Annotated in this window: 40 protein-coding genes, 1 tRNA gene and 2 pseudogenes (2 of these 43 only partly in view); 29 read left to right on the plus strand and 14 right to left on the minus strand. The window is 34.6% G+C overall.

Annotated features, from left to right (window positions below; all coding sequences use genetic code 11):
• Together EKL99_RS01215 and EKL99_RS01220 are read right to left on the minus strand one after the other, a co-directional pair.
• Window positions 1–6255: the 5' portion of an FISUMP domain-containing protein gene (locus tag EKL99_RS01215; RefSeq protein WP_126576244.1), read on the minus strand. 315 nt of this gene lie to the left of the window's left edge; 6255 of the gene's 6570 nt are visible here — the first part of the coding sequence; the start codon lies at window positions 6253–6255; its stop codon lies beyond the left edge, outside the window.
• A gap of 105 nt (window positions 6256–6360) precedes the next feature.
• Complete coding sequence (locus tag EKL99_RS01220; protein WP_126556351.1) at window positions 6361–6960, minus strand: hypothetical protein; 600 nt, start codon at window positions 6958–6960, stop codon at window positions 6361–6363.
• A 622-nt stretch (window positions 6961–7582) separates the two neighbouring features.
• On the opposite strand from EKL99_RS01220, the gene EKL99_RS01225 reads away from it, so the two are divergent.
• Window positions 7583–8173 carry a hypothetical protein gene (locus EKL99_RS01225; protein WP_126556348.1) on the plus strand — a complete coding sequence of 197 codons (591 nt, stop codon included), beginning with the start codon at window positions 7583–7585 and terminating at the stop codon, window positions 8171–8173.
• A gap of 103 nt (window positions 8174–8276) precedes the next feature.
• Here EKL99_RS01225 and EKL99_RS01230 read toward each other — a convergent pair whose 3' ends face one another.
• From EKL99_RS01230 to EKL99_RS01245, 4 genes are all read right to left on the minus strand, one after another.
• Entirely contained in the window at window positions 8277–10676 is a 2400-nt protein-coding gene (locus tag EKL99_RS01230; protein WP_126459774.1) for a glycoside hydrolase family 31 protein, read from the minus strand.
• A gap of 309 nt (window positions 10677–10985) precedes the next feature.
• Complete coding sequence (gene glgB / locus EKL99_RS01235) at window positions 10986–12893, minus strand: 1,4-alpha-glucan branching protein GlgB (protein WP_126459777.1); 1908 nt, start codon at window positions 12891–12893, stop codon at window positions 10986–10988.
• Between the two features lie 68 nt (window positions 12894–12961).
• Complete coding sequence (locus EKL99_RS01240; RefSeq protein WP_126451441.1) at window positions 12962–14242, minus strand: glucose-1-phosphate adenylyltransferase; 1281 nt, start codon at window positions 14240–14242, stop codon at window positions 12962–12964.
• Entirely contained in the window at window positions 14239–15660 is a 1422-nt protein-coding gene (locus EKL99_RS01245) for a glycogen synthase (RefSeq protein ID WP_126556340.1), read from the minus strand. The genes EKL99_RS01240 and EKL99_RS01245 overlap by 4 nt, the downstream gene beginning before the upstream one ends.
• Window positions 15661–15813: 153 nt before the next feature.
• Here EKL99_RS01245 and EKL99_RS01250 point away from each other — a divergent pair, with 153 nt between their 5' ends.
• Complete coding sequence (locus EKL99_RS01250; RefSeq protein ID WP_126555815.1) at window positions 15814–16680, plus strand: alpha/beta fold hydrolase; 867 nt, start codon at window positions 15814–15816, stop codon at window positions 16678–16680.
• Window positions 16681–16719: 39 nt separating this feature from the next.
• Window positions 16720–17109: a peptide-methionine (R)-S-oxide reductase MsrB gene (gene msrB / locus EKL99_RS01255; RefSeq protein ID WP_126514806.1), complete on the plus strand. Its 390-nt coding sequence runs from the start codon at window positions 16720–16722 to the stop codon at window positions 17107–17109.
• 469 nt (window positions 17110–17578) lie between these two features.
• Here msrB and EKL99_RS01265 read toward each other — a convergent pair whose 3' ends face one another.
• The gene (locus tag EKL99_RS01265; RefSeq protein ID WP_126576245.1) at window positions 17579–19201 is read right to left on the minus strand and encodes an amidase; all 1623 of its coding nucleotides are present in this window, start codon (window positions 19199–19201) and stop codon (window positions 17579–17581) included.
• Between the two features lie 267 nt (window positions 19202–19468).
• Between EKL99_RS01265 and EKL99_RS01270 the strand changes: the two genes are divergently transcribed.
• From EKL99_RS01270 to EKL99_RS01290, 5 genes and pseudogenes are all read left to right on the plus strand, one after another.
• Complete coding sequence (locus EKL99_RS01270) at window positions 19469–19714, plus strand: hypothetical protein (RefSeq protein WP_126561604.1); 246 nt, start codon at window positions 19469–19471, stop codon at window positions 19712–19714.
• A 173-nt stretch (window positions 19715–19887) separates the two neighbouring features.
• A complete protein-coding gene (locus tag EKL99_RS01275) occupies window positions 19888–20328 on the plus strand; it encodes a KTSC domain-containing protein (protein WP_126561605.1) in 441 nt (146 codons plus the stop codon).
• A gap of 371 nt (window positions 20329–20699) precedes the next feature.
• Window positions 20700–21473, plus strand: a complete 774-nt coding sequence (locus EKL99_RS01280; RefSeq protein ID WP_126576246.1) for a DUF4369 domain-containing protein — start codon at window positions 20700–20702, stop codon at window positions 21471–21473.
• 18 nt (window positions 21474–21491) lie between these two features.
• Window positions 21492–21878: pseudogene (locus EKL99_RS01285) on the plus strand (TlpA family protein disulfide reductase); the annotation flags it as partial.
• A 175-nt stretch (window positions 21879–22053) separates the two neighbouring features.
• Window positions 22054–22134, plus strand: a tRNA-Tyr gene (locus tag EKL99_RS01290).
• Between the two features lie 118 nt (window positions 22135–22252).
• Here the strand turns inward: EKL99_RS01290 and EKL99_RS01295 are convergent.
• Window positions 22253–22939: an SIMPL domain-containing protein gene (locus EKL99_RS01295; protein ID WP_126459784.1), complete on the minus strand. Its 687-nt coding sequence runs from the start codon at window positions 22937–22939 to the stop codon at window positions 22253–22255.
• Window positions 22940–22989: 50 nt separating this feature from the next.
• Window positions 22990–23628, minus strand: a complete 639-nt coding sequence (locus tag EKL99_RS01300; protein ID WP_126459787.1) for a rhomboid family intramembrane serine protease — start codon at window positions 23626–23628, stop codon at window positions 22990–22992.
• 114 nt (window positions 23629–23742) lie between these two features.
• Between EKL99_RS01300 and EKL99_RS01305 the strand changes: the two genes are divergently transcribed.
• A complete protein-coding gene (locus EKL99_RS01305; protein ID WP_126576247.1) occupies window positions 23743–24612 on the plus strand; it encodes a lysophospholipid acyltransferase family protein in 870 nt (289 codons plus the stop codon).
• Between the two features lie 85 nt (window positions 24613–24697).
• Here EKL99_RS01305 and EKL99_RS01310 read toward each other — a convergent pair whose 3' ends face one another.
• On the minus strand, window positions 24698–26185 hold the full coding sequence (locus EKL99_RS01310; RefSeq protein WP_126576248.1) for an aminotransferase class V-fold PLP-dependent enzyme: 1488 nt from the start codon (window positions 26183–26185) through the stop codon (window positions 24698–24700).
• A gap of 167 nt (window positions 26186–26352) precedes the next feature.
• Between EKL99_RS01310 and EKL99_RS01315 the strand changes: the two genes are divergently transcribed.
• Together EKL99_RS01315 and EKL99_RS01320 are read left to right on the plus strand one after the other, a co-directional pair.
• Window positions 26353–26769 carry a DM13 domain-containing protein gene (locus EKL99_RS01315; RefSeq protein ID WP_126555800.1) on the plus strand — a complete coding sequence of 139 codons (417 nt, stop codon included), beginning with the start codon at window positions 26353–26355 and terminating at the stop codon, window positions 26767–26769.
• A 10-nt stretch (window positions 26770–26779) separates the two neighbouring features.
• A complete protein-coding gene (locus tag EKL99_RS01320) occupies window positions 26780–27685 on the plus strand; it encodes a hypothetical protein (protein ID WP_126576249.1) in 906 nt (301 codons plus the stop codon).
• A 98-nt stretch (window positions 27686–27783) separates the two neighbouring features.
• Here the strand turns inward: EKL99_RS01320 and EKL99_RS01325 are convergent, their stop codons facing one another.
• The 3 genes from EKL99_RS01325 to EKL99_RS01335 all read right to left on the minus strand — a co-directional run bounded on the left by EKL99_RS01325 (window position 27784) and on the right by EKL99_RS01335 (window position 30322).
• Window positions 27784–28374, minus strand: a complete 591-nt coding sequence (locus EKL99_RS01325; RefSeq protein ID WP_126576250.1) for a porin family protein — start codon at window positions 28372–28374, stop codon at window positions 27784–27786.
• A gap of 26 nt (window positions 28375–28400) precedes the next feature.
• The gene (locus EKL99_RS01330) at window positions 28401–29174 is read right to left on the minus strand and encodes a membrane metalloprotease (RefSeq protein WP_126576251.1); all 774 of its coding nucleotides are present in this window, start codon (window positions 29172–29174) and stop codon (window positions 28401–28403) included.
• Between the two features lie 104 nt (window positions 29175–29278).
• A complete protein-coding gene (locus EKL99_RS01335) occupies window positions 29279–30322 on the minus strand; it encodes a hypothetical protein (RefSeq protein ID WP_126555792.1) in 1044 nt (347 codons plus the stop codon).
• Window positions 30323–30580: 258 nt separating this feature from the next.
• On the opposite strand from EKL99_RS01335, the gene EKL99_RS01340 reads away from it, so the two are divergent.
• The 4 genes from EKL99_RS01340 (at window position 30581) to EKL99_RS01355 (ending at window position 35264) form a co-directional block, all read left to right on the plus strand.
• A complete protein-coding gene (locus EKL99_RS01340; RefSeq protein ID WP_126459810.1) occupies window positions 30581–31096 on the plus strand; it encodes an RNA polymerase sigma factor in 516 nt (171 codons plus the stop codon).
• Between the two features lie 62 nt (window positions 31097–31158).
• Window positions 31159–32073, plus strand: a complete 915-nt coding sequence (locus EKL99_RS01345) for a FecR family protein (protein ID WP_126576252.1) — start codon at window positions 31159–31161, stop codon at window positions 32071–32073.
• Window positions 32060–34594, plus strand: coding sequence for a TonB-dependent receptor (locus EKL99_RS01350; protein ID WP_126576253.1), 2535 nt, complete (start codon window positions 32060–32062; stop codon window positions 34592–34594). Before EKL99_RS01345 ends, EKL99_RS01350 begins: the two co-directional genes overlap by 14 nt.
• A 100-nt stretch (window positions 34595–34694) precedes the next feature.
• The gene (locus tag EKL99_RS01355; protein WP_126555785.1) at window positions 34695–35264 is read left to right on the plus strand and encodes a PepSY-associated TM helix domain-containing protein; all 570 of its coding nucleotides are present in this window, start codon (window positions 34695–34697) and stop codon (window positions 35262–35264) included.
• 193 nt (window positions 35265–35457) lie between these two features.
• Here the strand turns inward: EKL99_RS01355 and glmM are convergent, their stop codons facing one another.
• A complete protein-coding gene (gene glmM / locus EKL99_RS01360) occupies window positions 35458–36849 on the minus strand; it encodes a phosphoglucosamine mutase (protein WP_126562173.1) in 1392 nt (463 codons plus the stop codon).
• Between the two features lie 120 nt (window positions 36850–36969).
• Here glmM and EKL99_RS01365 point away from each other — a divergent pair, with 120 nt between their 5' ends.
• From EKL99_RS01365 to EKL99_RS01430, 14 genes and pseudogenes are all read left to right on the plus strand, one after another.
• The gene (locus EKL99_RS01365; protein WP_126459824.1) at window positions 36970–37551 is read left to right on the plus strand and encodes an ACP phosphodiesterase; all 582 of its coding nucleotides are present in this window, start codon (window positions 36970–36972) and stop codon (window positions 37549–37551) included.
• A 348-nt stretch (window positions 37552–37899) separates the two neighbouring features.
• A pseudogene (locus EKL99_RS01370) lies at window positions 37900–38240 on the plus strand (GxxExxY protein).
• A 145-nt stretch (window positions 38241–38385) separates the two neighbouring features.
• Complete coding sequence (ggt, locus tag EKL99_RS01375; protein ID WP_126555779.1) at window positions 38386–40071, plus strand: gamma-glutamyltransferase; 1686 nt, start codon at window positions 38386–38388, stop codon at window positions 40069–40071.
• A 14-nt stretch (window positions 40072–40085) separates the two neighbouring features.
• Window positions 40086–41771 (plus strand): gamma-glutamyltransferase, encoded by a 1686-nt coding sequence (gene ggt, locus EKL99_RS01380; protein ID WP_126576254.1) that lies wholly within the window; start codon window positions 40086–40088, stop codon window positions 41769–41771.
• 212 nt (window positions 41772–41983) lie between these two features.
• Window positions 41984–43768, plus strand: coding sequence for a chloride channel protein (locus EKL99_RS01385; RefSeq protein WP_126568549.1), 1785 nt, complete (start codon window positions 41984–41986; stop codon window positions 43766–43768).
• Window positions 43769–43869: 101 nt separating this feature from the next.
• Window positions 43870–46701: an excinuclease ABC subunit UvrA gene (gene uvrA / locus EKL99_RS01390; protein ID WP_126555773.1), complete on the plus strand. Its 2832-nt coding sequence runs from the start codon at window positions 43870–43872 to the stop codon at window positions 46699–46701.
• Window positions 46702–46737: 36 nt separating this feature from the next.
• A complete protein-coding gene (locus tag EKL99_RS01395) occupies window positions 46738–47097 on the plus strand; it encodes a cupin domain-containing protein (protein ID WP_126459837.1) in 360 nt (119 codons plus the stop codon).
• A 120-nt stretch (window positions 47098–47217) separates the two neighbouring features.
• A complete protein-coding gene (locus tag EKL99_RS01400) occupies window positions 47218–47946 on the plus strand; it encodes a TIGR00730 family Rossman fold protein (protein ID WP_126459840.1) in 729 nt (242 codons plus the stop codon).
• Between the two features lie 199 nt (window positions 47947–48145).
• Window positions 48146–50893 carry an aminopeptidase gene (locus tag EKL99_RS01405; protein ID WP_126576387.1) on the plus strand — a complete coding sequence of 916 codons (2748 nt, stop codon included), beginning with the start codon at window positions 48146–48148 and terminating at the stop codon, window positions 50891–50893.
• Between the two features lie 186 nt (window positions 50894–51079).
• Window positions 51080–53488, plus strand: coding sequence for a thiamine pyrophosphate-dependent enzyme (locus EKL99_RS01410; RefSeq protein WP_126459843.1), 2409 nt, complete (start codon window positions 51080–51082; stop codon window positions 53486–53488).
• Window positions 53489–53828: 340 nt separating this feature from the next.
• Window positions 53829–54506: a peptidoglycan DD-metalloendopeptidase family protein gene (locus EKL99_RS01415; RefSeq protein WP_126459846.1), complete on the plus strand. Its 678-nt coding sequence runs from the start codon at window positions 53829–53831 to the stop codon at window positions 54504–54506.
• 3 nt (window positions 54507–54509) lie between these two features.
• Entirely contained in the window at window positions 54510–54992 is a 483-nt protein-coding gene (locus tag EKL99_RS01420; RefSeq protein ID WP_126555770.1) for a hypothetical protein, read from the plus strand.
• 325 nt (window positions 54993–55317) lie between these two features.
• On the plus strand, window positions 55318–55869 hold the full coding sequence (locus EKL99_RS01425) for an AraC family transcriptional regulator (protein ID WP_126460145.1): 552 nt from the start codon (window positions 55318–55320) through the stop codon (window positions 55867–55869).
• 47 nt (window positions 55870–55916) lie between these two features.
• Window positions 55917–57671, plus strand: partial view of an ATP-binding protein gene (locus EKL99_RS01430; RefSeq protein ID WP_255416394.1) — the 5' portion only. 840 nt of this gene lie beyond the right edge of the window; only the first 1755 of its 2595 coding nucleotides appear in the window; the start codon lies at window positions 55917–55919; its stop codon lies beyond the right edge, outside the window.

Raw genomic sequence — 57671 nt, forward strand, 5'->3', positions numbered from 1 at the left:
ACCTTGCCATAATGCATCGTTTTTTACTGAACGCCAATCATAATTAGGGTTAATTATAAATAAAGCATCCCCTGGATTATTTGTGGTTGATAAACTCGATGTAGTTCCATTAACAGTTCCTTTTGTCGATTGTGTTTGCATATTATCCCAAATAACACTTGCATGACCATCATTACCTCGACCCCATTGATACAAACAACCATAAGCATCATGATCGTTATGACCAACAGCTGCACGGAAAGCACCTAAATTCCTGTCCATCCATATCTTTCCAGTACTCGAAAGAACATCTACAACCATTGTTGGAGCAGATCCATCACAGATTGATTCATATTTTCCGAAACCAATACTAATTATAGTAAATGTAGGAATCGTATTTGAAACAAAATTGTCCACCTCAATTCTTAAAGGTATACCTATAGCCTCAAGCGCAATGACATTTCCTCCTGTTACTGTAAAAGTACCAGAGCCAGTATAAGTTAAACCATTGATAGTATTAGTCGTAATATTATAACTACCAACTTTATCTACAAAAGCAATTATACTATAACGTCTTCCATAAGGCACAGTATAACCAACATAAAAACTATCTGGTGCATAAACTCTATAAGAAGAAATAACAGCAGTACCTCCTGAAGTTGCACTGATAAGATCAGCTACTACTCTAGGAAAACTAACCGATGGAGTTGTGTCTAATGTAAAATTAGAAGTTCCTGCTACTGTAGGAGTACCTGTAGCGGTAAGTACAACATCTTGTTGCCCTGTTCCTGTAAAAGTACCAGAACCGGTAAAAGTTACGCCATTAGTAATGGTGGTGATATTATACGTACCAACACTCCCTACAGTAGCCGTTATCGTTTGGGTTACCCCAGTTACAGGAGTATCAACAGTTAAAGTACCCGTTGATGCCGTAGCACCTGTGTATGCCGAAACAACAGCAGTACCACCTGAAGACCCATCTGATCCAGTAGCTAAAATTGTTCTAGGAAAACTAACCGCAGGAGTTGTGTCTGATGTAAAATTAGTAATACCCGCAACTATAGGTGTTCCTGTAGCGGTAAGCACAATATTCTGTTGCCCTGTTCCTGAAAAAGTGCCAGAACCAGTAAAAGTAACGCCATTAATAGTTTTCGTGATACTATAAGTACCTACTGTACTTACAGTTGCTGTTATCGTTTGGGTTACCCCTGTTACAGGAGTACCAGCAGTTAAAGTTCCTGTTGATGCCGTAGCACCCGTGTATGCCGAAACAACAGCGTAACCTCCCGAAGATCCATTTGATCCAGAAGCTAAAATTGTTCTAGAAAAAATAACAGTAGGAGTTGTGTCTAATGCGTAATTAGTACTACCCGACACTACGGGTGTACCTGTAGCCGTAAGTACAATATCCTGTTGCCCTGTTCCTGAAAAAGTTCCAGAACCAGTAAACATTACGCCATTAGTAATGGCCGAGATATTATAAGTACCAACATTGCCTACAGTAGCCGTTATGGTTTGGGTTACCCCAGACACTGCGGTACCCACAGTTAAAGTTCCTGAGGATGCCTTACTGATATAACTAGTCACCGCAGCAGTACCACCTGAAGACCCATCTGATCCAGTAGCTAAAATTGTTCTAGGAAAACTAACCGCAGGAGTTGTGTCAAATGTAAAATTAGTAATACCCGCTACTATAGGAGTACCTGTAGCTGTAAGTATAATATCCTGTTGCCCTGTTCCTGAAAAAGTGCCAGAACCGGTATATGTTACGCCATTAATGGTTTTTGTTATATTATAATTACCTACACTGCCTACTGTAGCCGTTATGGTTTGGGTTACCCCAGACGCAGGAGTACCAGCTGTTAATGTACCTGTTGATGCCGTAGCACCTGTGTATGCTGAAACAACAGCTGTACCTCCTGAAGACGCATTTGAACCAGCTGCTAAAATTGTTCTAGGAAAACTAACTGTAGGAGTTGTGTTTAAAGAAAAACTTGTAGTTCCTACTACTACTGGAGTACCGGTAGTAGTAAGCACAATATCCTGTGATCCTGTTCCTGCAAAAGTGCCAGACCCCGTAAAAGTTACCCCATTAGCAATAGCGGTAATAGAATAGGTACCAACACTACCTACTGTAGCCGTTATGGTTTGAGTTACCCCAGACACAGCGGTACCAGCATTTAAAGTTCCTGCTGATGATTTATTACTATAACTTGTCACAACAGCTGTACCTCCCGAAGTTACACTGACAATTACCCTAGTAAAACTAAGTGTAGGAGTCGTGTTTAAAGAGAAACTCGAAGTCTCAACTACTACAGGAGTTCCTGTAGCAATAATCACAATATCCTGTGATCCTGTTCCTGTAAAAGTGCCAGAACCCGTAAAAGTTACCCCATTAGCAATAGCGGTAATAGAATAGGTACCAACACTTCCTACTGTAGCCGTTATGGTTTGAGTTACCCCAGACACAGCGGTACCCGCATTTAAAGTTCCTGCTGATGATTTATTACTATAACTTGTCACAACAGCAGTACCACCCGAAGATAAATCAATAGAAGAGACTATTGTTCTAGGAAAACTAAGTGTAGGAGTAGTGTTTAAAACAAAATTTGAAGTCTCAACTACTACAGGAGTACCTGTAGCAATAAGCACGATATCTTGTGATCCTGTTCCTGTAAAAGTGCCAGAACCCGTAAAAGTTACCCCATTAGCAATAGCGGTAATAGAATACGTACCAACACGTCCTACAGTAGCCGTTATCGTTTGGGTTACCCCAGACACAGCAGTACCAGCATTTAAAGTTCCTGCTGATGATTTATTACTATAACTTGTCACAACAGCAGTACCACCTGAAGTTGCACTGACAATTATCCTAGGAAAACTAAGTGTAGGAGTTGTGTCTAATGTAAAATTAGTAATACCAGACGCTACAGGTGTACCTGTAGCGGTAAGCACAATATCCTGTTGCCCTGTTCCTGAAAAAGTGCCAGAACCCGTAAAAGTTACGCCATTAGTGATAGTAGTAATATTATACGTGCCTACACCTCCTACAGTTGCTGTTATGGTTTGGGTTACCCCAGACGCAGGAGTACCAGCAGTTAAAGTACCTGATGATGATTTATTAGTATAACTTGTCACAACTGCTGTACCTCCCGAAGATCCATTTGAACCAGCATCTAAAATTGTTCTAGAAAAACTAACGGATGGAGTTGTGTCTAATATAAAATTGGAAGTTCCTGCAACTACAGGTGTACCTGTAGCGGTAAGCACAATATCTTGTTGCCCTGTTCCTGAAAAAGTGCCAGAACCTGTAAAAGTTACACCATTAATGGTTTTCGTGATATTATAAGTACCTATACTGCCTACTGTAGCCGTTATGGTTTGAGTCACCCCAGATGCAGGAGTACCAGCGGTTAAAGTACCTGTTGATGCCGTAGCACCCGTGTATGCCGAAACAACAGCTGTACCTCCCGAAGATCCATTTGAACCAGCATCTAAAATTGTTCTAGAAAAACTAACGGATGGAGTTGTGTCTAATATAAAATTGGAAGTTCCTGCAACTACAGGTGTACCTGTAGAGGTAAGCACAATATCTTGTTGCCCTGTTCCTGAAAAAGTGCCAGATCCCGTAAAAGTTACGCCATTACTAATGGTAGTGATAGTATACGTACCTACACCTCCTACTGTAGCCGTTATCGTTTGGGTTACCCCAGACACAGTGGTACCCGCAGTTAAAGTTCCTGCTGATGATTTATTACTATAACTTGTCACAACAGCAGTACCACCTGAAGTTGCACTGACAATTACCCTAGAAAAACTAAGCGTAGGAGTTGTGTCTAATGTAAAATTAGTAATACCAGACGCTACAGGTGTACCTGTAGCTGTAAGCACAATATCCTGTTGCCCTGTTCCGGTAAAAGTTCCAGAACCCGTAAAAGTTACGCCATTAGTAATAGTAGTAATATTATACGTACCTACACTTCCTATAGTAGCTGTTATGGTTTGGGTTACCCCAGACGCAGGAGTACCAGCAGTTAAAGTTCCTGATGATGATTTATTAGTATAACTTGTCACAACTGCTGTACCTCCCGAAGATCCATTTGAACCAGCATCTAAAATTGTTCTAGAAAAACTAACTGCAGGAGTTGTGTCTAATGTAAAATTAGTAATACCCGCTACTACAGGTGTACCCGTAGCTGTAAGTATAATATCCTGTTGCCCTGTTCCTGAAAAAGTGCCAGATCCCGTAAAAGTTACGCCATTAATTGTTTTTGTAATACTATATGTACCTACACTGCCTACAGTAGCCGTTATGGTTTGGGTTACTCCAGATACAGCAGTACCAGCAGTTAAAGTTCCTGTAGATGCCGTAGCACCAGTATAGCCCGAAACAATACCTGTACCTCCTGAAGATCCATTTGAACCAGCTGCTAAAATTGTTCTAGAAAAACTAACGGATGGAGTTGTGTCTAATACAAAATTGGAAGTTCCTGCTACTATAGGAGTACCTGTAGCTGTAAGTACAATATCCTGTTGTCCTGTTCCTGTAAAAGTACCTGAACCGGAATACGTTATGCCATTAATGGTTTTCGTGATATTATAAGTACCTACACTGCCTACAGTAGCCGTTATGGTTTGGGTTACCCCAGACGCAGGAGTACCAGCAATTAAAGTACCTGTAGATGTCGTAGCACCCGTGTATGCCGAAACAATACCTGTACCTCCCGAAGATCCATTTGAACCAGCATCTAAAATTGTTCTAAAAAAACTAACGGATGGAGTTGTGTCTAATACAAAATTAGAAACACCTGCTACTACAGGAGTACCTGTAGCTGTAAGCACAATATCCTGTTGCCCTGTTCCTGAAAAAGTGCCAGAACCTGTAAAAGTTACACCATTAATGGTTTTCGTGATAGTATAAGTACCAACACTCCCTACTGTAGCCGTTATGGTTTGGGTTACTCCAGTTGCAGGTGTACCAGCAGTTAAAGTTCCTGTAGATGCCGTAGCACCCGCGTATGCCGAAACAATACCTGTACCTCCCGAAGATCCATTTGAACCAGCATCTAAAATTGTTCTAGAAAAACTAACTGCAGGAGCTGTGTCTAATACAAAATTAGAAACACCTGCTACTACAGGAGTACCTGTAGCTGTAAGCACAATATCCTGTTGCCCTGTTCCTGAAAAAGTGCCAGAACCTGTAAAAGTTACACCATTAATGGTTTTTGTAATACTATAAGTACCTACACTGCCTACTGTAGCCGTTATGGTTTGGGTTACTCCAGTTACAGGTGTACCAGCAGTTAAAGTTCCTGTAGATGCCGTAGCACCCGTGTATGCCGAAACAATAGCACTACCACCTGAAGATACACTAGTACCAACGATTGCCGCTACAGTTGTACGGGGGAAACTAATGCTAGGGGTTGTATTTAAAACAAAATTTGAGGTCTGTACTTTTAAAGGTATTCCTGTAGCCGTAAGTACAATATTCTGTTGTCCTGTTCCTGTAAAAGTTCCGGAACCGGTATACGTTACACCATTGGCTATAGTCAAAATATTATAAGTACCAATACTGCCTACAGTAGCCGTTATCGTTTGGGTTACCCCTGATGCAGGAGTACCAGCGGTTAAAGTACCTGTTGATGTCGTAGAAGGGCTATACCCCGAAACTACAGCAGTACCATTTGAAGACCCTTCAACACCTACTGCTACAATTGTTCTAGGAAAACTAATGCTGGGGGTAGTGTTTAAAACAAAATTTGAGGTTTCTCCTTTTAAGGGAGTACCTGAAGCGGTAAGCACAATGTTCTGGGGTCCTGTTCCGGTAAAAATACCAGAAGCTGTAAATGTTACGCCATTGACAGTTACCGAAATATCATAACTACCAACCTTACCCACTAAAGCCGTTATGGTTTGAGTAACCCCTGATGCAGAATTTCCAACAGTTAAAGTCCCTGATGATGCAGTAACACTACTATACCCCGAGATAACAGCACTTCCTCCCGAAGAGCTATCGATACCACAGCCGTTATACCAAAAAGTACCATTGTACCATTCTAAACATCTTCTACTGGTATTATAAATCATTAAACCTACCTTTGGAGATATAATCGCATCACGTTGAACGGTCGTTAAACTAGGGGGCAAAAAACCTCTAGTAGTACTTTTTAATTCCAGTACTGCTGAAGGATCAGGCATTGGTGTACCAATACCTATTTGTGCTTTTGCCATAAAACAACTCAAAAATAGCAATGCTATTAAAATATTTTTTTTCATTTTTCTGTTTTTTATTAAAAAAGGAAACTTCTTTTTTTCTAAACACTACTTTTTTTTTATGGTATTATAAGAGAGAAAGGTATCTTACAAAACGTAAAAAAAAACTTAGTTACTGCTTATAACAAACCAATTTGTACCATCCGATTGAAGTACCCAAGTTTGCAACCATAATCCTCCTGAAATGGAGGTCATCGTATCGATTGCTCCAGCAGCTGATTTTATGATCACATTATTATTAGAAGTATCAATTTTTTTAATGTTAAATTTTTTTCCTAATGACAATACCGCTGAAGGCAAGGTTACCGTCACTGCATTGGAAGTTGCATCTACTAAGATGGTCTCGTCAGTAGTTAAAGCATCGTAACTACTAGTTTTTGTCACAATTGAAGAAATTGACAATGCCTTTGTTACATCATCAGTATTCACTATTCTATTCCATTTATTATTAAGCCAATAATAATAACCAGGCTTAACATCAGCAATTAGCTGTGTATTGTAAACCAATAAACTTTCTACATTACCATTTGAAATAGTTGTACTATCATTGGTTCCCTTCAAAGGGACTCTAGAAATCATAACTCCTTTATTATTTGCAACCACATCTAGCATTGTAGATGCGTTAGGAGCAAGTGTTCCTACTCCAACCTGTGCATACGTTGCTGTTCCAAAACCAAACAACAGTACTAGTAATTTTTTTTTCATCATTTACTACGTTAAAATTTAACTCAAATTTTATATTAAAAAAAGTAAAAAACACACTACCAAGTAATAAGTGATTATTTTTGAGAAATATGTGAAATCACAATTAAATCCAGACTATCCTAGCTGTTACAATTCATATTTCGACAAAATTCATGTCCCAAAAATTTCAAAATAATTTCTTCTATTTAAAATTCGACCGAATAATTACTGGAAAAACATTTTAATTATTTCATTAATTTCACAACTATTTTGTGTTGCGGATTATTTTTTTTGGAAATATTTCTACATTTAAAATACGTAATTATTAAAATAATTCTGAAGAACAATACACTTTCATTCAACGCTCTATTCATTACAAATAATAAAACCAGTCATAATTTTTTTTCACTTACAACACAAAACAAAACACTTATTACCCAGAGTAAAAAAGAAAAAATTTAATAATTTAATTTTATAGAAATTACAATTTTTTAAGTTAAAATTTTAAGCTAAACACAACAAAAAACTGGAAAATGTACACTATTGAAGATCTAAAAAAAGTAATAATAATTACTGAAATGAGTGATGAAGAAATTAAAGAGGCATTAGATTATGTGAATAAAATGAATGAATGAAAAAAAATAAATTGAGCAAAACAGTAATAATATTAGCAGTAATACTAGCAACGTGTAATTCATATTCTCAAACCGAAAAAGATAACTATATCTCTTTTTCAGGAGGATTAGATTTAAGAAATGCAATTATTGGGAGTGATCCAACTAATGATAAATCAGCCATAAATTATAATTTACAATTTTCGATGGTTGATCGAAATGTAGAAGTATCTGTTGGTTATGAAAGTTTCAATAAAATACAATTTGATAAATATTTTATAGGCTTAGGGTACCATTTCCCATTATATTTATATGCTTTTCAAAGAAGTATCAAAACTACCTTTATTCCCAGTATAGAACCCACTCTAATAAACAGATGGGGTACATGGGGAGGAGGAATAAGTTTTAACGAACCTTCTTCTCATTTATCAATTGGTACAAATCTATCTTTTAGATGGGATGTTAATGATAAATTTGCTTTTGAGTATTCCTTAAATGCTTTACCCAGAACGGACTTAAAAGCAAAATATGGCGATTTATCAGCTAAAAACAGATTAAGTATCGATGGAGTAGGAATTATAGGTTCAAGCTTTGTAAAATTCATATGGAAACTTCCCACTTAATTGACATTATTTAAGATAGTTATAGATAACCCGTAGGTATTTCAAACATAGAAAAGTAATTAACTTAATTTATAAAATTAAATTTAAAAGTATCATTTTTTTGTTATTCTCCAATAATATACAAAGCTGTAAATCCCTTATCAACAATCAAATAGCCCTCATTATCCAAAGTAATTTTATCAAATACAACTTCAACGTTATCAATTTCTATTGTTTTGACTTTAAAAGGAAGTCCAATCAAATTTAATTTATACTTAGAATAATTAGTGTCGTATTTTCCTTCTTTATGCAACTGAATGATCAGTTCCTTCTCTTTTCCGGTTGCTTGAAAAGACAAAAAGCTATACCGTCCTTTTTTATAATCATATCCATCTTGCGCATCTTCATACACTACTGATTTTTCTTTTCCTTCGTGATAATAAATATCCAGTGTTAACTCATCAAACTCCAGTTCGCCAACATATTGTTGAACCGGATATTTAGGAATGATTGCTCCTGCTTTTACAAAAATTGGAATTTCATCAAACTTAGTACCTACCCATATTTCTTTTCCGCCATTGACTAATTCGTTAGTCCAATAATTATACCATTGTCCACGAGGAATATACATGCGCCTTCCTACTGAATTAGGTTCTAAAATAGGACAAACAAGAATTTGATTTCCAAAAACAAATTCGTCATTTCTATAATGCGTTTGAATATCTTCCTGATCATAATATACTAATGGCTTCAACATAGGAATTCCTTCCTCAATATATTGCCAAAACATGGTATATAAATAAGGTAATAATTGGTATCTTAAATTCACGAACTTTCTAGTGATATTGATCACTTCTTCATCAAAAGCCCATGGTTCCTGATCGCCGTGATCTCCTGAAGAATGAGTTCTGCAAAAAGGATGAAAAACACCCAATTGAATCCAACGGGCATACAATTCGCCTGATGGTTGTTCTGCAAATCCACCAATATCTGATCCTGTAAAACCCATACCAGATAGAGACATACGTTGCACCTGAATATTTGCAATCCATAAATGTTCCCAAGTGGCTACATTATCTCCAGTCCAAGAAGACGTGTACCGTTGTGCTCCTGCGTATGCTGATCTTGTTATTACAAAGGGTCTTTTTGGATATGCAAATCGTTTCACACCATGATAGGTTGCTCTGGCCATTTGTGTACCATAAATATTATGTGCTTTTCTATGACTGCAAGGGTTTCCGTCGTAATCATGGCGCACATCCATTGGAAATGTTTTATTAGGAACCTCCATTACTGCGGGTTCATTCATGTCATTCCACACTCCTTTTACTCCAATTTCCGAAATTAATTCTTTGAACAATCCAGCCCACCACTCCCGTACCGCAGGGTTTGTATAATCCGGAAAATTACATTCTCCCGGCCATACTTTTCCTTTCATGTATGGACCGTCAGCTCTTTTGCAGAAATAATCTTTTTCTAAAGCTTCTTGATATACCGAATATTCTTTGTCAATTTTTATTCCCGGATCGATAATTACAACTGTTTTGAAACCATCTTCGGCTAATTCAGCCACCATTCTTTTTGGATCCGGAAAATATTCTTTGTTCCAAGTAAAACATCGAAAACCTTCCATATAATCAATATCCAAATACAGTGCGTCACATGGAATTTTCAACTCTCTAAATTTAGCTGCAACTTCTTTTAAATTGCTTTCCGGATAATAACTCCATTTGCATTGGTGGTATCCAAGTGCCCAAAGTGGCGGCAATTCTGGCTTACCGGTCAAATCAGTATACGTTGTAACCACATCTTGCATTTGGGGTCCGTAAATGAAATAATAATTCATTTCTCCACCTTCAGCCCAATAACTGGTTACATTTCTTCTTTCGTGACAAAAATCAAAATAGGTTCTAAAGGTATTATCAAAGAAAATACCATAGGATTTCTTGTTTCGTAATCCAATATAAAATGGAACAACTTTGTATAAGGGCTCTTGATCTTTTTGAAAAGCATATTGATCTGTTGCAAAATTTTCCAGTCTTTTTCCTTTCAAATTCATTTGGGTTGCTTTGTCACCAAGTCCGTAAAAACATTCCCCGTCTTTTGAAGCCTTACTCATTTTGACAATGTTACCGCCATATTCATAGCTTTCTTCCCAATGAAATCCAAGCTCATCTTCTAAAATAATATTTTCTTCTAGATCATAAATAGATACTCTCATGTCTATTTTTTGAATCCTGCATTGTACTTTACTGGTTTTTATCTGATAATACTCTTCTGCTTCAGAAACTTCCAGAAAATTATAACCATGAGAATGACTTTTATCAATTGCATAAGAAAAATCATTGCTAAAATACCCTTTTGTTGTAAATCTAAATCGGATTAAACTATCTCTTAATATGGTTACTTTCAAGATGACACTATTATCGGTATGAAAATAGATTGAATCAACTTCCTGTTCAAAAGAAATTATTTTTGTGGGATATAAATCTCCCTTATATTCTAATTCTGTATTTGTAATCATGTTTTATGGTATTAATTTTAATCTTTTTCTAGCATTCAAACTTACGAAATTACTTTGTAAACAGTTATATGTGTGGGGTTTATTAACGAAAACGTTATAGTTTTTAGACACTTAAATTTAGAGATAAATAGGTGTGTGTTTTTAAACAAAGAAGGTAAGAGATTAGGAGTTAAAATCAAAAAAAACGATAAATCAACACTAAATTTAAATTAGTTGTTACACCTACATAATTAAGCTTTAAATACTCTTAATCTCTAATTCTCATTGTAATCTGAAGTTCTCTTAACCTCTAAATCGTTTTGTTAAAAATTATCCGATTTTAAAAACAATAACACTTAACGGCGGCAATAGCAATTCAGCAGAATAATCTCTTCCATCATAAGGCAATGACTCAATTGCTATTTTTGTAGTATTAGAAACGCCGCTTCCTCCATAATTTGAAGCATCACTGTTAAAAATTTCTGTCAATTTTCCTTTTTTAGGTAAACCAATTCGATAATCAGGGCGCACCACTTGCGTGAAATTACACACTACAATTATATCGTTTTTTAGATCATTTCCTTTTCGAATGAAAGACATCACCGCATTTTGATGATCCGAATAATTAATCCATTCAAAACCTTCCGGACTGAATTGTTTTTCATATAATCCAGGTTGTGTTTTATACAATTTATTCAAATCTGTAATTAATTTTTTTACGCCTTCATGATAGGGATATTGCAATAAATGCCAATCTAAACTTCCTTCAAAATTCCATTCGTTGCTTTGTCCAAATTCACTTCCCATGAACAATAATTTAGTTCCGGGATGCATAAACATGTAACCATAAAGTAATCTTAAATTCGCAAATTTCTGCCATTCATCTCCTGGCATTCTTCCTGCTATAGATTTTTTTCCGTACACCACTTCGTCATGCGAAAGCGGTAACATAAAATTTTCCGAAAAAGTATAGGTCATCGAGAAAGTCAAATCATTTTGATGGTACTTTCTGTACACCGTGTCTTTTTGAAAATATTCCAAAGTATCGTGCATCCAACCCATCATCCATTTCATTCCAAAACCCAAACCTCCGATAGATGTTGGTCTCGAAACCATTGGGAACGAGGTACTTTCCTCAGCTATGGTTTGAACGCCTTCATAATTTAGATACACGGCTTCATTAAATTCTTTCAGGAAACTAATAGTATCTAGATTTTCTCTTCCACCGTAAATATTAGGTTCCCATTCGCCTTCTTTTCTGGAATAATCCAGATACAACATCGAGGCGACGGCATCTACCCGCAAAGCATCCGCATGGTAATGTTGCAACCAAAATAACGCATTACTAATCAAAAAAGAGCGAACCTCATTTCGTCCATAATTGAAAACTAAACTTTTCCAATCTGGATGATAGCCTTTTTTACGATCTGGATGTTCAAAAAGATTGGAACCGTCAAAAAATCCTAAACCATGTGCATCATCTGGAAAATGAGAGGGTACCCAATCCAGGATTACTCCAATTCCTGCTTCGTGCAATTTATCTACTAAATGCATGAATTCCTGTGGATTCCCAAAACGGGAAGTTGGTGCAAAATACCCCACTAATTGATAGCCCCAAGACGGATCGTATGGATATTCCATGATGGGCATGAACTCCACGTGCGTAAATCCAGTTTCTTTTATATAATGTACTAAATCTTCGGCAAATTCTAGATACGTCAGAAAGCGATTATCTTCTGCATGCCGTTTCCAGGATCCTAAATGGACTTCATATACTGAATAAGGCTTGTCTAAACCATTGTGGTTCTGACGCGTTTTCATCCAGTTTTTGTCTTTCCATTGATACTCTAAATCCCAAACTACTGAGGCAGTGTGTGGTGGTTTTTCACAATAAAAAGCAAACGGATCCGCTTTCTCTGTTATGATTCCACCATTATTAGATTGTATTTTATATTTATAGGTTGTCCCTTTTTTGATGTTTGGAATAAATCCTTCCCAAATGCCAGAGGAGTCCCAGCGAACTTCCAACAGATGTTTACCTTGTGTCCAGAAATTGAAATCCCCAACTACAGAAACAGACTGAGCTGTTGGCGCCCAAACCGCAAAATAAACACCGTCTGTTCCATCAACTGAAAGAAGATGTGCACCTAGTTTTTCATACAGACGAAAATGTTTCCCTGATTTGAATAATTCAATATCGAAATCGGTAAAAAGGGAATGCGAGATAACTTTGCTCATATAACAATTGTATGCTTCTGCTTTGTGTAAAAATCAGAATATTAGTGTAAGAAAAACAGTTTTTAGGTTTACTTAATAATGTAATTATCTGGTATAACTGCTCCTTTTTTGATAACAACAATTCCATCTTTTATGGCATACAACTCATTAGAAAAATCTTCTAGATGGTTTCCACCATTGATATATACATCATTACCAATTCTGCAGTTTTTATCCACGAGAGCATTACTTATAAAACATCTTTCCCCAATTCCAACCAATTGTCTGTCGCTTTTAAGATCTTCATTCATATCATCAATATTCTGATAGAAATCATTACCCATTACGTAGCTGTTTTGAATGATAGTTCCCTCCCCTATTCTGGATCGAATACCAATTACAGAACGATTAATTTCTTTGGCATTCAAAATGCAACCTTCTGAAATCAATGATTTATCAACCATTGTTTTTTGGAATTTTGATGGCGGCAATAATCTTGGTCTGGTATAAATTTTATTAGTATCATCAAATAAATTAAATTTTGGCAAGTCATCCGTAAGTCCAATATTCGCTTCAAAAAAGGAATCTATATTACCAATATCCGTCCAGTATCCTTCATATTGATAACTTAAAATCTTTCTGTGGCCTACCGCTTGCGGAATAATTTCTTTGCCAAAATCTTTGGTTTCTTTATTGGACATGATATCGACCAACAGTTTTTTGTTAAAAATGTAGATTCCCATCGAAGCCAAGTAATTTTTTCCTTCACTTTTCATTTGTTCACTCACATCCGATTCCCAATCCGGTAATAATTCCTTCGCTGGTTTTTCGATAAAGGATTCAATACAGCTTTCGGAGTTTGTTTTTAATATCCCAAATTCAGGCGCATCTTTAGCATTTACTGGCAAAGTAGCAATAGAGATATCAGCTTCGTTCTTAATGTGTTCTTCTAGCATATCGTTGAAATCCATTTGATACAACTGATCTCCGGAAAGTATCAACGCATAATCGAAATCATGGTTTAAGAAATGAGGCATACATTGTCTTACGGCATCGGCAGTCCCTTGAAACCAGGTTGGATTATCAGGAGTTTGTTCAGCAGCAAGAATATCAACAAAGGCATGGCTAAAAATACTAAAGTTATAGGTGTTTTTTATGTGTGCATTCAGGGAAGCCGAATTAAATTGTGTCAATACAAACATTCTGTAAATATCTGAATTCATACAATTTGAAATAGGAATATCAACCAATCGGTATTTTCCTCCTATTGGTACAGCTGGTTTTGATCGTGATTCTGTCAAGGGATACAATCTTGAACCTTGTCCTCCACCTAAAATAATTGCAATAACATTTTTCTTTTTGGGTTTCATTTCTTGTTGCTTATTAGTTTGTACATTTCTATATATTCCTGACAAACACGCTCCCATGAATGGTCTGTGTTCATTCCTATTTTTCTAATTTTGTTCAGATGTTCTTTATCATCATATAAATTGACGGCTCTTTGAATAGAATAACAAACATCACCAACTGTGGCCTGATCGTGGCAAATTCCGTTTCCGTCATCGCCAAAATCAACAACTGTGTCTCTTAACCCACCAGTTCGTCTCACAATGGGAATTGTTCCGTAGCGCAACGAATACATTTGGTTTAAACCGCAAGGCTCTACTCTGGAAGGCATTAATAAAAAATCAGAACCGGCGTAAATCAAGTGTGCTAATTCTTCATTATAACCAATAAACGTATTGTAATTTCCTTTGTAATCTTGTAGCAAAGTATTCAATTGTTTTTCAATAATTGTACTTCCGGATCCTAAAATCAAAATATTAATTTGTTGATAATTCTCAGATAAAGCAAGAGCTGCGGCTGGTGGTAATAAATCCCCTCCTTTTTCTTCTAATAATCTTCCAATAAAACTAAAAAGTGGTTTTGTTGGATCTAAATTAAAGAGTTTGCATAATTTTTCTTTATTTTCCTGTTTTCCTTTTTCAAAATTTTTAATCGAATAGTTTTTTTCTATCATCGCGTCTTTTTCCGGATCCCAAACTTCAATATCAATTCCGTTCAAAATCCCTTTAGACTTATACCGAACCAAATTAAATAGTGATTCCAGACCATTTGCTGAATAGTTGATTTCATTTAGATAATTTGGAGAAACTGTGGTAACAGCCCAAGCACATTTTATGGCTACTGCCAATGAATTAATGCAATTATCCCATTCTAAAACATTTACGTGAGCCAAATCAAATTCGGGTAAATAATATAATTTATTAAACCCAAACTGCCCTTGGTATAAACCATTATGAATGGTAATCATGGAAGGAATATTTCGTAATTTTTCGTATTTGTGACAATACAACATCATAAATGGAATCATACCTGTATGATGATCGTGACAATTAATGACATCAGCAACTTCGCTTCTGCCTGTAATCCAATCCAAAGTGGCGATCTGGAAAGACAAAAAACGTTCAATATCATCTTCGTAACCATACACGTCTTTCCTGTCGAATAAATCCGGAATGTCAACCAAATACAATTCAAATCCTAGTTGGTCTGTTTTTTCTTTTAGAATACTATACGGAAAATTAAAATTTCCAAGTTTTACAGAACTCCAATGAACACATTCAAACTCATTTTCTTTTTTAAACTTTGTATCATAACAAGGTATTACAACCCTTACACGATGCTCTGCATTGTTTTGATATTTTGGTAATGCGCCAACTACATCAGCTAAACCTCCTACTTTTGCAACAGGATAACACTCTGCACTGATATGAAATATTTCCATGTATGAACTTTTGATATTTTTAATTAATTTTAACCCCTATTTTAGTCTTTTATATAAATACGCCTGAAAACTTTCTAAAAAATACTACTTTTATGTTTTTCTAAATTTACTAAAAAAATTATAATATAATAACCTGCTTGAAAATTTATTAAAATGACAAAAAAGTCTTCTAATCATACCCAATCATTGAAAATTCCTAAAATTATTTTATTAACCAGTAAATTAATCTCTTTTATTTCACCAAAACTAATTACATTATTTGCAGCTAAACTGTTTACTACACCCATAAAACATAAGATTCCAAAAAGAGAGTTAGAAATGGATCGAAATAGTATACAAAAATTAATTTCAATTCCGGCAATTGGCAAAGAAGTTGTTGTGTATGAATATGGAAAAAGTGACAAGAAAATTTTATTAGTTCATGGTTGGTCAGGACGTGGAACTCAATTATTCAAAATAGCGGATGAATTGCTTAAAGCCGGATATTCTACGATCAGTTTTGATGCTCCTGCACATGGAAAATCACCTGGAAAAACGACTATTATGGTCGACTTTATTGATACAATTTTAGAAATAGAGAAGCAATTTGGGCCCTTTGAAGCAGCTATTGGTCATTCATTAGGAGGAATGTCCGTTTTGAACGCCATAAAAAAAGGTTTAAAAGTAAATCATGCCGTAGTGATTGGCAGTGGTGATGTTGTAGAAGATATTATAGATGATTTTGTGGCAAAATTACAATTGAAACCAAGTGTAAGTACTCTTTTGCGTTTGCATTTCGAAAAAAAATACGGAGAAAAAATGAATAGTTATTCTGCTTTTTTGGCTGCAAAAGAAACAGCGATTCCTATTTTAGTAATACATGATAACCTTGATCCTGAAGTTCCCGTAAAGGCTGGAATTCACATTCATAAATATTTAAAAAATGGAGAGTTACTATTAACAGACGGATTAGGACATAGAAAGATTCTAGGCAACCTTAAAGTAATTGAAAAAACAGTTCAATTCATCCAAAATAAATAATTGAAATACAACACTATACAATTAATAAAAAAAATAATCATGAAATATCCTTTAGAAAAAACAGAACAAGAATGGAAAGAAAAATTAGGAGCAGAACGGTATAGAATTCTTCGACAAAAAGGAACTGAATACCCACATACTGGAACTTATAACTTACATTACGAAAAAGGAACCTATTGCTGTGGTGCCTGCGGTGAATCTTTGTTCGAAAGCAACTCTAAATTTGATGCCCATTGCGGTTGGCCTTCATTTGACGAATCCATTCCTGGAAAAGTAGAATATATTTCTGATGTAACACTTGGTATGAAACGCACTGAAATCCTTTGTGCTAATTGTGGCAGCCATTTAGGACACGTTTTTGATGACGGACCTACAAAAACCGGACAACGCTATTGCGTGAATTCTTTATCAGTGGACTTCAAAGAATAGTGATACGGATTTATTTGAAAATGCAACGGAATGGGATAAAAATTTAGAATCATTATAACAAATAAGTAATAACCATGGTATAATGTCGTATTTTAAAATCAGGATAAAATTACGTAACAATCTGATTTAAAGCTGTTTTACTTAAAGTTAATTCTTTTGACTTTACGACTTTTAAACTTTCGACTTACTTATATAGGAAAAAAACATCCGTTGGAGTTAGAGTAGTGCCCAGAATTTGATTAATCCCAGAATCCGAAGACGGAATCAAAGCTGAGAAACAACTCTTGCAAGTTTTACCAAAAGAAATCTGGGACGAAATTAGGATGGCTATTTCCTTTTGAGGAAGAGAAATTTCTAAGCCTCAGCCAAATGTCCGGAATAACCGATTAATTCCATTTGTCAGTATTATAAAAAAAATAAAAGGGTAAAAGTAATTCACCCTTTTACCCTTTTAAATACCTATGAAATATTATAAAAAAGAAGGTTTAAGTCCCGGTTTTATTCTCTTTTTAGATACTTGTTCATACGCATAGCCCAATCCTATTAATTTCCCTTCTGTATACGGCATACCAAAAAATGATAAACCAACGGGTAGATCATAAGCCAGTCCGCAAGGAACTGTAATATGTGGATATCCACTTGCTGCAGCAGGAGAAGTTAAAGAATATCCTCCCCAACGATCTCCGTAGATCATATCAATACTGCAAGCAGGTCCCATGGTGATTCCACAAATAGCGTCTAATTTATTTTCTTTAAAAACTGTATTTAGCACACTTTTACTTCCTTCGAAACTTACGGTTAATGCTTCCAGATATTTTTTGTCCTCTAATCCTTTTTTAGCATTAGAACTTTCTAATGTTTCTTGCTTAAAATACGGCATTGCTTTATCTTCATTAGCAGTATTAAAATCGATAACATCTTTCAAACTTTTTACTTTTGCATTGGCTGTAGCCAAATAGGTATTCAATCCATCTTTAAATTCATATTGTAAAACTTCGAATTCGGCCTGACCCAAAGCATTAATTTTCTCCAAATAGTCAATTTCGATAATAATAGCCCCTTGTTTTTTTAGCAGGTTGACAGCAGCATCTAAAAGTGCATTAATGTATTTATTATTTCCTTGTGGCTTTTTTTCAATACCAATACGCTTGCCTTTCAAAGCATTTTTATCTAAAAAAGTTGTATAATCCTTCTGTGCTTTCCCTTTACTTTCAAGGGTTATAGTATCATCTTGGTCTACAGCAGCAATTACGCCTAATAAAATAGCAGCATCCGTTACGGTTCTGGCCATTGGACCAGCCGTATCTTGTGTTTTTGAAATTGGAATAATCCCAGATCGACTAACCAGACCTACAGTAGGTTTAATCCCTACAACTCCGTTTACCGAAGCTGGACAAACAATAGAACCATCCGTTTCTGTCCCAACAGCAACAACACAAAGATTGGCTGAGACTGCTGCTCCTGAACCAGCACTGGAACCGCACGGATTATGATCTAAAATATAGGGGTTTTTAGTCTGACCGCCTCTACTGCTCCAACCGGAACAGGATTGGGTCGAACGAAAATTAGCCCATTCACTCAAATTTGTTTTTCCAATGATTACTGCACCGGCTTCTCTGAGTTTTTTAACGACAAAAGCATCTTTTGAAGCACTATTTCCTGCCATTGCCAGAGATCCAGCCGTGGTTAGCATTTTATCCGCTGTGTCTATGTTGTCTTTTATTAAAACGGGGATTCCATGCAAAGGACCTCTGCTTTTACCAGCTTTTAACTCTTTATCCAGTGCAACAGCGATAGCCAGTGCATCTGGATTGACTTCGATGACGGAATGCAATTGAGGCCCATTGGTATCAATAGCTTCAATCCGTTTTAAGTATAATTGTACTAATTGTTCTGAAGTATATTTGCCAGAAGTTAATTTCTCCCTTACACTGCTGATGGTTTCTTCGTCTAGTTCAAAAACGGCATTGAAATCTTCAACAGATACTGAATCTTCATTTTTTTTGGTACCGGAGGTACAGCCTGTAATCAAAAGTGTAGTTAAACCTGCGGAAGCAAGTGTTGCTGTAGTTAAAAAAGATCTTCTTTTCATAGATTGCCAAATAAATATTTATATACTATTAATTTCGTTAACATTGAATACTATCTGGAAATAGATGCATTCAATTAAAATCCTAAATTAGTTTTTTTTTGATAAAATCAGTTCATTATTAAATGAAACAAAAGTTAAAGTTTGAAATGGAACAAAATTGGAATAAAAAACCAGAATACTAAAACCAATTGAGCCAGGCTAAATTGTAGCAATACATTTAATAATTGATTAACTTTGCCAAATAGAATTATTTAAAATCAAATTGATATGACAAAGTCTTCACAAGAACAAATGCTGCAAAAAGGAGTTTATACAGGAATTATGGAAAAAGATGAAAACAACAATTTTTTTTGTGGTGCCTATCTTCTGGACTATAAAATGGCTCAAAAACACAGTATTGGAGATTGGATTACGATAAAATCAATCATCGAAAATCCGAGTGATATCAGTTATAATAAATATCCAAAAAAATCCAAAAATTTCGATAAAGCAAACAATAAGCCCCAACAATAAAACTTTTTCAGTTTTTTATTCCTTAAATCTATTGTTTCAGAATACTTTTTTCGGAAAATTTATTGGTCTGAAACCAAAAAAATAAAAAAAAGTGTACCTTTGCAAAAAATTTGTCGCTTTTTGAAATCAAATCACATTGGTTTTATAGTAAAAGACAAGTAGTTACCTTATTTATGAAAAAAATAGTTGAATACCGCAAACTGCTAAATGTAGACAAAACTGCAGAGCTGAAAGATTTGAAAACGATATATCGTAATGCGATGAAAGAAGCGCATCCTGATAAATTTCAAGGAGATGAAACTGGTTTAAAAGCAGCTGAAGAAAACAGTAAAAAAATTATTGAAGCTTATCATTTCTTAGTGAGTATCAATCCTGAAACTCTAAAACAAAACTTACCGGAATACACTGAAACTATTGCAACTGCAAAAATTTCAGACTATAAGTTCGTAGAAGGACGATTGATCATCAATTTTTCAAATGGAAGTGTTTACGAATACATTAGTGTGCCTAAAGCTACTTACGTAAAAATGGTAAATGCTGAATCTCCTGGAAGATTTGCAAAAAGACACATCCTGAATTCCTTTACTTGGAGAAAAACAATCAATCAAGATTAATTTTTTTTAAGTCCAAAATAAAAAAGCATCCTTCAAAAAAAGGATGTTTTTTTATTTTGGACTTGTCCCGTTCTGAAATAGCAATATACAAACGCCTGCTTGCAAAACCTAAATAACTCGTCTAGAAAGTGTTTTAAATCCCATTTATTCGCTATTTTTTTATAAATCTTAATTGAAAAAAAATTGATTGTCCCAAAACACATCATGATTAAAAGGTTTTATATTCAAAAGAAGGAAGTAAAATAACTACTTGTAAAATAAATGCTAAATCCTAATTAAGAATGAAAAATAATAACAAAAATTTAGGTTGTAAAATTATATATCAATTAAAAATTTAAATACTTTTGCACTCTTAACTTAACTAATTAATAATGAAAAAAATAATTTTATTACTTTCGGCTACTGTTGTTTTACTATCTTGTAGCAAAGTTGGCAAAGATGATTACATCATTTCAGGGACTGCAACAGGAATTGAAAATGGTAAAACAATTATCTTAGAAACACAAGATGCAAATGGCATGGGACTGATTGCTAAGGATACCGTAAAAGTTGAAAACGGTAAATTTGAGATGAAAGGATCTATTACAGAGCCATCGTTTTATACAATCCAATTAGAAGGGGCTCAGGCTAAAATACCTTTCATATTAGAAAATGGAGAAGTAACGATTGCCATAAATAAAGACAGTATTCAAAAATCTAAAGTTTCAGGAACGTATAACAATGATGAATACGCAACCTTCAACGAGGAAATCACTAAAGTTCAAAAGAAACTAATGGATTTCCAAAACAAAAACATGCAAGCAATGGAAGCTGCTCAACAAAGCAAGGACACCATTGTGATCAATAATTTGATGCAGGAATTTTCTAAACTTCAAGAAGAAGTTGGTATTGCTTCAAAAGCAAAGTATTTAGCGTATGCTGAAACACATCCTAAATCTTTTATTTCAGCGCTAATCATCCAAGGAATGTTAAACGATCCTAGTGCTGATGTTGCAAAATCTGAAAAGTTATACAACAGTTTAGAAGAAGCATTGAAAAAAACAAAGCCAGGAATTGCTATCAAAACCAGACTAGCTGAAATGAAAGCACCGGCTGCTGTAGGCGCTACCGCTCCAGCTACTGCTCCAACTACTGATGGTAAATGAAGAGCAGATTTTTCAGGTCCTAATCCTCAAGGGAAAATAATTTCTCTGAAAGAAAGTTTAGGAAAAGTAACAATAGTTGATTTTTGGGCATCATGGTGTGGGCCGTGTCGTCAAGAAAATCCAAATGTTGTGGCCATCTATAAAGAGTTACACAGTAAGGGTCTTAATATTATTGGTGTTTCTTTAGATAAAGATGCCAAAGCCTGGAAAGAAGCCATTGCTAAAGACAAGTTGACCTGGAATCAGGTTTCAAATTTGAAATTTTGGGACGAACCAATTGCTGCTTTGTATAAAGTAGAATCTATACCTGCCACTTTTATCCTGGATGCATCCGGAAATGTTGTGGCTAAAGATTTAAGAGGAGATGCCCTTAGAGCCAAAATAATTGAGCTTTTAGAACAATAAACACCTTATATCGTACAAATAAAAAAAATCTCCCTAGTGGAGATTTTTTTTATTTTATTCAATACCAATGCTTTAAAAATAATAGTAAAATTAAGTACTAATATAGTTTGGAAACTTGAAAACAGTTTTTATATTTGCATCCGGTTAGCACAATAAGCACTGCTTATTGAGTCTTGGGGAGATACTCAAGCGGCCAACGAGGGCAGACTGTAAATCTGCTGTGTAAACTTCGCAGGTTCGAATCCTGCTCTCCCCACAAAACTCTTCAAGCGATTGAAGAGTTTTTTTTTGCATACTACTGTTGTGAATTAATCCAAAAAAAATCCTAGCAAATTGATATTTTGAACGGAATTTTTTAATACTTGCAGCTTCTTCTATTCTAAAATAAAACTTACCGTTACATTAGCCGTAATGTTGATTTCGCCTACCGCCATCGTTTCTCTTGAAACTCTAGTATCGCTCATTTCCATTTTCATGGCAGCATACATTGGTTGTGGGCTATAATTTTGTGAATTATCTGATATGATCATGGCACGTCCTACTTTTTGTCCTAATACTGAAACATAATCTTCTGCTTTTAATTTAGCCTCTTTCATCGCTAATTTTCTAGCCTCAGATTGATATTGGGCCAACTTAGAAGATTCAAACACAACAGTATCAATTCTATTAATCCCTTCGTCAACTAAACCTTCCATCAATTCATCATATTTTGATAAATCCTTCAATACAATTTCGATTGTTTGTGTTGCATTATAGCTGTGTTTCTTTTTTTCGTAATCGTATTGTGGGTTCAACGAAACACGTTGCGTTTTATAATCTGCAGGAGCCAAGTTCATTTTTTTGATGAACTTAAGCACAGCTTCAATCTTTTGATCATTTTGCTTTTTGACGTCTTTGGCATTATTCCCTTTTGTTTCAACAGTCACCGTTATACTTGCTTGATCCGGAACAACCTTTACTTTTCCTTCGCCACTTACGCTTATTTGAGGAACTTGTTTGATTTCTTGCCCGTAGGACACTGAAATAAATAAAATAGACAAGATTAATAGTGCTTTTTTCATTTTTTTATCATTTAATTGTTTGTGTTAACTTCTTTTCAAAAGTTGTGCCATTATAATTTTCCCATTTTTGCCATTACGAACAGGATAATTATAGGAATGGCTAATAAAACTGCCATTAAAGCATGATCCACTAATAACTGTGGCTCGTTGACAAGTGTAATCAAATAACCGCCAACAGCGCCTCCAAAATGAGCGGTATGACCTATATTATCATTCTTAGCTTTCATTCCGTAGATTGAATACAATAAATAAAGGATTCCAAAGATATAAGCAGGCATTGGGATAATAAAGAAGATTCCCAACATCATGTCTGGCTGTAACAATATGGCCGAATATAAAACCCCAGTTACGGCTCCAGAAGCACCTACAGCTCTATACCCGTAATCATTTTTATGAAACAATACCGTCAATAAACTTCCAAAAATTAAACTTCCAAAATACACCAGTATAAATGAAAAACTCCCTAAATAACTGATGACTACCGGTGCAAAAAACCACAGTGTCAGCATATTAAAAATCAAATGAGTCATATCTGCGTGAAGAAAACCAGACGATAACAACCGTATTTGTTCGCCTGCACGAATACTTCCAATATGGAATTCATATTTTCTAAAAAAAGAAAGGTCATTAAAACCTTTGTAACTAATCAAAACATTTACAACAATTATTGCTATTAAAATGGTATTCATAAAGTATGTTTATTGTGAATTGTAAAGATAGTCTTTCTCAAATACCATCTTGTATGCGGTCCAAATTTATATCAATCTATATTTTTGCCTTATATTTGTCAAAAAAATTACGGCATGCAATTTCTTATTTTCATCTTAATCATTCCCTTTTTGTGGGTCATTTCTATTCTTCCTTTTCGGATTTTATACTGGTTTTCGGATTGTATCTATTTGATTGTGTATTATATTATAGGGTATCGAAAAAAAACAGTTAGAGAAAATTTAGCCCTTACTTTTCCTAATCTGAGTTTCAAGGAGCGTCTTATTATCGAAAAAAAATCCTATCACCATTTGTGTGATATGTTCCTGGAAATGATAAAAACCATGACTATTTCAGCTGCTGAAATGAACCGACGATTTGTAATCACAAATATTGAACTGGTTAAAGAATATGAGGATAAAGGGAAAAGCACTGTATTATTAGCCTCCCATTATGCAAGTTGGGAATGGTTATTATCTGTAAATGAAAAAACAATATTTAAAGGAATAGGCGTTTATAAAAAAATTGCCAATAAATACTTTGATAAATTACTACGAGATATTCGATCCAAATACAATGCAGAATTAGTCGAAACAAAAAGAGCGATCCCGTTGATGGCAGAAAATCAACAAAAAGAAATATTATTCATGTATGGCTTAGCCAGCGACCAATCCCCAAAACTAGATCGAGCCTTTCACTGGGATACATTTATGGGTATTGAAGTTCCAGTGCATACCGGAGCTGAAATGCTGGCCAAACGATACGATCTCAATGTCCTTTTTGTAAAAGTAAAAAAAGTAAAAAGAGGATTTTATGAAGCTACTTTTGTCCCTATAACAGATGATCCAAAATCCATTCCCGATTTTGAAATCACCAATACTTTTTTACGGGAAGTAGAAAAACAAATTCTGGAAGCTCCTGAATATTATTTTTGGACGCATAAACGATGGAAACACAGACGGTAGTAATTCGTATTCAGAAAAAAATCACACATTAGAAACAATAGCGTTTATGATATGTGATTTTTTTAGTTTCTTAAAACAGCAACTTCTATAAAGAAAACCAGTTTTTTACCAATTCATCTTCTAAATGGCGTGTATTTTTATTTATAAACTCATTTGTAGCCGAATTATAATCATAATCCAAAGCCCAAATTTTATGCTTTTCAGCCAATGCTTTTATTGCGTTACACACAAATTCAATTTCGGCATTTGTAGTTGTAGGATGAATAGACATTCTGATCCAACCTGGTTTTCTGATTAAATCCCCCAAAGTAATTTCGTCAATTAATTTGTGTGAGGTTTCCTGATCCACATGCAATAAAAAATGTCCGTATGTTCCGGCACAACTACACCCGCCACGGGTTTGTATTCCAAATTTATCATTCAATAACTTTACCCCTAAATTAAAATGTAATTCTTCTATAAAAAAAGAAATAACCCCTAACCTGTCGTGATGCTGCCCTGCAAGGATTTTAATATTAGAAACCGCTCCTATCTCTGAGAAAATATAATCCACAATTTCATGCTCTCTCTTCAAGATATTCTCAATTCCCATTTGCTCTTTCAATTGAACCGCCAGTGCAATTTTTATAACCTGAAGAAAACCAGGAGTTCCTCCATCTTCTCTATCTTCAATATTATCAATATACTTGTGCTCTCCCCAAGGATTGGTCCAGCTTACCGTTCCTCCTCCAGGATTATCAGGTATTAAATTTTGATATAGCTTTTTATTAAAAATTAACACCCCGGAGGTTCCAGGTCCTCCCAAAAATTTATGAGGCGAAAAAAAAATGGCATCCAATTGATTTTCAATGTCTCCCGGATGCATATCAATTTTTACATATGGTCCAGAACAAGCAAAATCAACAAAACAAAGTCCGTTGTTTTGATGCATTTTTTTTGCCACTTCATGATACGGTGTTTTAATTCCCGTTACGTTTGAACAAGAAGTTATTGACGCTATTTTGAAAGGTCGCTCTTTGTACTTTTTCAATGCTATTTCTAAATTCTCCATACTGAACAATCCGTCTTCAGTAGAGGGAATTACTACAACATCAGCAATAGTTTCTAGCCAAGACGTTTGATTGGAATGGTGTTCCATGTGAGAAATAAAAACAACTGGTCTTTTTTCGGGTGGGATGGTAATAAAATCTTTCAAGTTTTCGGGTACTTTCAAACCTAGAATTCGTTGAAATTTATTGACTACACCTGTCATTCCTGTTCCATCAGTAATCAAAATATCATCACTGCCGGCATGCACATGGTGTTTGATAATATGGCGCGCTTGATGGTATGCTTTAGTCATGGCAGTTCCCGAAACGGTAGTTTCAGTATGAGTATTGGCTACAAAAGGGCCAAAATCATTCATTAATTTTTCTTCAATAGGACGATACAAACGACCACTGGCGGTCCAATCCGTGTATATAATTTTTTTTGGTCCGTAAGGTGACTCAAATTCTTGATCAATTCCAATTATATTCTTACGAAACTGTTGAAAATATTGTTCTAATTGGGTGGGTACTTCTTTAGTTATCATAGAATTCCTGATTTGAGTTCAAAGGTATTATTTTTTTGCAGAAAAAAGATTTTCAGTTTATCGAAAGTGGATTCTAGTGTTTTTAATCTTCTCTTAAATGTAAAGTAGCTGACAAAGTTTAATTTACATTCCTTATACATTTGAATAATCAATAACCAATCCTGATTATGAAAAAAATTTTTATACTCCCACTATTTATTTTACTGCTCTCCTGCGAAGTGGAAGGAGATTTGACGCGTGATCCAGCTATACAAGCCTCACTTCCTGAAAATAGTACATCTGCATTTACTGGAGATTTTATGCCTACATCAGGCATTAAGGTTTCAGGTTCAGCCAAAGTGTATTTGAATACCAATCAAAATGAAGTGCGCTTGGACAATTTTAGTATTTCCAATGGTCCGGATTTAAAAGTATATTTATCTAAAACCGCTGCCCCTTCAGATTTTGTGAATTTAGGAAATTTAACCTCGTCAACAGTATATGCAATTCCTCCTCAAGTAAATATTAGTGATTATAAATATGTGCTGATTCATTGTCAGCAATACAGTCATCTTTTTGCAGTAGCGCAATTGTCTCAAAATTAAATTTATATCCATGAAAAAAACAATAATAATAATTGTACTCGTTGGGCTGTTTTCAGGCTTTAGTTCTTATTCTCAAGGATGCAGTGACGCAGGGATTTGTTCGATAGGAAACAGCTTTCAAAACTCAAAAACTGATTTCAAAAACGGTATAGAAATAGGAAATATTTTTGGCACCGGGGAAGCAGATCTAACTTATTTTTCATCCTATCTTACCTATACCAGAACAATAAACGAACGCTTTTCACTCAGTTCTAAAATCACTTATTCTGTAGCAAACGGCAGTTTTGGACAACGTGGTGCTTTTGGTGATGGCTATTTCATAGGCAACTATAACTGGAAAACTAAAACTACCGCAAAATGGAGCACTCTTATGGGTTTTAAAATACCTTTTACGAGTTCCAATCTAAAAATAAATGAATTTTCGCTTCCGTTAGACTACCAATCCAGTCTGGGAACTTTTGACCTTATTTTGGGTTTGAATCTTACTTATAAAAAATGGGATTTCAATACCGGGATACAGATTCCTGTTTTTAATAACAACAAAAATTCTTATTTTAAGGAGTTTTCAGACACGGATGATTTCCCGTCTACTAATTTATTTGAAAGAAAATCAGATGCTTTATTTAGAACTACCTACACCATTCAGCCCGCTAATACTAAATTTACCTTCAAACCTAATGTATTATTTCTTTATCATTTAGGCGAGGATAGTTTTGAAAATGCTTTTGGAAAAAGAGAAACCATACAAAATTCTGATGGACTCACCATCAATGGAAATTTGATTGGTTCTTATGCTATTGATGCTAAAAATAGTATCGAATTATCATTGGCTGCCCCTTTTGTAATTCGGGAAGTAAGACCCGATGGACTTACAAGAGGTTTTACCGCCGGACTCATCTACAAAGTTTTGTTCTAAAAACAGTTGTAGTAAAGCCCTTTTCGTGAAATTTATTCAGAGTAAAATAAACAAAAAATGCCCAATATCTATTGGGCATTTCAACTGTTTTTTTTTAATTATAAATCAAATCCTAACGAAAACTGCAGTACTCGATTTTGTGCTTTTCCTTCCTCATAGATATCGCCCTTGCCTAAGTGATAGCGTACTCCTAAACTTATTCCGGAATCCGTTTTAAAACCTGCTCCAAAATTGACTCCCCAGTCAAAATTATTAGGTTCAAATTCTTGATTGGTATCAAATAAACTAAACCCACTGTTAAACTCCTCTCTGTGAGAAACAGCCAATCCAATTTGAGGCCCCACTTCTAAAAAGAAATTTTTAGAAGGATAGGCTTTAAGCATCAATGGCAGGTTGATGTAATTTAGCTTTTGTGTAAATGTCCCGCTACTATTCGTAATTATATATCCTTGTTGGGAATACAACAATTCTGGCTGAACAGAAAAACTATTGCTTATAAACGACTCTCCATAAACCCCCACATGAAAGCTATGACGTTGAGCTGTTTCAGCATTTCCGTCAAATTGTACTGAGGATAAACTATACCCTCCTTTTATTCCTCCAAAGGATTTATTATTCGAGTTATTTTGAGCATTCACAGCGAGGGTCATACCAAAAAGCATTACGAGTATTAATTTTTGTTTTTTCATCGATAAGTGTTTTTTAATGTATTCTATTATTTTCCCCCGTTAGCTCTTAGATCTGCAATACATTGTGCATCCAATTGTGGTGCTGTACCTCCTGAGACCATCTCTCCAATACCACTACCTGTTTCTGCAGACCAAAACATTAAACACGTTTTTATATTACAATGCTTTGGGTGTTCCCCGTCTTCATGGTTGCTTTGCAGTGCCGTTCCTAAGTTTGTTAAGCCAAAAATATGTCCAAATTCATGTGTTATGACAGTTGTTTCTAATACGCTTCTGTTGGGTTTAAAAGGGCTGTTGCTTAACCCATGAATTGTTTGTTCATAAATAACAAATGAAGTATTTCTATACGCCGTTCCTAAAACAACTCCGCTGCTTGTATTTCTAGCTGATTCTCCATCTGCAAAAAAGGCCCAAACGGCAATTTCATTTGAGGTATTGTATTTTGTTCGGTTTGTTTCTTCAATTGCTACAATTTCTTCATTTGTATACGGAGAAGTCCCTGGTGACGGGATCGATCTCAACACAATATTAATCCCATTGGGCTTATGTGTTCGTGCTTCCAGAAAAGCTACAAAATTATTTATTGCTATACTTGTTGGCTGAAAACCAGCAACATAAACCACTTCAATAACCATACTTTTAAACTTTTTATCTGATAATAAATCGTTTGCAGAACTACCTGTGGACTGTTTATTTGTAATGGGATTAACAGTCTCAATTCCTTCTGTTACATCATTTTCTTTTGAACAGGATACCAATAAGACAAAACCTACGCACAGGATTACAAGTACTTTTTTCATTATTATCTATTTATATTAAAGTTTATTATTAAAAAACAGCTGCCTAAAAAGACAACTGTTTTTTGAGAATTTCAAAAAAATTAAACCCAACTTAAAAGTCTACTTTATATTTGTTTCAATACTAACGTCGCCGCTGCATTAGTTGAACTTTGTAATGATATCGTTGTTGCATTAAAAGAAGTTACTTTCCAATCATTATTCAACAAGCTGAAAGAAGCGTTACTTGTAAAATTTAATTTAAGAAAGACTTCTATTTGTGAGCTTACAGCGTACGTACCATTTACAGTTGTATTTAAATTATTTACCGCTTTTACACTCCAATCATTTGCGAAATCTATTGTAAAATCTTTGTAATTAGTTGCTGAATTTACTCCAGAACTTACAAATGATTCTACTTTGAATTTGCCGTTTACCATAATCGTTTCTAATTTTTTTGAATTTTGAGCTGCTTCGTCTTTAGTTGCTTCTGTTTTAAGAGACGCCACAATAGTAGCTTGCAATTCTGCATCACTAGAAATTGTAGTTTTTGAACCATCACTGGTTGTAACTGACATTGGATAATTTACTGAAAACAATTCCGTACTACTAATATTAGTCATATACGTATATAATTGCTGTTCGGATGTGATAACAACGCTTCCCGTTTGTTGTACACTTAAATTATAGGTCAAAATAGTAATTGGAAAACTAATCTTTACTGACGAAATAGCATTCTGACCAGATGATTGTGCGGAGGAACAAGCATTAATTATAGCATTATACTCTGTTTGGTTACTTACATTAACCTCTGTATAATTGCTTAATTTAACTTTTAAAGGAAATTGTAATACTACAGAATCCTGATCATTATTATACTGTCCAAGGATAGAAATGACTTGTTGATAATTGACTTGGCTAAAAAGAGTAACCTGCGTTCCATTTACTCTGGCTGAAGCTGGCAGGATAATAGAAGAACAAGAGGTGCCGTCTAAAAAATCATCCGATGATCCGTCATACATAGAAGTACGTTTCAGATTGTTTGCTGTAGTTGAGTTTGCCGCATTTGTATTTGGGTTTTGTCCTTGCTCGTTATCCACTTCACTTTGACAAGATGCAAATCCGAATAGAGTCATTAATGCTATTCCAGTAATCGTTTTTAATTTTTTCATAACGTTCAAATTTAATATATTTTTGTTTGTAGAGGCGCTGTTTTTGACGCCTTTCTTTTAGTAAGACAACTACGTTCCGTTTTACCCTATTTTATTTTTAAAAAAAATATAAATTTTTATTAAAAAATTCATAAATAACTATATAACAGTACTATACGATTTTATATTTTTTTTAAGTAAAAATCAATTCGAATTAACCTGACTGCTTTTTGAAAAAAAAATTACATTTACAATCTACAAAAAATGAATCCCTTTTAAATGGACGACCAAAAGAGTACACTTTGCGAAGAAAAACACTTTAGAGACTTTTACTTAAAGCAAGTACAATCAGCAACTAATTTTGCCTATTATAAATGTGGTAATACTGATACTGCTTTAGATTTAGTTCAAGATGCTTTTACTAAAATTTGGGAGAATTGTGCCAAAATTGATTTCAGTAAAGTAAAAACTTATTTATTTACAACGATATCAAATTTATTTCTAAATACTATAAAACACCACAAAGTAGTATTGCAGTATGCGAAAGAAACACCAAATTTAGACACCAATAATCAAAATCCAGAATATTTATTTGAAGAAGAAGAATTCAAACAAAAACTTACTAAAGCAATTGCATCCTTAAGTGAAGCGCAACGAGAAGTATTTTTGATGAATCGAATCGATGGCAAAAAGTACCGAGAAATAGCTGAAATACTCGACATTTCTCAAAAAACCGTAGAAAAAAGAATGTCGGCAGCACTGCAACTTTTAAAATCCCAGATAGAAAACCTATAAATAACCATTTTACCGTAGGGTAATTTAAAAGTTAGTTGTCTAATAAACATAGCGATATTAAAATGAAAAACGAAAAAGAAATATTAAAATGGTTAGACGATGCGCTTTCAAGTACAGAAATTGAGGATTTAAAACAATCTGATAGCTTGCAAACACTTGAGAAAATTGCTTATTATGCCTCTAAAATGGAAGCTCCACAAGTAGATGCTCAGGAAGCTTTTGCAGCATTTACAGCTAGAAATCAGTCTAAAAAGGAAACAAAAGTCAGAACCCTAAATTTTAAAACAGGGTTTAAAGTAGCTGCAGTTTTAGTGGTTTTATTGACGTCGTCTTATTTTTTGTTTTTTAATAACATTCAGACATTTGAGACCCAAATAGCACAAACAAAAACCTTTAACCTTCCTGATGATTCTGAAGTAATCTTAAATTCTGATTCAAAAATAACTTTTAACGACAAAAAATGGGCTGATCAAAGAAATTTAACTTTAGACGGAGAAGCCTTTTTTAAAGTCAAAAAAGGAAAAACTTTTAGTGTGCGAACAGATGCCGGAATTATTACTGTCTTAGGAACACAATTTAATGTAAAAAAACGGAACAAATATTTTGAAGTAAATTGCTATGAAGGCTTAGTTAGCGTGTCCTACAAAAATCAAATCGTTAAATTGCCTCCTGGCAAAACATTCCGAATTATAAATGATGCCATAGAAGGTGTTCAAGACTTAAATGCAAAAAACCCTTCGTGGATTCAAGAAGAATCTAGTTTTGACCGTGTTCCTCTTAATCAGGTTATTGCAGAACTGGAGCGTCAATATGATCTAAAAATTAAAACACGAAATCTGGATACAACTAAATTATTTACAGGTAGTTTTACACATAAAGATCAAAATATAGCCCTTCAGGCGATTACAATTCCGCTTAAATTAAGTTATAAAATGGAAGGCAAAACCGTTATATTTTATAATTATGATGAAAAATAAAGGGCTGATTTTGCTATTACTTTGTTTTGGAAGCTTGTGTTACGGACAAAATTCTCCAAAAAAAATTCCACTAACGGCTCTTATCCTTTCTATAGAGAAACAATTTAATATTAAATTTTCGTATGCTGTAGAAGATGTAGTCGCTGTTTCAATAGAAAAACCTGAAACTACACTTACATTACCTCAGGTTATAGATTATCTTAATGCTAAAACAGTACTGAATTTTAAAGTTTTAGACAAGCGGTACATTACCGTTTCGGTTATCAATAAAACGATAGCTGTTTGCGGGACTGTCTTTGACCAGGAAAATAAGAGGCCACTTTCCGGTGCTTCCGTACTGGTAAAGAATACTTCCAGAAGCACCGTTACAACTGAAAAGGGTATCTTTAAATTACAAAACATACCTCTGAATTCAACAATTACGCTCTCGTATTTAGGATATGAAATTAAAGAGATTCCTGCAAAAGAACTGTTTTTATCCGGTACTAATTGTCTGGAAATCACTCTTACAGCAAAAAGCGAAACGCTGAACCAAGTGTTAATTAATGTATATTTGACCCCTGGTTTGCAAAAGTTTTTAGACGGCAGTACCGTTTTAAACACAAAAAAATTCGGGATTCTTCCTGGACTTATTGAACCTGATATTTTACAATCCATACAAATACTTCCCGGAATTGAAAGTACCAATGAAAGCATTGCAAACATCAATGTTCGTGGTGGTACTAACGATCAGAACCTGGTCATTTGGGATAATATCAAAATGTACCATTCCGGTCATTTCTTCGGATTGATTTCTGCCTATAATCCAAATCTTACCGAAAAAGTGACTGTCAGCAAAAACGGAACGAGTGCGGAGTACAGTGATGGAGTTTCCAGCACCATAAACATGCAAACCAAAGACGTAGTGACGAACAAATTTTCCGGTGGAGCCGGTGTCAATCTCATCAGTGCCGATGCTTTTCTTGCCATTCCGTTAGCTAAGGATCTGGAACTTCACCTTTCAGGTCGCCGTTCTATTACGGATCTTTTCAATACACCAACTTATAACAATTATTTTGAAAGAAGTTTTCAGGACAGCGAAATCAATGCCGATAGCTCGGACAAGAATACTAATTCTGATTTTTACTTTTACGATTTCACCGCTAAATTACTTTTTGATTTAAATGAAAAACATCAGTTTAGAGCCAATATTATTGGAATAAATAATGCTTTGGCCTATTCTGAGAGCAACGCTAATACGAACAATACTGAAACAAAAGCAAGTACACTTTCTCAAAATAATATTGGTTACGGCGGAAACTGGAAAGCACAATGGACCTCAAAATGGAGTACCAACCTGATTACCTATTTTTCAAAATACAATATCGACGCCACTGATTATAGGATAGAAACTGACCAACGACTCACAGAAACCAATGAAGTTCTGGAAACTGGCGTGAAACTAAATACCCATTATAAAGTAAATAAGCACCTAATCATTTTATCCGGGTACCAGTTTAATGAAACAGGAATGTTAAACGAAACTACCGTTAGTGCTCCGTCATATGAACGGACCAAAAAGGATGTGCTGTTAAATCACTCCCTGTTTTCTGAAGCGGAATACAACAACGCTAACACCTATTTTAGAGTTGGTATGCGTGTAAATTATTTTCAAAAATTTAATAAATTTTTGATTGAACCAAGAATAAATATCCGACAAAAATTATCAACTACTTTTGCCCTGAAACTAGAAGGAGAATTTAAAAATCAAACTACAGCACAAATAATTGATTTTGAAGATGATTTTCTTGGTGTTGAAAAAAGACGTTGGGTTTTAGTAAACAATCAAGATATCCCGATTGCAACAAGTAAACAAGGCTCTTTTGGAATAGAATTCAACCAAAAAAAATTAAATATTGAGCTTACTGGATTTTATAAATTGGTAGAGGGAATAACGGCTTCTAATCAGGGTTTCTATAATAGTTTTCAGTTTATTAATGCCAACGGCAGCTATACAGCAAAAGGAATTGAGTTTCTAGCCAATAAAACAGCTCGTAAATATAGTGCTTGGTTCAGTTACACCTATAGCATCAATGATTATGAATTTGCTGTTTTTACGCCTTCTATTTTTCCTAATAATGCGGATATAAGACATTCTTTTTCTATTGGGTTTTATTATGATATAATCAAAAATCTAAAAGTATCTGTTGGTGGAGTATGGCGAAACGGGCAACCGTACACAAAACCCATTCCAGGAAATGAAACCATACAAGACGGAAATGCCACAATGGTCAACTACGATTCCCCCAACAATGAAAATTTAGATAATTTCATGCGTTTAGACGCTTCCTTACAGTATAATTTCAACCTGTCTGAATCAATTAAAGCTTCGTTTACAGCCGGTGTAATCAATGCTTCCAATCAGGACAATGTCATCAATCGCTATTACAAAGTCAATCCAAATGATACTAATGATGCCATTCAAGTAGACAATAAGTCACTTGGCTTAACGCCAAATATAAGTTTCAGAGTAAATTTTTAAGGATTATTTTATTACCATCTAAGGTAGATTATATTGCTTTATTTATAATGTGCTGATAGAAAAATTTAATCCAAATTACCATAAAAAATAGTGCATTAAAATGACCGAAAATAATTCAAGAAAACAACAAGCTAAATTACTCCGGATTTTTAGAAAATTACACAGAACAACTGGTGCTTTTTTATTCCTATTTTTCTTTATTGTTTCCGTGACAGGACTATTATTAGGTTGGAAAAAAAATAGTGGCGGACTACTGCAATCAAAATCTTATCAAGGTACTTCGGTGCAATTTAAAGACTGGCTTCCTATTGATAGTTTGCATAAAAATGCTTGCAAAATTGTACACGATTCTATTTCAGCAGATAGTACTTTAGAACTAGAGCGCATTGAAATAAAAAAAGATAAAGGAATGGTAAAATTTATTTTTGCTGAGAATTATTGGGGAATTCAACTAGACGGAGCAACAGGAAAATTATTGCATATTGAAAGACGAAGATCTGATATTATTGAAAAAATACACGATGGATCAATTGTTGACGATTACTTCAAAACGGGTAGTGGTTTCTTCAAATTATTTTACACAACCGTCATGGGATTTGCACTTTTACTGTTTACAATCACAGGATTCTGGCTTTGGTATGGACCAAAGAGGATGAAACGAAAATCATAAAGTGGTAATTCAAATAAATAACACTTCATTATTTTCTCTATTATTGCATAAATAATCATAATTATTCCTCTGCAATGTCATCTGCAAAGAAGACTAAAATAAAAGTTTACGCTTTAATTTAGTCCCAAGGACGGATCAAAAAAGCCTGTTTAATAATTCAAACAGGCTATTTGTCAGTATTTATTTTAGATTTCTAAGATATTCCAGCCACTGCTTTTATTTCATCAATAATTCGAAGTGCCAAAGCATCTGCTTTCTCTTGTGAAGCAGCTTCGGTATAAATACGAATTATAGGCTCCGTATTCGATTTTCTTAGGTGAACCCAATTTTCAGCAAAGTCAATTTTTACACCGTCAATGGTTGTACTATCTTCGTTTTTGTATTTTTCCGTCATGGCAACAAGAATCGCATCTACATCAATTTGTGGCGTCAATTCGATTTTGTTTTTGCTCATATAATATTCCGGATACGAAGCACGCAAAGCCGAAACTGTCATTTTTTTGTTAGCCAAATGCGTTAAAAACAGCGCTACTCCCACTAAACTATCACGACCGTAATGCAGTTCCGGATAAATGATTCCGCCATTTCCTTCACCACCTATTACAGCATTATTCTTTTTCATCAACTCGACTACATTTACCTCACCCACCGCACTGGCTTCATAGCTTCCGTTATGCAAATTAGTTACATCACGCAACGCACGGGAAGACGACATATTCGAAACCGTATTCCCTGGTGTTTTACTCAATACATAATCGGCGCAAGCCACCAAAGTATATTCTTCACCAAACATCTCTCCGTCTTCACAAATGAAAGCCAAACGATCCACATCAGGATCTACCACGATTCCTAAATCTGCTTTTTCTTTGACAACCAATTCTGAAATATCGGTCAAATGTTCTTTCAACGGTTCGGGATTGTGAGGAAAATGACCATTTGGTTCACAGTATAACTCGACTACTTCAACGCCCATTAATTCCAATAATCTTGGAATAATAATTCCTCCAGAAGAATTTACACCATCCACAACCACTTTAAATTTAGCTGCTTTTACTGCATCAACATCTACCAAAGGCAAATTCAACACTTCATCAATATGAATATCCATGTAGGCGTCGTTAATCATAATTTCTCCCAAATTATCCACATCTGAGAAATCGAAAGCTTCCGTTTCAGCAATTTCAAGAATTTTCAAGCCTTCTTCTCCATTCAGGAATTCTCCTTTTTCATTCAATAATTTCAAGGCATTCCATTGTTTTGGATTGTGAGAAGCGGTAAGGATAATGCCACCTTCAGCTTTTTCTAACGGAACAGCAACTTCAACCGTTGGGGTTGTTGATAGACCTAAATCAATCACGTCAATTCCTAAACCAATTAAAGTATTTACCACCAAATTGTGAATCATTGGTCCCGAAATACGGGCGTCACGACCTACAACAACAGTGATTTTTTCCTTCCCGATATATTTTTTTAACCAAGTTCCGTACGCCGCGGCAAATTTAACCGCATCAACAGGTGTCAGGTTATCTCCTACTTTACCTCCTATTGTCCCACGTATTCCCGATATTGATTTTATTAAAGTCATTGATTAATTATTTTAAATTTTGAATTATAAATTTTAAATTGCTCACAAATATAATAATTGACGCTTTATAAAAGTCATTTAGAATTCAAAATTAACCATTTAAATTCCTAAATTAGGCGAATGAATTTTCTAGCACACATCTATCTTTCCGGTGATAATGATTTAATCAAAATTGGCAATTTCATGGCCGATGGAATTCGGGGAAAACATTTTGAAAGCTTTCCTTTAGAAATTCAAAAAGGAATTGTTCTGCATCGTGCCATTGACACTTTTACTGATGCACATCTTGTTTTTAGAAAAAGTACCAAACGCCTGCATGAGCATTATCATCATTATGCAGGTGTAATTGTTGATGTTTTTTACGACCATTTTTTGGCTAAAAACTGGACGAAGTATTCCGATGAAAAACTAGAGGACTTTGTGATACGATTTTACCAATCCTTGTATTATAATTATGAGATGTTGTCAGAACGAACCAAAGGACTAATGCCTACCATGATGAAAGAAAATTGGCTGGTGAGTTATCAAACGGTTGAAGGAATTGAGCATATTTTGACTCAAATGGACCATCGCACCAAAAATGAATCTAAAATGCGGTTTGCTACCAATGAGCTTTCAGAATTTTATTCGGAATTTGAAAAGGAGTTCACGGAATTCTTTGAAGAATTGAACGCTTTTGCAAAACAAAAAAGAATTGATTAATGATTTTTTTTACCACATAGAAACATAAGTTTGTTTTTTGTAGAGACAGATTAGAAAATAATTTTCAAACATAAGTAATAACCATGGTATAATGTCGTATTTTAAAATCAGGATAAAATCATGTAACAATCTAATTTAAAGTTATTTTACTTAAAGTTAATTCTTTTGACTTTACGACTTTTAAACTTTCGACTTACTTAGTAGTATTACAAAGACAATATTATATTTAAATCAACAACGCTTTAAGAAGATTAATAATTCGAAAGGACTAAAAGGATGATTACACAAAAATATCTAAATGAATTAAGCTTTCAAATTATTGGGGCAGCAATAGAAGTTCATAAAATCATGGGTAGAGGTTTATTAGAAAGCGTCTATCACCAATGTATGAAAGAGGAATTACGGGTGCGAATATTAATTTTATTTCAGAGCTTAAAATACCTGTCATTTACAAAGGCAAAATCATGGAATCTGATTTTAGATGTGATTTGCTAGTTGAAAACTTAATTGTTATTGAGTTTAAAGCCGTCTCAGAAATACATCCTGCTTTTGAAGCAAAACTTTTGAATCATATGAAATTATTAAAATCACCAAAAGGTGTTTTGATAAATTTTAATTGTTATAATATTTTCAAAGAGGGGCAAAAGACTTTCGTTAATGAATTTTATAAAATTTTACCAACAGAGTAACTAAATCCGTCTATGAAATCTATTTTTAAGCGAAGTTTTTTTACACACAAACTAAAATTCTATGTCTCTATGTGGTCAAACCATTTAAAGTATTACAATATAAAACAACCAAAACAATACACCTAAAACCAAAATATATTATACAATGAAAAAAATACTATTCCTACTTGCCTTTGCCGTTTTAGGTTGCAAATCAAATGAAAAAACAGTCGAACCAACAGGTTTAGTGACTTCTAAAGCGATGGTCGTTTCCGCTCGTGAAGAAGCGTCGCAAATTGGAGTTGAAATCATGAAAAAAGGCGGTAATGCTTTTGATGCTATGGTTGCCATGGAACTGGCTTTGGCGGTTTCACATCCTCAGGCGGGAAATATTGGTGGTGGCGGTTTCATGGTTTTCAGAAAAGCCAATGGTGAAACAGGCGCTATCGATTACAGAGAAAAAGCACCTTTGGCAGCATCTAAAGATATGTTTCTAGACAAAAAAGGAAATGTAATTGAAGGAAAAAGTACTGCGACTGCTTTGGCATCTGGAATTCCGGGTACCATTGCAGGAATATTTGAAGTACACAAAAAATATGGCTCTTTACCCATCAGTGAAATTCTCAAACCTGTAATTGCTTTGGCAGAAAGAGGTGTTATTGTCACTAAATTTCAAGCCGAAAGTTTGGCGTATCACAGAGCCTCCTTTATAAAAAGTAATGGTAAGAACAGTTTGTTTTCTAAAGTATATAAAGAAAATGATACTATAAAATACATCGCTTTGGCAGCAACATTAAAACGAATTGCTAAAAACGGACGAGATGAATTTTACAAAGGAGAAACTGCTCAAAAGTTAGTTGCTTTTCTTGCTGAAAAAGGTGGAAATACCACCATTGAAGATTTTAATAGTTATAAAGCCAAGTGGCGAACTCCAATTACTTTTCAATATAAAAATTTAAAAATCACCTCGATGTCGCCTCCCAGCAGTGGTGGAATTTGTTTGAATCAAATCATGAAAATGATTGAGCCCTTCAACCTCTCGCAAATGGGACACAACAGCCTAAAAACGATTCAAGTCATTACTGAAGCAGAACGAAGAGCCTATGCGGACAGGAATTATTTCTTGGGTGATCCTGATTTTGTAAAACTTCCGGTAAAAGAATTAGTAAGTCCATCCTATTTAGAAAAAAGAATGGCTGATTTTTCATTTGATAAAGCTTCTAAATCTTCGGATATTGCCCACGGAGCAATAAAGGGATATGAAAGCAACCAAACCACACATTACTCTATTGTTGATGCCGCTGGGAATGCAGTTTCAGCAACAACTACTTTAAATGATAACTATGGTTCTAAAATATATTGTGACGAATTGGGTTTCTTTTTGAATAATCAAATGGATGATTTCAGTGCCAAACCGGGTGTTCCCAACTTATACGGACTCACTGGAAGTGAAGCCAACAGTATTGCTCCCGGAAAAAGAATGTTAAGTTCCATGACACCCACGATTGTCGAAAAAAACGGTACGCTTTTTATGGTTGTAGGTACGCCGGGAGGCTCCACCATTATCACATCGGTGTTACAAACGATATTAAATGTGTATGAATTTGATATGAGCATGCAAGAAGCGGTAAACGCCCCACGTTTTCACCATCAATGGTTACCCGATGAAATTACTTTTGAACCCAATTCATTCGATACAGAATTATTGAATAATCTGAAGAAAAAAAGCTATTTAATCAATGAAAAAAACAAAGAAATCATTGGTGAAGTTGATGCAATTTTGGTTTTGCCAAATGGAAAATTAGAAGGTGGAGCAGACAAAAGAGGTGATAATAAAGCCGTTGGTTTTTAAATTTATACATTCAAATGAAAAAAATTAGTATTCTACTATGTATGCTTTCTATTGGGTGTAAAACCCAAAATATAATGGTTCAGCCCACAGGATTGGTTGCTGATAAAGCAATGGTCGTTTCGGCACGGGTAGAAGCTTCCAAAATTGGAGTTGAAATCATGCGAAAAGGGGGTAATGCTTTTGATGCGATGGTGGCAACCGAATTGGCTTTGGCAGTAGCCTACCCTTTTGCAGGAAATCTTGGCGGTGGCGGTTTTATGGTGTACCGAAAAGCGAACGGTGAAATTGGTTCGTTAGATTACCGTGAAAAAGCGCCGATAGCAGCCACGAAAAACATGTTTCTGGACGAAAAAGGAAATGTCATAAAAGGAAAAAGTACTGAGTCTCCGCTGGCTATTGGAGTTCCTGGAACAATTGCCGGTGTTTTTGCAGTTCATGAAAAACTAGGTTCATTACCGATTGCAGACATCCTGAAACCTTTAATTGCATTAGCCGAAAAAGGGGTTATTGTTACCAAAAAACAAGAAGACCGACTAGCTGCTTATCGAGATAGAATTATAAAAGTAAATGGGAACAAAACGTTATTTGCAACTGCTTTCAAAGAAAATGATGTAATACAATATCCTGCGCTGGCAGCTACGTTGAAAAGGATTTCAAAAAATGGCAGAGCTGAATTTTACAAAGGGAAAACTGCTGAAATATTAGTGAAATACCTTCAAGAAAAAGGAGCTATCATCACCTTAGAAGATCTGGCTCAATACGAAGCCAAATGGAGGACGCCACTCACTTTTGATTACAAGGATTTAAAGATAATCTCGATGCCTCCACCCAGCAGTGGCGGAATATGTCTCGCTGAAATATTCAAAATGATAGCGCCTTTCGACCTGGCTAAAATGGGACATAACTCAACCGAAGCCATTCAAGTTATTGTTGAAGCCGAAAGAAGGGCTTACGCAGACAGAAGTTATTATCTGGGCGATCCTGATTTTGTAAAAATCCCTTTAAAAGCCTTAATGGCAGATGCGTATTTGAAACAAAGAATGTCGAATTTTAGTTTTGAAAAAGCCACCTTATCATCGGATATAAAAGAAGGAAAAGTAAATTATAATGAGAGTACAGAAACTACTCATTATTCTATTGTAGATCAGTTTGGGAATGCTGTTTCGGCAACAACAACATTAAACGATGGTTACGGGTCTAAATACTATTGTGATGAATTGGGATTTTTCCTCAACAACGAAATGGATGATTTCAGTGCCAAACCAGGTGTGCCTAATATGTTTGGATTGGTAGGAAATGAAGCTAATAGTATTGCGCCACAAAAACGAATGCTGAGTTCCATGACGCCAACAATTGTGGAGAGAAACGGCAAATTATTCATGGTTGTGGGTTCTCCCGGAGGCTCGACAATTATTACATCCGTATTGCAAACGATTTTAAATGTTTCTGAGTATAATTTCAGCATGCAACAAGCAGTAAACGCACCTCGTTTTCATCATCAATGGTTACCGGATTTAATCACTTTTGAGCCTAATACTTTCGATGCTAAAACTTTTGAAACCTTAAAGTCCCGAGGATACATCATCAATGAAAAAACAACACCTGTAATAGGAAAAGTAGATGCGATTTTGGTTTTACCAACTAAAAAATTAGAGGGTGGTGCTGATTTTAGAGGTGACGATACAGCGGTTGGATTTTAGTCCGTCGATTGTGCTCGGAATGATGACAAATTTACTTTTTTATGAAATTTACACACGCCTTAGAAAACGCTTTTACACAAAATAGATCCAAAAGCTGTGCAGCAGTTTGTCGCAAATTGTAATTTAAACCCCTTAAGCACAAAAGAAGCTTTAAAAAACATTTGTTAGGATTAAAATAATAGTAGTTTTGCATCCCCTTTAAAAAAAATATAATGTTCAAAAAGTTGATCACCAAATTAGAAGTAATAATTGCCATAGCACAGTCTTTATTGACTCCAAAACAGTTTATATTTTTATCTGCTGTTTTAGTTGGTATCTCTTCTGCATTTGCCGTGATCGTTTTAAAAACTTTTGCTCATTGGGTTTTTTCTTTTGCCACGTATGTCAGTGGAATATTAAAATTAGGTTTTCTTAATAGTATCTTGCCTATAATTGGTATTCTGCTTACTGTTTTTGTAGTCAAAAGAGTTTTGGGAGGAACCATACAAAAAGGAACTTCGCAAATTTTATATGCTGTTGCCAAAAAAGCAAGTATTATTCCAAAAAAACAAATGTATTCCCAAATTGTTACCAGCTCACTAACAGTTGGATTAGGGGGGTCTGCAGGTCTGGAGAGCCCTATTGTTATTACAGGAGCTGCTTTTGGGTCTAATTATGCCCAAAAATATAAACTGAGTTATAAAGACCGAACGCTTCTAATCGGTTGTGGTGTTGCCGCAGGTATTGCCGCAGCTTTTAATGCGCCAATTGCGGGTGTATTATTTGCTATTGAAGTGTTATTAGTTGATGTGAGTATTGCGGCATTTACACCCATTATGATTGCAGCGGCAACAGGCGCATTAGTATCCGTCATTGCCTTGGACGAAGCCATCTTACTGTCCTTTAAGCAACAGCAAAGTTTTGATTATCACAACCTTTTTTTTTACGTACTTTTAGGCTTGTTTACCGGGTTTGTTTCCGTTTATTATTCCCGTAACTTTCAAAGGGTAGAACATTTTTTTGCCAGACTTAAATTATCGCCTTATAAAAAAGCCTTATTTGGTTCTTCTATTTTGGCCATTCTTATTTTTATTTTTCCAACACTTTTTGGAGAAGGATATGAAAGTATCAAAACATTATCCGAAAATGATCCCGGAAAATTATTGGAGAACACTTTATTCAGTAGTTTTAGAAATAATAGTTGGGCGCTTTTATTGTTTGTAGGTTGCACCATGATGATGAAGGTTTTTGCTACAGGAATAACCTTGAGTAGTGGTGGTAATGGAGGTAATTTTGCACCTTCCCTATTTCTGGGGTCTTATGTTGGTTTTTTCTTTGCTAAATTTTTAAATTTAACCGGATTAACGAAACTTCCTATCAGCAATTTCACTTTGGTTGGCATGGCCGGAATATTGAGTGGCTTGTTTCATGCGCCATTGACTGCGATTTTCTTAATTGCTGAAATTACAGGAGGTTATAATTTAATGATTCCACTTATGATTGTTTCTTCTATCAGTTTTGCTATTTCAAAGCGTTTTGAAAAACATTCTATGGATGTAAAAAATCTTATTCAAAAAGGACATGCATTTACCAGCAATAAAGACACTAATGTTCTTTCCACATTAGAAACAAATTCTATTATTCAAACGGATTTTTTAACGGTCACGCCAAATGAAAATTTAGAAAAATTAGTAGATTTGATATCACATTCTAATCAAGTAATTTTTGCTGTAGTAGATCCAGAAAATCAACTTCTAGGAATGGTTCATTTTAATACTATTCGGGAAATAATATTCAATACCTATAGAGTTAAATATACTTTGGTCAAAGATATTATGATAAAACCTTTGGAAACAGTCACTCCGGATGACAGTATGGAAACCGTCATGAATAAATTTGAAAAATCTAAAGTAGCCTTTTTGCCAGTACTCAAAAACGACAAATATTATGGTTTTATTTCTAAATCTATTGCGCTTGAGGCCTACAGAACTAAACTAAAATCGATGACGATAGAATAATTTCGTAATTACTTTTAACACAAACTTCTAAAGTGTTCTATCGAAAGAATAAATCAAAATAGTAACTTTGTTTCCGAAAAATTCGGAATCTGCGAAAAATTATGTTAGACAAAGACAATACCATCGAAGTTCAAGGCGCTCGCGTTCACAACTTAAAAAATATAGATGTTTCTATTCCTCGGGAAAAACTGGTTGTAATTACCGGTCTCTCAGGTTCTGGAAAATCCTCCTTAGCTTTTGATACTATTTATGCCGAAGGGCAACGCCGTTATGTAGAAACTTTTTCGGCTTATGCACGCCAGTTTCTTGGTGGCTTGGAACGTCCCGATGTGGATAAAATTGACGGACTTTCTCCTGTAATTGCTATTGAACAAAAAACGACCAGTAAAAGTCCGCGTTCCACCGTGGGAACTATCACTGAAATTTATGATTTCCTACGTTTGCTTTATGCTCGTGCAGCTGATGCATACAGTTACAACACCGGCGAGAAAATGGTTTCCTATTCTGATGAGCAAATCAAAGATTTGATTATTCAAGATTTTACCGGAAAGCGAATCAATATTTTAGCGCCAGTTATTCGGTCTCGCAAAGGACATTATGCGGAGCTTTTTCAACAAATTGCCAAGCAAGGTTTTCTTAAAGTTCGCGTAAACGGCGATGTATTGGATATTACTTTGGGAATGAAATTAGACCGTTATAAAACACACGACATCGAAATTGTTGTGGATCGAATGGTGATTGAAGCCACCCCAGATAACGAGAAACGTTTGTCGGAAAGCATCAATACAGCCATGCATCATGGGGAGAACGTCTTGATGGTTTTGGATCAAGATTCCAATGAAGTACGATTTTTTAGCCGGAATTTGATGTGTCCTACTACTGGAATTTCCTATCAGAATCCCGAACCCAATTTATTTTCTTTCAATTCCCCAAAAGGCGCTTGTGATCATTGCAATGGCTTAGGAACAGTCAATGAAATTAACCAAAAAAAGATTATTCCAAATCCAAAATTATCCATAAAAAATGGCGGTTTTGCGCCTTTGGGAGAATATAAATCTTCGTGGATTTTTAAGCAACTTGAAATCATAGGCGAAAAATATAGTTTCAAATTGACGGATGCCATAGAAACCATTCCGCAGGAAGCGATGGAAATGATTTTGAATGGCGGAAAAGAAAAATTCACCATCAACTCAAAAGATTTAGGCGTTGCCCGAGAATACAAAATTGATTTTGAAGGGATTTCACATTTCATAAAAAACCAACATGATGAAAGCGGCTCTACATCAATCAAGCGCTGGGCAAAGGAATTTATGGATGAAATAAAATGTCCGGTTTGTGACGGTTCCCGTTTGAAAAAAGAAGCGATGTTCTTTAAAATCAATGAAAAGAATAGTACCGAATTGTGCGATATGGATATTTCGGATCTAACGGTTTGGTTTAATGACTTAGAAAATCATTTATCCGACAAACAAAAACGCATCGCTACCGAAGTCATCAAAGAGATTAAGGATCGATTGAACTTCTTAATGAATGTAGGCTTGGATTATTTGGCTTTAAGCCGAAGCTCTAAATCACTTTCGGGTGGTGAAGCACAACGCATTCGATTAGCCACTCAAATTGGTTCGCAACTTGTAGGTGTTTTATATATCTTGGATGAGCCAAGTATTGGTTTACACCAAAGAGATAATGATAAATTGATTCATTCCCTGGAACAATTACGCGATATTGGAAACTCTGTAATTGTGGTAGAACACGATAAAGATATGATTGAACGTGCAGATTATGTAATTGATATTGGACCAAAAGCAGGAAAATACGGAGGAGAAATCATTAGCATTGGAACTCCTGCAGAAACAATGGCCTCAAATACCATTACGGCACAATATCTCAATGGGAAGATGAAAATTGAGGTTCCAGCAAAACGTCGGGAGGGAAATGGGAAATTCCTAAAACTGACCGGAGCAACCGGAAATAACTTGAAAAATGTTTCGATAGAATTGCCTTTGGGCAAAATGATTTGCGTGACTGGAGTTTCCGGAAGTGGTAAATCTACGTTAATTAATGAAACGCTCTACCCTATTTTGAACGCGTATTATTTTAATGGCGTCAAAAAACCAAAACCGTATAAAAAAATTGAAGGACTGGAACATATTGATAAAGTGATTGATATTGACCAAAGTCCGATTGGCAGAACGCCCCGCTCTAATCCTGCAACTTATACCGAAGTTTTTACCGAAATCAGAAATCTGTTTACGATGACTTCTGAGAGTCTGATTCGGGGATATAAAGCCGGACGTTTTAGTTTTAATGTCAAAGGCGGACGTTGTGAAACCTGCCAAGGTTCTGGAGTGCGAACGATTGAAATGAATTTTTTACCTGATGTATATGTAGAATGTGAAACCTGCCAAGGAAAGCGTTTTAACAGAGAAACTTTGGAGATTCGATACAAAGGAAAATCCATTTCGGATGTGTTGAATATGACAGTAGATGAAGCGGTTCCGTTCTTTGAAATGATTCCGAAGATTTATAGAAAAGTAAAAACTATTCAGGATGTTGGATTAGGATATATTACCCTTGGACAACAAAGCACTACACTCTCCGGCGGTGAGGCACAGCGCATTAAGCTGGCGGGAGAATTATCTAAAAAAGATACTGGGAACACGTTTTATATTCTGGATGAACCCACAACTGGTTTGCATTTTGAAGACATTCGAGTGTTGATGGAAGTGATCAATAAACTGGTTGACAAAGGAAATACGATTTTGATTATCGAACACAATATGGACGTGATTAAACTTGCGGATTACATCATCGACATTGGCCCTGAAGGCGGAAAAGGCGGCGGACAACTCATTGCCAAAGGAACTCCGGAAGAAATTATTAAAAATAAGAAAAGCTATACAGCGCAATTCTTGAAAAAAGAATTACTTTAGTATACATAAAAAATAAAAAAATAATTTTTGGAAATTATGAATTTAAAAGAAGCGTTCAGTAGTGTCGAAAACTATTTTTCACCTAAAATAATTGGTGAAGTTAATGATCAATTTATTAAAGTGGCAAAAATCAAAGGCCAAGATTTACCATGGCATAATCATGAAAATGAAGATGAATTATTTTACATTGTAGAAGGAGAACTTTTAATGGAAATTGAAAACGAACCTAAATTCACTATGAAAAAAGGAGATTTATTTGTGGTAAAAAAAGGTATAAACCACAGAGTTTCGTCAACTGACGACTGTTTAATAATGCTGATAGAATCAAAAACTACTGAACATACTGGTAAAGTTATATCTAAAATAACAAAATCCATTGAAGAGCAAACGTATTAAATTTGCTTAGCCCTGATAGCAATGAAAATCCTTTATTGTTTTTCTTTAAAACAATAAAGATTGAAATGGATAGCAGGAAATAGCTCCAAAAAAAAGAGAAATTAAAATATATTTTTGAAAATGAGATTAGAAGATTTTGATAACGACGAAGATAGAGTAATCCAAGACCGACTGAAAAGAAAGACTTGGAACGAAATTAGGACCAATGATAGTTGGGCGATTTTTAAAATCATGGCCGAATTTGTTAATGGTTATGAGAGCATGGGACGCATAGGTCCGTGCGTAACCATTTTTGGTTCTGCCAGAACAAAGCCTGAAGACCCCTACTATTTGCTTGCTGAAAAGATTGCCTATAAAATCAGTAAGGCCGGTTATGGTGTAATCACTGGCGGTGGTCCAGGAATTATGGAGGCAGGAAACAAAGGTGCACATTTGGGTGGTGGAACATCAGTAGGATTGAATATTGAACTGCCTTTTGAGCAACATTTCAACCCATATATTGACAGTGATAAAAACCTTAATTTTGATTATTTCTTTGTTCGCAAAGTGATGTTTGTCAAATATTCTCAAGGTTTTGTAGTGATGCCGGGAGGTTTTGGAACGATGGATGAATTATTTGAAGCGATGACTTTAATACAAACCAAAAAAATTGCTCGATTCCCAATTATACTTGTTGGTTCCAGCTTTTGGGCAGGATTAATTGAATGGATAAAAACGGTTTTAGTGGAAAAAGAAGGTACAGTTCATGCCGAAGATTTGAATTTATTTAAAATTGTAGATACAGAAGATGAAGTGGTTGACGTCCTGAATGCCTTTTACAAGAAATACGATTTATCTCCAAATTTTTAAACAAAAAAAGAAGTTGCTTCAAAACAGCTTCTTTTTTTTGTTTTATTTTAAGATCCCTAGTAAGAATACTATCTAATTATAAGTACATTTATTTTTTTTAATAAATCAATATCTGAATTTGAAATCATACCTTAAAATATTCTGTTACATTCTTTTTTTATTAGCTACATTGAATCAATATGCACAGCAGCACTCTACCATCTCTGTAGTGTTAAATACTGAAAAAAAGACATTGGATATTAAGCAGGAAATCATTTTTAATAATCAGTCCGATGATACGTTGACATCTATTGTTTTGAATGACTGGAATCATGCCTTTTCCAATAAAAATACGCCTTTAGCCAAACGATTTTCGGATGAATTTTATAGAGGATTTCATTTAGCCAAAGAAGAAGAGCGTGGTAGCACAATAAATTTAATTATTACAGATGCCACTCAGCAGTTTTTGTCTTGGCAAAGGACAGAGAAAAATCCTGATTATGTAGTTGTCCAATTAAAAAATCCGCTACTTCCAAACCAGAAAATCAATTTAAATCTCTCGTACATTACTAAAATCCCCAGCGAAAAATTTACAAAATTTGGTTACCACAACAATGGAACTGTAAACCTTAAAAACTGGTACCTTACTCCTGCGCGTTATGAAAACCATGCTTTTATCAAAAATAGTAATAATAATCTGGATGATATTGCCAATGCTATTTCTAACTTTGAAATTGATCTTAAAATACCCACTACTTTAGAAGCAACATCCGATTTAAACAGTGAGAAAACAACTGATAATAATGGCTTTTCAAACTACAAATTGTGGGGGAATAACAGAACTGATTTCAGTCTGATCATTGAGCCTAAATTGAATTTTGAGAGTTACAAAAACAGTTCAGTTGAAGTACTGACGGATATGAAAAGCAACAAATTAGACAACATTCAAAAAGCAATTGCAATTGACCGAATTGTGAATTTTGCAAGTAATTTGATTGGGAAATATCCTTACGAAAGAATTGTAGTTTCCCAAACGGATTATGAAAAAAATCCGTTTTATGGATTGAATCAGCTTCCCTCATTTATAAGTCCTTTTTCTGATGAATTTATTTTCGAAATCAAATTTCTAAAAGCCTATTTAAATGAATATTTAAAAAAGAGTTTACATCTGGATCCTAGAAAAGACAATTGGATTTATGATGGTATTCAAGTTTATGCGATGATGAAATATATGGATGAAAATCATCCCAAAGCTAAAATGATGGGCAGTGCATCAAACATCCGATTGCTAAAAAGTTTCAATCTGACCAATATTGACTTTAATGGACAATACAGTTATTTCTATATGTTGATGGCTCGCAAAAATCTGGATCAGCCATTAGGCGATCCAAAGAACACTTTAATAAAATTCAATGAACAAATTGCCAGTAAATACCGTGCGGGATTAAGCATTCGGTTTCTGGATGATTATTTGTTAAATGATGCTGTAAAGACCAGTATTCAACAATTTTATAAAAAAAATCAGTTGGAACAAGTATCAAGATCCGATTTTGAAATTTTATTAAAATCAAATACAACTAAAGATATCAGTTGGTTTTTTAATACAATCATTAATTCAAGAGACATCATTGATTATAAATTTTCAAGCGTCTTAAAAACCCAAGACAGTATCACTTTTTCAATTAAAAACAGAACTGGAACTCTTATTCCCATTCCAGTTTATGGTACTAAAAAAGGTCAAATTGTTTTTAAGCAATGGCTGGATATTAATGAAACCGATACTACTTTCACGATACCCAGAAATAATGCTGACAAAATTATTTTAAATCTAAAAAATGAAGTTCCAGAATATAACTTAAGAAATAACTGGAAGAAATTAGAAGGGTTTTTCCCTAATAATCGTCCTCTAAAGTTTGTTTTCATGAAAGACTTAGAGGATCCTTATTACAATCAAGTACTGTATGTTCCGTCAATATATTACAATTTATACGATGGTTTAACTCCCGGCATCAGATTGCATAACAAAACCATTCTGGAAAAGCCTTTTGTTTTTGATGTCAATCCATCTTATTCTACTAAATCAAATAACGTATCTGGTTCAGCATTTTTTGTGGTCAACCAAAATTTCAGAAACACAACGCTGTATAATGCCCGATATTCAGTAAGTGGATCCTATTTTCATTATGCACAGGATGCAGCGTATCTTAGACTAAATCCAACGGTGCAATTGCGTATCCGAGAGCCCAACTTCAGAGATAATAGGAAACAGCTTTTCTTATTCCGACAAGTAATTGTCAATAAAGAAAAAAGCATCCTGGTACTTGACAACTCCCCCGAAAATTATTCTGTTTTTGATGCGAGATATATTAATACCAAAACAGAAGTTACCAACCATTTTAATTTTACTACGGATCTACAAATTTCTGGTAAATTCGGAAAAATTACAGGTGAAATTGAATACCGAAAACTCTTTGAAAACAACCGGCAAATTAATTTACGGTTGTATGCGGGAAGTTTTTTGTATAATAAAACGCAATCCGATTTTTTCAGCTTCGCATTAGACCGGCCAACGGATTACCTTTTTGATTACAATTATTTTGGAAGGTCTGAAAGTACAGGGATTTTTAGTCAACAATATGTATTGGCCGAAGGCGGTTTTAAATCAAAAATTGCTACGCCTTATGCCAATCGATGGCTTACCAGCTTTAATGCCAGTTATAGTATCTGGAACTGGATTGAAGTATATGGTGACATTGGTTTAATCAAAAATAAAAATGTAAAAGAAAGATTTGTCTATGACAGTGGTATACGCCTAAATTTAGTCACAGATTATTTTGAATTATATTTTCCGGTCTATTCTACAAATGGATGGGAAATTGCCCAAAACAATTACAATGAAAAAATACGCTTCATCGTAACTTTTTCACCTAAAACATTAATCAATCTTTTTAATCGAAAATGGTTCTAATCCAATAAGATTCTCATTAATTATTAAACTATTCTTAGTGAATTGATTTTAAAATTACATATACTAAAAAAATAAGATACTTTTTATTAGAATAAATTACAATAATTTAATTATATTTATTTCAATGAATTATGAATCTAGCTACTTTTTAAGTAAATTTGCACCTCAAAGTTATACTTTTCAATTATGATAAAAGAAAAAACCAATACTACATTGACATTTGAAGATTTCAAAATCGAAGTATTAAATGACTATAAAATAGCCATATTAAGCAGAGAATGCAGTCTTTTAGGACGTAAGGAAGTATTAACTGGAAAAGCTAAATTTGGGATTTTTGGAGATGGAAAAGAAGTACCACAACTGGCAATGGCGAAAGCATTCCAAAATGGAGATTTCCGTTCTGGCTACTATCGGGATCAAACGTTTATGATGGCTATTGGTGAACTTAGTATCCAACAATTTTTTGCCGGATTATATGGTCATAATGATATCGAACAAGAACCAATGTCAGCAGGAAGGCAAATGGGCGGTCACTTTGCTACCCATAGCCTAAATGAAGATGGAAGTTGGAAAAACTTAACAAAACAAAAAAACTCTAGCGCTGACATTTCCCCAACTGCCGGACAAATGCCACGTTTATTAGGACTGGCTCAAGCATCAAAAATTTACAGACAAGTCTCCGGAATACCAAATGCAGCTAATTTTTCTAATCAAGGAAATGAGATTGCCTGGGGCACCATAGGAAACGCAAGTACTTCAGAAGGCTTATTTTTTGAAACTATCAATGCAGCGGGTGTTTTACAAGTACCAATGGTAATGAGTATTTGGGATGATGAATATGGGATTTCTGTTCATGCAAGACATCAAACCACAAAAGAAAATATTTCTGAAATTTTAAAAGGATACCAAAAAGACAAAAACACAAATGGCTTTGAAATTTTAAGAGTAAAAGGGTGGGATTATGCAGACCTGATTGCCACGTATGAAAAAGCTGCCACTATAGCCCGAGAAAATCATACTCCTGTTTTGATACACGTAAATGAATTGACACAACCGCAAGGACATTCCAGTTCTGGTTCTCATGAGCGCTACAAAAATACGGACCGATTGGCCTGGGAAAAAGACTATGATTGCATCCGTCAAATGAGATTATGGATGATTGCTATCAATATTGCTTCTCCTGAAGAAATTGAAGCCATTGATACACAAGCCAAAAAAGATGTTTTAGAAGGGAAGAAAGCGGCCTGGAATGCATTTTTAGAACCCATAATTGAAGAGCAAAAAGAAATAGTCGCTCTATTACAAAAAATAGCCGAAAGCAGCAAAAACAAAGAAGCGATATTAAAACATATCGTTGATTTAAGCAGTATCAAATCTCCTTTGAAAAAGGAAATTCTGGTGACAGCCCGAAAAGTATTGCGTTTAATCCTAAATGAAAATAGCAAAACTGAACTGTCACTTTGGATAAAAACCTACACTGCTAAAACACAAAAGAATTTTAGCAGCAACTTATTTTCGGAAACGGATTTAAATGTGTTCTCTGTCAAAAAAGTTCTGCCTATTTATGCTGAAGATGCCAAGGAAGATACAGATGGACGTATGATTTTGCGGGATAATTTTGATGCAATTTTTACTAAATATCCTGAAACATTAATTTTTGGTGAGGATGCTGGAGCTATTGGTGATGTCAATCAAGGTTTAGAAGGAATGCAAGAAAAATACGGAGAACTCCGCGTTGCCGATGTAGGAATTCGTGAAGCAACCATTTTAGGTCAAGGGATTGGAATGGCTTTAAGAGGTCTTCGCCCTATTGCCGAAATTCAATATTTAGATTATTTATTGTATGCAATTCAAATCATGAGTGATGATTTAGCTACGTTGCGCTATAGAACCGTAGGAAAACAAAAAGCACCATTAATTATCCGTACTCGTGGTCATCGTTTAGAAGGCATCTGGCATTCTGGTTCTCCTATGGGAATGATTATAAATGCCATTAGAGGAATTCACGTTTTAGTTCCTAGAAACATGACTCAAGCAGCCGGTTTTTATAATAGTTTATTAGAATGTGACGAGCCTGCTTTAGTCATTGAGTGCCTGAACGGTTATCGATTGAAAGAAAAAATGCCTTTAAACTATGGCGAATTTAAAACACCAATTGGAGTAGTTGAAACCTTAAAACAAGGAACAGACATTACACTCGTTTCCTATGGTTCTACTTTGCGATTAGTACAGCAAGCTGCCAAGGAACTCCTTGAAATAGGTATAGATTGCGAGATTATCGACCTACAATCTTTGCTTCCGTTTGACATTAATCAAGATGTTGTAAAAAGTATTGCTAAAACAAATCGTCTTTTAGTAATTGATGAGGATGTTCCTGGTGGTGCTTCAGCTTATGTTTTACAACAAATTATTGAGCATCAAGATGGTTATAATTATTTAGACAGCAAACCTCAAACGCTAACAGCAAAAGCACATCGACCTGCTTACGGAACAGATGGTGATTATTTCTCTAAACCTTCAATAGAAGATATTTTTGAAAAAGTGTATGGTATGATGAATGAAGTAAATCCATCAAAATATCCAAATTTATACTAAGATCCAATTCATAAATTAGAATCCCAATTGGAAACGATTGGGATTTTTTTTGATAGAAAAAATACACAAACTCATTTCTAAACAGTCATTAGATAATCCATTATTAGATTGTATATCCCATTTAACGGATAAGCATGAAAAGTTGATGACGTTTTAAAAGAAAAATTCAGCTGCTAAACTCGGTACCTATTTATAAATAAATCTTAAAATTAGGAGTTAAAAATTATACTTGTACACTCAAATTAAAAGGTTCTATCTGCTAATTAAAAGTTATAAAGCGGGCGTAAAATTTTTATACAGCCTTTTTTTATTTAAATTTAAGCTTTTTAAAACCCAATAAATGACAAAACTAGAAACTATCTTACACAACATTCAAAATGTTAAAGTTATAGATCAAACAATTGATTACAACAGCTACCTGCCATTAGATTTATCCAATACAAATGAAATCTTATCAAAACGAAATATACATACCGCAGTTGCCTTTGAAGAATATATTGAGGATTATTTAGCTCAAAATAATGCAAAAGTTGCGTTTGGAGGATATAATGAAATTAGAAATTTATACAAACGGAGTGAAATTTTTAATGACACGAAAACCGATGAAAGAAACATTCACATTGGTCTAGACTTATGGATCAAGGCAGGAACGCCAGTTCTGGCAGCATTAGACGGATTTATCCACAGCTTCAATTACAATACTGGTGTGGGTGATTATGGCCCCACTATTATTCTGGAACATAAAATAGAAAATCAAAAATTCTATACTTTATACGGTCATTTGTCCCTTGAAAGCATTAGTAACATTAATATTGGTGATGTGTACGAAAAAGGAAGTCAGCTGGCTACATTAGGCGATTCTGCTGTCAATGGTGATTATGCCCCACATTTGCATTTTCAGATTATAAAAAAAATAGCAAAAATCCTTGGTGATTATCCGGGTGTCTGCAGCAAAAATGATTTGAGCTACTATTTGAAAAATTGTCCGGATCCTAATATCCTATTAAAAATTAAATAAATCATGAAAAAAATAATTATTGTATTTAGCATTCTTTTACTTATTGGATGCAAATCAAAAACTATTGTAATTGCCCCAGAACCCGAATTTGAGAACGCTAAAATTGTGAAGCTAGACTTAACAGCAATCGATGCGGATCAAAAAGCCAAAGCGTATGAATTAGGAAAGCGAGTTTTGATGACCTGTAATACTTCAAAATTCAAGCCTTTTAACCTCAATGAAGCCACAACGTCAGTAATAAAAAACACCACCGAAGAAAGACTGACAAAGACCTGTACGCGTTTTCGCCAATATTATGGAACTTTTATTGATCTTCAGTTAGTTGAGGTATATAAAAACAATTTTGACGGAAGTACTCTTTTCAGATACAAGGCATCATATACTAAAAAAGTAGCCAACAAGGAACTTCGAGTTACAATGAATGAAGAAAATAAAGTTTCCTCTATTAAATCATTAGATTGGGTAAATTCATTTTTGATGAAATAATTTTTTAAAAAATAGCACTGCATTTTTTCTTCAGGAATAGTTGTTGCAAAACAGAATAGAAATACTAAATTCCAAAAATAGTTTTAATGCCAATTATTTTAAAATTGCTAGAATATTACTGGTGAAAAATATTTAACGAAATTTACTAATTGTAAAAAATTAATTACTATAATTCAATTGAATATTTCGGATTAATATCCTATTAAAAATAGAATACCTTTAATTATATAACTTATAAGTTAAATTATATAATGTACCTTTATTACTAGAAGCTATTTTTGTCTAAACTGTAAAAGAAATATTTTTGAAACTATATATAAAATACATGGTAAGCAATCGCTGTAAAATTGCAGTGAAAGAAGAGCTAAAAAAACTAAACCTTCACTTTATGGTTGTCGATTTAGGAGAAGTTGAAATTATGGAAAATATTACTTTGGAGCAACGACAACAATTAAAAATTGCTCTTTTAGATTCTGGACTTGAATTGATGGATGACAAAAAGTCAATGCTTATTGAAAAAATTAAAAATATAATTATCGAAATGGTGCACCATTCAACTGAAAATATTAAGATCAATTTTTCCGATTATTTGAGCCAACTCTTAAATCACGACTACACCTATTTATCTAACTTGTTTTCAGAAGTGCAGGGAACCACAATTGAACAATTTATAATTTCACATAAAACAGAACGGATCAAAGAATTAATTATTTACGGCGAATTAAATATAACTGAGATCGCTTGGAAAATGAATTACAGCAGTGTTGCCCATTTATCAAGTCAGTTCAAAAAAGTAACCGGACTTTCCCCTTCTCACTTTAAAAAATTAAAAGATAAAAGACGAAGCCCAATTGAAGAAATCGGGAATTTAAATTAGAACAATCAACACCTTATTTATCTACCTTCATAAATAAAACAGAAATCATTAAAAATCAAGAATCACAATACGCAAGAAGTTTAATAGAAGCCAGTCTGGATCCCATAATTGCAATAAATACGGAAGGGAAAATTACGGATATAAATCAAGCGACAATACATATAACGGGATTTACTCGCGATTTTTTAATTGATTCTGACTTTTTTGATTATTTTACAGAAAAACAAAAAATACAACACATCTATCATGAAGTTCTCCAGAAAGGGGCTGTGTCTGATTTTCCGCTTACAATTCAAAATAAGAATGGCAGTTTTACGGATGTATTGTTTAATGCCTTTGTATACAAAGATAATTTAGGAACTATAATAGGCGTACTAATTGTTGCCAGAGATAGTGCAAAACAAAAATGGGCGCTAGATTTAAAAACTGCAAACAATGAACTTGCTTTTCAAAACAAGATCAAAGAAAAACGAGCGGCTGAATTAGTTATTGCCAATGAAGAATTGGCTTTTCAAAACAATGAAAAAGAAAAACGCGCGGATGAATTAGTTATTGCCAATAAGGAGCTTTTATTTCAAAGTAAAGAAAAAGAAAAACGAGAAATTGTAAATAAAAAACTAGAGGAACTTACGTACAACGCAAAATTAGCGTATCAGTATTCACTCAGTTTAATTGAAGCGAGTCGTGATCCATTGGTTACAATTAATACCAAAGGAAAAATTACTGACATGAATGAAGCCTTAGTAAATATCACAGGAATCCCCCGAGAGGAACTTACTGATTCTGATTTTTTTGATTATTTTACGGAACAACAAAACGCAAGAGAAGTATATCAGGAAGTATTTGAGAAAGGATCTGTTGCAGATTCACCACTTACACTACGGCATAAAGACGGCAAACTAACGGATGTATTATTCAACGGATCCGTATACAAAGATGACAAAGGAAACATCCTTGGTGTAGTAATTGTTGCCAGAGATGTTACTGAGCAAAAAAGAATTGCGACAGAGTTGATTGAGGCCAGAGTTTTTGCTGAGTTGACTACAGAAATTGCTGAAAAAGCTAAAAAAAATGCTGAAAGCGCCACTATTATAGCAGAGAATGCCGTAAAAGCAAAACAACAATTCTTATCAAATATGAGTCACGAAATACGTACCCCAATGAATGCCATCATTGGATTTACAAAAGTGGTTTTGAAAACAGAATTGACACCCAAACAAAAAGAATACATCAGTGCGATTAAGATGAGTGGTGATGCCCTAATTGTGCTGATCAACGACATACTCGATCTAGCAAAAGTTGACGCAGGAAAGATGACATTTGAAAAAAAACCTTTCAAAATGAAATCATCCATATCAGCTATGCTGCATTTATTTGAAACAAAAATTCAAGAAAAAAACTTACGATTAATAAAGCAATACGATAGTAAAATACCAAATGTACTTGTGGGAGACCCGGTGCGTTTGCATCAGATTATTTTAAACCTCGTGAGCAATGCCGTAAAGTTTACATCAAAAGGAAACATTACAGTAAGCGTACATTTGATACATGAAGACGAAGATCGAGTCATTATTGAATTTGCCGTTACTGATACCGGAATTGGTATCCCAGAAGAAAAAATAGACAAAATATTTGAAAATTTTCAACAAGCTTCCAGTGGAACTTCACGATTGTACGGAGGAACGGGACTAGGTCTGGCAATTGTCAAACAGCTGATAGAGCCACAAGGCGGGACTATAAGGGTAAGAAGTACCCTAAATGAAGGTTCTACATTTAGTTTTACTTTAAGTTTTCAGAAAACA

Source organism: Flavobacterium sp. ZB4P23 (assembly GCF_003970375.1).
Classification (GTDB): Bacteria; Bacteroidota; Bacteroidia; order Flavobacteriales; family Flavobacteriaceae; genus Flavobacterium.

Excerpts from the sequence above, each read along its gene's own strand:
- glmM (WP_126562173.1), bottom strand. The coding sequence starts at position 36,849 with ATGACTTTAATAAAATCAATATCGGGAATACGTGGGACAATAGGAGGT.
- uvrA (WP_126555773.1), top strand. The coding sequence starts at position 43,870 with ATGTTAGACAAAGACAATACCATCGAAGTTCAAGGCGCTCGCGTTCAC.
- EKL99_RS01310 (WP_126576248.1), bottom strand. The coding sequence starts at position 26,185 with ATGATAACTAAAGAAGTACCCACCCAATTAGAACAATATTTTCAACAG.
- EKL99_RS01220 (WP_126556351.1), bottom strand. The coding sequence starts at position 6,960 with ATGATGAAAAAAAAATTACTAGTACTGTTGTTTGGTTTTGGAACAGCA.
- EKL99_RS01270 (WP_126561604.1), top strand. The coding sequence starts at position 19,469 with ATGACAAAGTCTTCACAAGAACAAATGCTGCAAAAAGGAGTTTATACA.
- ggt (WP_126576254.1), top strand. The coding sequence starts at position 40,086 with ATGAAAAAAATTAGTATTCTACTATGTATGCTTTCTATTGGGTGTAAA.
- EKL99_RS01250 (WP_126555815.1), top strand. The coding sequence starts at position 15,814 with ATGACAAAAAAGTCTTCTAATCATACCCAATCATTGAAAATTCCTAAA.
- EKL99_RS01365 (WP_126459824.1), top strand. The coding sequence starts at position 36,970 with ATGAATTTTCTAGCACACATCTATCTTTCCGGTGATAATGATTTAATC.
- EKL99_RS01295 (WP_126459784.1), bottom strand. The coding sequence starts at position 22,939 with ATGAAAAAAGCACTATTAATCTTGTCTATTTTATTTATTTCAGTGTCC.
- EKL99_RS01325 (WP_126576250.1), bottom strand. The coding sequence starts at position 28,374 with ATGAAAAAACAAAAATTAATACTCGTAATGCTTTTTGGTATGACCCTC.
- EKL99_RS01340 (WP_126459810.1), top strand. The coding sequence starts at position 30,581 with ATGGACGACCAAAAGAGTACACTTTGCGAAGAAAAACACTTTAGAGAC.
- EKL99_RS01410 (WP_126459843.1), top strand. The coding sequence starts at position 51,080 with ATGATAAAAGAAAAAACCAATACTACATTGACATTTGAAGATTTCAAA.
- EKL99_RS01305 (WP_126576247.1), top strand. The coding sequence starts at position 23,743 with ATGCAATTTCTTATTTTCATCTTAATCATTCCCTTTTTGTGGGTCATT.
- EKL99_RS01330 (WP_126576251.1), bottom strand. The coding sequence starts at position 29,174 with ATGAAAAAAGTACTTGTAATCCTGTGCGTAGGTTTTGTCTTATTGGTA.
- EKL99_RS01320 (WP_126576249.1), top strand. The coding sequence starts at position 26,780 with ATGAAAAAAACAATAATAATAATTGTACTCGTTGGGCTGTTTTCAGGC.
- EKL99_RS01420 (WP_126555770.1), top strand. The coding sequence starts at position 54,510 with ATGAAAAAAATAATTATTGTATTTAGCATTCTTTTACTTATTGGATGC.
- ggt (WP_126555779.1), top strand. The coding sequence starts at position 38,386 with ATGAAAAAAATACTATTCCTACTTGCCTTTGCCGTTTTAGGTTGCAAA.
- EKL99_RS01230 (WP_126459774.1), bottom strand. The coding sequence starts at position 10,676 with ATGATTACAAATACAGAATTAGAATATAAGGGAGATTTATATCCCACA.
- EKL99_RS01345 (WP_126576252.1), top strand. The coding sequence starts at position 31,159 with ATGAAAAACGAAAAAGAAATATTAAAATGGTTAGACGATGCGCTTTCA.
- EKL99_RS01265 (WP_126576245.1), bottom strand. The coding sequence starts at position 19,201 with ATGAAAAGAAGATCTTTTTTAACTACAGCAACACTTGCTTCCGCAGGT.
- EKL99_RS01395 (WP_126459837.1), top strand. The coding sequence starts at position 46,738 with ATGAATTTAAAAGAAGCGTTCAGTAGTGTCGAAAACTATTTTTCACCT.
- EKL99_RS01335 (WP_126555792.1), bottom strand. The coding sequence starts at position 30,322 with ATGAAAAAATTAAAAACGATTACTGGAATAGCATTAATGACTCTATTC.
- EKL99_RS01245 (WP_126556340.1), bottom strand. The coding sequence starts at position 15,660 with ATGGAAATATTTCATATCAGTGCAGAGTGTTATCCTGTTGCAAAAGTA.
- EKL99_RS01355 (WP_126555785.1), top strand. The coding sequence starts at position 34,695 with ATGACCGAAAATAATTCAAGAAAACAACAAGCTAAATTACTCCGGATT.
- EKL99_RS01400 (WP_126459840.1), top strand. The coding sequence starts at position 47,218 with ATGAGATTAGAAGATTTTGATAACGACGAAGATAGAGTAATCCAAGAC.
- EKL99_RS01280 (WP_126576246.1), top strand. The coding sequence starts at position 20,700 with ATGAAAAAAATAATTTTATTACTTTCGGCTACTGTTGTTTTACTATCT.
- EKL99_RS01385 (WP_126568549.1), top strand. The coding sequence starts at position 41,984 with ATGTTCAAAAAGTTGATCACCAAATTAGAAGTAATAATTGCCATAGCA.
- EKL99_RS01240 (WP_126451441.1), bottom strand. The coding sequence starts at position 14,242 with ATGAAACCCAAAAAGAAAAATGTTATTGCAATTATTTTAGGTGGAGGA.
- EKL99_RS01275 (WP_126561605.1), top strand. The coding sequence starts at position 19,888 with ATGAAAAAAATAGTTGAATACCGCAAACTGCTAAATGTAGACAAAACT.
- msrB (WP_126514806.1), top strand. The coding sequence starts at position 16,720 with ATGAAATATCCTTTAGAAAAAACAGAACAAGAATGGAAAGAAAAATTA.
- EKL99_RS01315 (WP_126555800.1), top strand. The coding sequence starts at position 26,353 with ATGAAAAAAATTTTTATACTCCCACTATTTATTTTACTGCTCTCCTGC.
- EKL99_RS01425 (WP_126460145.1), top strand. The coding sequence starts at position 55,318 with ATGGTAAGCAATCGCTGTAAAATTGCAGTGAAAGAAGAGCTAAAAAAA.
- EKL99_RS01300 (WP_126459787.1), bottom strand. The coding sequence starts at position 23,628 with ATGAATACCATTTTAATAGCAATAATTGTTGTAAATGTTTTGATTAGT.
- glgB (WP_126459777.1), bottom strand. The coding sequence starts at position 12,893 with ATGAGCAAAGTTATCTCGCATTCCCTTTTTACCGATTTCGATATTGAA.
- EKL99_RS01350 (WP_126576253.1), top strand. The coding sequence starts at position 32,060 with ATGATGAAAAATAAAGGGCTGATTTTGCTATTACTTTGTTTTGGAAGC.
- EKL99_RS01415 (WP_126459846.1), top strand. The coding sequence starts at position 53,829 with ATGACAAAACTAGAAACTATCTTACACAACATTCAAAATGTTAAAGTT.